We start from the raw sequence: 47,569 nt of genomic DNA, 5'->3' as shown, positions 1-47,569 counted from the left end.
TTCGGCATCATGGCCAGCGTCGGCTCTGCCGCCAGATCGGCCAGCCCGCGCCAGCAGCGCTCCCGGATCGCTATCTGATCCTCCAGCGCCTCTCGCACTTCGGCGAAATTCTTCGCGCCATTACCGATCGCCGCTGTCAGCGGTGAGCACCCATGATTGGGTCGTTTCGTTCCTCAGCCGATGCCCACCCTATGTCGAGCCTGCGAGGCGCTATTAGGCAGAACAAGGCGTAATGCTGTTCCCAATGATAAGCGATTTTCAATGCTCAGCTTGGCCCCCCTCCGCCTGGAAAGGCTGCACACGACTTTCAGCCCGAGGCTCTCCGACTGTTCGAGGTTGAAGCTGCCAATAAATCTCGGTCGGTAAATGCTGTAATCAGATTGTGAATGAACGGCAGGTTTCCGGGAGCGGCTTGTGCCGCCTGGATGGCGATTTATGGGTCATTTCGGCATGCCGGAAAGGCCGCTGGCCTGTCGCAGGCTGTTACCATCAAGACGGTATCCGTCGAGAAACACCGTTTCGACATGGCGCAGGCGGGTGAGGTCCTTCGATACGTCACCGCCGACCAGGATGATGTCCGCCGTCTTGCCGACGGCGATCGATCCGGTGCGATCGGCCATGCCCGTCATGCGCGCCGGCACGATCGTCGCGGTTTGCAGCGCTGCCGCATTGCTTAACCCTGCCTGTTGATACAGCTCCAACTCGCGTACCAATTCGAGGCCGTAGCCATCGGTGCCGGCGACGATCGGTACGCCAGCCTTGTGCAATCGCCCGACCAGCCCGACCATCTTGGCGAAGCTCTTGCGGAAATCGTTTCGCGTCAGGCCATCGAACAACGGATAGCCGCTGATCTTCCAGCCGCGCACGACGGCGGGCGGCGCGACCTCGGCGAACGGCGCATATTCAGGCGAGAGCGCGCTGCCGTCCGACGTCATCAGCGGCTCCCAAACAGTCAGCGTTGGATCGATGATCGTCTTGCGCTCGGCAAGTTCAGCATAGAATGCCTTCATCGCCGGTGAATCGAGATCGACGTCCTTGCCGTATTTGGCCGGGCCTTCCAGCCGCGCCGCGGTGTTCGCCTTGTCGACCACGGCCTGCGGCATCGCCTGCATCATGATGAAGTTGATGTGCGTGACTTCGTCATAGCCGGCGCGCACCGCGTCGAGCGGACGCATGCCTGCGGGAACATGGCCGTTCACATGCAGTCCCAATCTGTGCGCTTCCGCGGCGCCGGGCGCGATCCAGGCCGGGGTCATCGACGTGTAGAATTTGACCCCCCACAGGCCGGCGGCCTTGATCTTGTCGACCGCGGCGATCGTTTCCGCTGCCGACGATACGGTCAGCGCGCCCTGCGCGGCGAGCGGGTCCTTGCGATCGATGACAACCGAAACCTTGCCATCTGGGGCGAGGAGGTCGCCGGCGGCGCGGCGCTTGAGGATGCTCAACGCGTCCTCGATTTCCGATCCCGGGCTGCGATAATTGGTCATGCCGGTGGCGAGATTCTGCAGCAGCGACCAATCGTCGCCGACATGCTGGTGCGCGTCCCACAGCCCAGGCGACAGCGTCTTGCCGCGGCCGTCGAGCACCGTCGCCCCCGTCGGCGCCGTGATCGAGCCCCCCGCGCCGACCGCGGCAACCTTGCCGTCGGCGATCAGCACCGCCCGGTCCGGCACATAGGTGCCGGCGATCGAATCGAACATCAGCACGTGATCGATCAAGGTCGGCGTACGGTTTGCCGGTGTCAGGAATTGATTTGCGATATCGCGCACCATCGCGGCGGTCGCCTTGTCCTGCACGTCCTTCAGGATCGGGCCGGCCTTCTCATAGCCCTCGGGGAGCAGCGACATGCCGCCGGCATTGCCGAAATAGCGGTTCTGCTCGTCGAGCCAGACGGGGGAGGGGGCGAACCCGTAGCCGCGAATGAAGGCGAGCCTGACCGTCTTCGGCCCCGCTGGACCGTCGATCTTGTGCGTCGCGCCGATCGTCAGCGTGGCATGGCCGGTCGGCAGCAGATCGACGCCCTTGTCGCCCGCGGCGACCAACGCCTCGATGTCATGCTCGCTCGCCAGCCACGGACCGCCATAGGTGTTGTAGCGCCGGCCGGTGAACGGCGCATTCCCGGAATCGACCGACGTTTTCCAGCGCGCGACGCCGCCGGGATCGACGGTGAAGCTCTCGGTCGCGTCGCCGCTATCGGTATAGCCGCGGATCGAGATCGCGATCGGCCGCTTGTCCGGCCCGAGCGTCATGGTCTCGTCGGTCTCGGTGATCCAGCCGCGCAGCGACATCGTCATGCGATAGGCGATCTGCCCGTCGGGCAAGGTCCATGACCAGATGTCGCCATGCTTCCCGGCGATCGAGCTGATCGTATAATGCCGCGCCCCCGCCGGGGCCGTCAGCAACTGCTCCTTCGTTGCCTGGGTCGGCGCGGGTGCAGCCGGCTGAAGCGGCGCGTGCGGTGCTGCGATCGCCGAAGGCGCCGCCGCGACCAGCAGCGATGCCAATAGTATCTTACGCATCGGTCGATCCCCCAATCTGTAGCGTCAGACTGGCAAGCCGACACCGGTTGCGCAAGGCCTGCTTGCTGGTGAGGCAAAGGCCACTTGGCAGCGGCGAGGGGGCAGGCACAACGCATCATGCTTTCCATCCTTCTCGCGCTCGCCGTCCAAGCGGCAGTACCCGCTCCGACCCCGCTCGCCGCATCGGTACCACAACCCGCCGCGGCACGGCGCTGGCCGACCAAGGAGGCCGACTTTCGCATCCGCGACTTCCGCTTCGCGTCGGGCGAGACGCTGGCGGACCTGCGCATCCATTATACGACGCTGGGCACACCGCACCGCAATGCACGCGGCGAGATCGACAATGCGGTGATGGTGCTTCACGGCACCGGCGGCACCGGCAAGCATTTCCTGGTGCCGCAATTCGCCAACGAACTTTACGGCCCGGGCCAGCCGCTCGACATCAGCCGCTACTGGATCATCCTGCCCGACGGGATCGGCCACGGCCAATCTTCCAAGCCGTCCGACGGGCTACGCATGAAATTTCCACGCTACGATTATGCCGACATGGTCGAGGCGCAATACCGCCTGCTGTACGACGGGCTGGGCATCCGCCGCATGCGGCTGATCATGGGCACGTCGATGGGGTGCATGCACGGCCTGCTATGGGGTGAAACCTATCCCGATTTCGCGCGCGCCCTGATGCCGATGGCATGCGAGCCGGTGCCGATCGCCGGACTGAACCGAATGTGGCGGCAATTGCTGATCGACGGGATCAAGGCCGATCCGGTCTGGGCGCGCGGCAATTACACAGCGCAGCCGATGCAAGGGCTGCGTACGGCGCAGACGGCCTTGTCATCGCGGGTGCGGCGCCGCTCAATCTGCAGGCGCTGTACCCGACGCGGGAGGGCGCCGCCGCGTTCGCACAAGATCGCGTCGCCAAGGCCTTGCCGCTGCTCGATGCCAACGATCTGATCTACCAGGTCGATGCGTCGCGCAGCTATGATCCGTCCGCGAAGCTCGCCGCGATCACCGCACCGCTCGTGTGGATCAATTCGGCCGACGATCGGCGGCGAACCAGCCACGAAATGACAATGCTGCGTAGAACAGGGCGACGTCCACGAACCCAGCCTCGCGCATGACGTCTTCTTCCGCTGCTGGAGCGATCAGCGGCAGGCGTTCAGTCATCATTTTTCCGGTGGCCCGAGCCTTTGCCGGGTCGGACGCAGCACGGTCGCCGAATGCGGCGGAGCGCGCCATCCAGCGTTCGGGATCGTCGCTGGGCGGCGCGTGATGGGCCACCACGATCCGCCCGCCCGGTTGCAGGCGACGCCGGATCTCCCGCAACGTCTGCAGCCGTTCGTCCCGGTCAAGAAAATGAAGCACCAGCAGGCATGTCGCGCCGTCGAAGCGCTCAGGCGGCGACTGATCGACCGTGCCCGCAACGAGCGTGACCCGATCGGCGAACGGCAAGGCGGCTTGCCGCGCAAGATCCAGCATGGCGGGCGAGGGATCGACACCGGTAAAGCACCAGTTCGGCTGTGCGTTTGCCATGGCGGCGAGCTCCAGCCCCGCCCCCCGCGCCGACCACCAGGATCCGGGCATCCCCCGGCGCCTGCTCGGCAAGCAGCAATGTTGCCATACGGTGGAGATCGGCCATCCCAGGGACCTTGCGACGCGTCTCCGCTGCGTAGGATGCGACGGCGACCGGGTCCGCAAATGGCGAGGATGTGCGTTGCGTCATGCCCACCGTTCCTCGATCAGGCAGCCAGTGGCTCGAACACCAGCGACTGGTGGAGCGAGACACCTGCAGTCACGCCATCGGCAGCCGCCCAACTAGCGTTATGCGGCGCCCGCGCAGCATCGCCGGCCGCATATACACCAGGGACAGTGGTCAGCTTCGCCGCATCGGTACGGATCACCGGGCCGAACGGGCCGTCGTCCAGGGCGCAGCCGAGCTGCTCGGCAATCGAACTGTTGAGCCGAGAGCGTGGCGCGAGATAAAGTGCCTCGATCCGGGCCTCGCGACCATCCGCGAGCAGCAGCGACGACAGCGCCGTACCGTTGCCGCGCAGCGCCACGATCGGCGCCGGTTCGATGGCGACGCCGCGACGCGCCAGCTTCGCCTGCATCTCGGCATCCGGCATGTCACCGCCGCTCAGATACAAGGTGGTCGGGCCCCAATCGGCAATGAGCAGCGCCTGATGCGCCGACATCGGCATCGTCTGCAGAACGCCCAGACGCTGACCGCCATATTCGAAGCCATGGCAATACGGGCAGTGCAGCACGCTCTTGCCCCAGCGCTCGGCCAGCCCGGGCACTTCCGGCAGCACGTCGGAGATGCCGAAGGCCAATACCAGCTTGGCCGCGGTCAACGTCTCGCCGCTAGCCAGCGATACCGCGAAGCCGCCGGTGATGGGCGATGCGCCAGTCGCTGCGCCTTCCACGGTGCGGACGGTCGGATACAGTTCGAGCTGCGCCCGCGCGCCCGCGATCATGCTGAGCGGCTCGTTGCCGTCCTGTCCAAAGAAGCCGTGCGAGGCGTCGGCGAAGCGGTTGCGCGGGGCGCCAGCGTCCACAACGCAAACCGAGCGGCGCGCGCGGGCGATGTGCATGGCGGCGGACAGGCCGGCAAAGCTACCTCCGATGACGAGGGCATCATGCTGCATGAACAGTCTCCAGATCGATCGATTTGCCGCTCGCGATGATGCGCGCGTGGAAGTCGGCGCTCAGCCCGGCGAGCGTCACGCTGCCGAAGCGCTCGAGCAGCAGCGCCTCTGCATCGGCATAAGCGCCATTCAGCGCGGCGTTGACGGCCTGCTCGACCAGGCAGCCGGGGGCATCCGTGCGGTTGCCCATCGCGAACAGCGCCGGGCTGCCGAGCGCGGCGTAGACGTCGCGCAGCGTGATCGCGGCAAGGTCACGCGCGATCGTCCAACCGCCGCCATGCCCCTTTTCCGAGCGCACGAAGCCGGCATCGCGCAGGCCGGCCATGATCCGGCGGATCACCACCGGATTGCTCTGCATCGCTCTGGCCATCGCTTCCGATGTGACCGGGCTTTGCGTCTCGGCCATGTGGAGCAGGACGTGCAGCACGCCCGATAATCTGCTGTCGCGCTTCATGTAACTTCATATGTTGCGAGGGTGGCGCAGTGTCAAGCCCGTCGCGACATTATGTCGCGGGAGAGGCAGCATTGCCGTTCAGCACGGCTATGCCGACAGCGCGATAAAGCCGGCCGCCGCCGAGATCGAAAAGGGCTTCCGCGCAGCACCGACGCAAGCACCCCCCGACCAGCGCTAGGGGCACCCCCGTGAAGGGATCGCAGCATCGCGAAGATTTCCGAGTGCGCCGAACAGCAACAGCATGATCAGCGCGAAACAGGCCGGGACGACCGAGGCCGGCCGGTTGCGGGCGGAGTCGGGGTTTTCGAACTGACGCCATAGTCCAGCCGGAGGCGGGCAGGGAGCTGGACCTGGCTGGCGATCACCGCCTGCGCCTCGGCGACGACACTCGAGACGTCGCGCCCGCGGACATTGGCCTTGACGACCACGCGGCGCTTGCCGTTCTCGCGAATGATCTGCGCCGGGCAACCCACCCGAAGCCGGTCGGTCGTCAAATCCGCGCTCTAACCTAGCCTTGAGAAACCGAGCTCCAGTCCAATCCGAACCGGGCGAGGTATTTCTTGAGCCGGTCGGCGTCATTGGCGGTGCTACGCCGCGCTCGTGAGACAGAAAATAGCGAGCGGCCGGCTTCGGAAAGCGAGCGACTGTTGCGGCAGATGCGGATCGTCTCGGCCAGCTGGACGCGGTCGAACGGGTCGATCTCGGCGAGCGCGGCGTCATCCAGGAGTTCGGCCAACACCCCTGCGCCATCGTCCGTCTGCGCCGACCACAGCCGCTGCAGCCGCACAATCTCGGCATTGACGCAGTCCATGTCGATGCGCCCCTTTGGCGAGAGCGTCGCCATGCGCGTCACGCTGGCGGCCAAGTCGCGGAAGTTGCCGGGCCAGCGTGCATCGGGCGCCGTCGCGAACGCCAGATAGCGTTGGCGCGCCTCCTTGTTGAAGCTGGCGCGGTCGCCTTCGCGCTCGGCGAAGCGGTCAAGTTCGTACTCGAGATTGGGCTCGATATCCTCGCGCCGATCGGCGAGGCCGGGGAGCGTGAAGGTCCACAGGTTGAGCCGCGCATAGAGATCGTCGCGAAATGCGCCGGCTGCGACGGCTTCCCCCAGGTCGCGGTTGGTGCCGGCGATCAGCTGGAACTCGGACGCCGCTTCCTTGTCTGAGCCCACCGGCAAGAAGCGCTTGTCCTCTATTGCGCGGAGAATCATCGCTTGTTCGTCCAAGCCCAGTTCGCCGATCTCATCGAGGAACAGCATACCCTTGTCGGCGGCACGCAGCAGCCCCGGGCGATCCGCGACGGCACCCGTGAAGGCGCCCTTGCGGTGGCCGAACAGCGCGGACATCGCGCCGTCGCCTTTCAGCGTTGCGCAGTTCACCTCGACGAACGGCCCGGCGACTTGATGCTTCGATTTCTTGAGCTCGTAAATGCGGCGCGCCAGCAGGCTCTTGCCCGCACCCGTCGGCCCCATCAGTAGGATCGGGGCCTTGGATCGCAGCGCCACGCGCTCGATTTCGTCGATCATGCGGTTGAAGGCGGCATTGCGCGTATCGATGCCGGATTTGAGGAAGGACGCGCTTTCCGCACTCGCGACGGCAAACCGCGTTGCGATACTGTCGTAGCGTGAGAGGTCGAGGTCGATCGTGTTCCAGGTGCCTGCCGGGTTGATCGATCCGCGCTCCGGCTGCGTCTGCAACAGCCTCCCTGGTAAATAGCGCGCCTCGGTCAGCAGGAAGAGGCAGATCTGCGCGACGTGCGTCCCGGTGGTAATGTGGACGAGATAATCCTCGACCTCGGGATCGAATGGCTCGGCGCGGGCGAAGTCGAGCAGCTTGCCGTACACTTCCTCGAAATCCCACGGGTCCGTGAAGTCGAGCAAGCGCAGTTCGACCGTTGTCTCGGGCGAGACCGAGGCGATGTCTTCGGCGACATAGGCGGCAAGGCGACTGTGTGGGCTGCCGTGGATCAGGAGAAAGCGATCGACGCGCAGATCCTCGTGCATCGTTACGCCGACGCTTGGCCGCCACTTGTTCCAGCGCGACGGACCGAACTTGGCAGCGTCGAGCGTCGATCCCAAGAATCCAATGACGGTGCGTGGCTTCATCCTTATCCCATAAGATAAAATGCTATCGCGATCGATACAAATATTTGCGGTTTGTGAGGGGCACTTATTTCACAGTTCCGCCCATCCCGATAATATCATACGTAAAATCAGTATCTTAATGTTTTGTCGGGCGACGCAAAGAGCGACTGGCACGCCTCCTGCTGAGTGTCATGCATCGAGTGAGGCGATATTTCGGCCTTCTCGGTAGCGGACCGGACACGGGGCGGCTGGAATGCGCCAGCCGCCCCCGAACGGCAGAATTCGAGGAGTTGGACAATGGCCAACAAGGGACTTTTCGCCTCGGCAGTCGCCAGGCTGATGCAGCCACGGCCTGATGCCGTGAACCGTGAGGGCGCACCGGCCTATGCCTATGGCCCCGAGGCGAAGCTGGCGCAGCTTGCTGCCACGGGAACGCTGGCGGATACTTTCTATGGCGCTGCCGAGATGCAGCTTGCCGATGTGCTGGAGGCAGCCAAGGCAGTCGATCCGTATTTCGTGGCGCAAGCTGCGATCTACGCTCGCAAGTCAGGCGCGATGAAGGACATGCCGGCGGTGCTGGCGGCGTACCTCACGGTCGCCGATCCCGATCTGGCGGTGCCGGTCTTCGGGCGCGTGATCGACAACGGGCGGATGCTGCGGAACTTCGTGGCAATCATGCGGTCGGGGCAGGCCGGGCGGACGTCGCTCGGCACGCGGCCGAAGCGGTTGGTTCAGCGCTGGCTGGAGCAGGCGTCGATGGCGGAGCTGATGGCGGCGGCGACGGGCAAGGATCCGAGCCTCGCCGACATCGTCCGGATGGTTCACCCCAAGCCGGCCGATGCCACGCGCAAGGCCTTCTATGGCTGGTTGATCGGACGTCCTTATGACGTCGCCGCTCTGCCCGCCGAGATCGCCGCGTTCGAGGCCTGGAAGGCGGATGCTTCCCTGCCGCTGCCGCCGGTGCCGTTCGAATGGCTCACCGCGTTTCCGCTGACTGCGGAAAATTGGGCCGAGCTGGCGACGCGAATCGGGTGGCAGGCGCTGCGGATGAACCTCAACACGCTGGCGCGTAACGGGGCGTTCGGCGTTGTGGGGGTCACCGAAGCGGTTGCGGCTCGGCTCGCCGACCCTGCGGCGCTCGCGAAGGTCGGGCCGATGCCCTATCAGTTGATGGTGGCATTGGGTCAGGTCGGCGAGGGCGTGCCGCTCAAGGTCCAGGCGGCGCTCGAGGACGCGCTCGAGCAATCGCTCGCAGCGGTGCCGCTGGTGCTTGGCCGCGTGGTGGTCTGCCCCGACGTGTCGGGATCGATGAAGTCGCCGGCGACGGGCTACCGCAAGGGGGCTTCGTCCACGGTACGCTGCATCGATGTCGCGGCGCTGGTCACAGCGGCAATGCTGCGGACCAATCGTGATGCGCGCGTGATGCCGTTCGAGCAGTCGGTCGTGAAGCTTAAGCTCGATGCCAAGGCCCGCGTCGCCGTGAATGCGGCGAAGCTGGCGGCGGTCGGCGGGGGCGGGACAAATGTCTCGGCACCGCTGGCGATGCTGAACGCGGAACGGGCTAGTGTCGATCTGGTGGTGATCGTCTCCGACAATGAGTCGTGGGTCGATGACACTCGGCACGGGTCGACGGCAACGATGGCGGAGTGGGACAAGCTGAAGCGCCGGAATCCGGACGCCAGGCTCGTCTGCGTCGACATCCAGCCATACGGGACGACGCAGGCACAGAGCCGGGCGGACATCCTGAACGTCGGGGGCTTCTCCGACGCCGTGTTCGACACGATTGCGCGCTTCGCCGCTGGCGAAACGCGCGACTGGGTCGAAATCATCAAGCAGACGGAGGTATGAACTAAGGGTCGTGGCGAATGCAGGTGGGACTACACCTCCACAGACAGGTCCGACGAGTAAAGCGCCTCAGCGCCGGCAACGGACTGAGGAGATGCGGGTTCGAATCCCGCCGCTGGAACGTAGCTTAAGGACCGCCGTCTCACCGTTCCTCGTCGCCACGGCCCAACGAATATCATGGCGAATGCCGGGAAGGACTACACTACGAATGCGGGGGTCGCGGGTCCAAATCCCGCCTGCTCGAAAGAGTGGTAGCTCAGTCTGGATAGAGCACCGGTCCTTTAGGGGACGGTCTTTCCCAACTCTCGTCGCCGTGGACGAGATCAACATGGCGAATGCCTGACGGACTACATGCCTGTCACGCTCCAGATGCGGGTTCGAATCCCGCCGCGCCTTTGGGTGCGTAGCTCAACGGTAGAGCAGGAACGTCCGTCAAACACCTGGTCGCCATGACCGAACAATGCTGGCGAATGCCGGCGGGACTACATCGGTAAAGGCCGAAAGGCCGAGCGGTTCGAATCCGCCCCGGAGCAATCTGGGATGTCCCGCTTTACCTCGTCGCCAGCACCGAACCGAAAACGTCGGCGAATGCCGGCGGGACTACAGGTCAGAGCGCCTGCCGCAAGGCAGGAGGTCGGCGGTCCAACTCCGCCTCCAGGTGACTGGATAGCTCAGGGAAATGTCTCGCCAACCCTCGTCGCCGACACCATGATTATGATGAGGAGGTCGCGATGACCGAAGCACTGTATGATTACCAGCACGTCGAAGGCGGCGTGCCGATCAAGATGTGGACGCGGGGCGTACCGGTCGAAGACGGTGCGCGGGCGCAGCTTGCCCGCGCGGCGCAGATGCCGTTCGTGTTCAAGCATGTCGCGGTGATGCCCGACGTCCATATCGGCATCGGCGCGACCGTTGGCTCGGTGATTCCGACCAAGGGGGCGATCATCCCGGCGGCGGTCGGCGTCGACATCGGCTGCGGCATGATGGCGGCGCGGACCTCGCTGGTGGCAAGCGATCTGCCGGACAATCTGGAAGCGATCCGCTCCGCGATCGAACGCGCCGTGCCGCATGGCCGCGACGTGAAGCAGGGCAAGCGCGATCCCGGTTCGTGGGGTGACCCGCAGCCGGCGATCGTCGACGCCTGGGCGACGCTTGCGGAGCGTTTCGGGCGGATCGTCGCGAAATATCCGAAGCTCGCCAAGACCAACAACCTCGTGCACCTCGGGACGCTCGGCACCGGCAACCACTTTATCGAGCTGTGCCTCGATACGGAGCAGCGGGTGTGGATCATGCTGCACTCGGGCAGCCGCGGCGTGGGCAATGCGATCGGCACGTTCTTCATCGAACTGGCCAAGCAGGACATGCGCAAATGGTTCATCAACCTGCCCGACGAGGATCTCGCCTACTTCCCGGAAGGGACTGACCATTTCGACGATTATGTCGAGGCGGTCGGCTGGGCGCAGGACTTTGCGGCACTCAACCGGCGCACGATGATGACCAATGTCATCCGCGCGCTTCGGGGTCAGATCGCCAAGCCGTTCGACGCGGAGATGGAGGCGGTCAACTGCCACCATAACTACGTCCAGCGCGAGAACCACTTCGGCCAGAACGTGCTCGTCACCCGCAAGGGCGCGGTGCGCGCCGCAAAGGGCGTGATGGGGATCATCCCGGGTTCGATGGGCGCCAAGTCGTTCATCGTGCGTGGGCTGGGCAACCCGGAATCGTTCGACAGTTGCTCGCACGGTGCCGGTCGCGTGATGAGCCGGACGGCGGCCAAGAAGCTGGTGACGCTCGATGAGCACATCGCCGACACGGCGGGCGTCGTCTGCCGCAAGGACGAGGGCGTGATCGACGAGACGCCCAAGGCCTACAAGCCGATCGAAGCCGTGATGGCCGCGCAGGCGGACCTGGTCGAGATCGTCCACACCCTGAAGCAGGTGGTGTGCGTCAAGGGCTAGCCCTTGACGTGCACCGCCACCGGGAGGCCGTGATGGCCGAAGATGTCAGTGCATGGCGACAATCAGGCGCGATCTACATCTGGCGATATGCTGTACCGAAGCGCAATCGTAAAGGTTGGCATTTCTCTGCTGACCCGACTGGCTGCGCCTCGGTTGTCGATTTGATCGAGCGGATGACGGCTGCAGACGTCGCTTGCCACCGGACGCTTTCGCTTGCGCGCGTGTCAGCAGATATTTGGGGCGTGCCAAACTTTGGGCCGCCGAAGGCGGATCGGTTCGAGAAGTTGCGGATCAATTATCTTCCTGCGGCCAGCGATCTGACTCTGCTCGAAAATGAGGGCAGGCTAGATCTGACAATGGGCATGGAACTGTCGAATAGCCTGAAGGGCGCGTTTGTGGATGTTGGTATCGGGGACGGAGATTTCGGCATCGGTACGTCCGACAAGAAAAATGCCGAGACGTGGAGTTTCTGGTGGATGCCGCGCATCAATTGTCATGACGGGAAACGACTGTGATCATCATCGACGGATCGGAAGGCGAAGGCGGGGGGCAGATCGTGCGCAACGCGTGCGCGCTGTCGCTCGTCACCGGGCAGCCGTTCCGCATCACCAATGTCCGCGGGAAGCGCTCCAAGCCTGGCTTGATGCGTCAGCACGTCACCGCGATCGAGGCGGCGCTTGCCGTCGGCGGGGTGCATGCCGAAGGTGTTTCGGTAGGATCGTCGGAGATTGCCTTCACGCCCGGCCGAGTCACGCCGGGCGAGTATCGGTTCGCGGTCGGCACCGCTGGTAGCACCAGCCTGGTCTTCCAGACCCTGCTGATGCCGCTGCTGCTTGCCGACGCTCCTTCGCGGCTGGTGCTGGAGGGTGGTACGCACAACATGCTCGCACCGCCGTTCGATTTCATGGCGCGGGTGTTCGTGCCCGTCGTGCGGCGCATGGGCGGGCAGGTCGAGATGCGGTTGACGCGGCACGGCTTCTACCCGCGCGGCGGCGGCCGGATCGAGGTGGACATCGCACCCGGCAAGCTCGCGCCCATCGATTGCCTTGATCGCGGGGCGTTGCAGTCGGTCTCGGCGACCGCGATGTTCGCCGCGCTCGCGTTCGACATTGCCGAGCGTGAGATCAAGACCGCGCGGAGGCTTCTGCCGGACTGGCCAGAAGACGCCTTCGCCGTGCGGGAGCTTCCTGCCGAGCAAGGCCCCGGCAACGCGCTGCTGCTGGAGGCGGCGTTCGAACATGGCGCCGAGATCGTCACCGGTTTCGGCAAGCTCGGCGTATCAGCGGAATCGCTTGCGAAGACCGCCGCGCAACGCATGGCGGGTTTCCTCGCCACCGATGCGTTCGCGGGGCCGTATCTGGCAGACCAGCTGTTGATGCCGTTCGCGCTTGCAGGCGGTGGCAGCTTCACCACGGTCAAGTTCAGTCAGCACAGCCTGACGGCGGCGAATATTATCGAGCGCTTCACGGGGCGCCGCACTACCTTCGCGGTACGGGAAGGGGAGTCCAACCTCGTCACGATACGATAGTTGTCGCGGCGGCGCTTTTGCGGTAACGGCGTCGCCGCGGACACTTTCACGTGTTTGCATCGGAGATATGCATTGCTGGCCATTACAACCATTCGGGGCGTCGCGCCCGCCGGTTTTCAGCCCTTCTCGTAAGCGTCCCACGACGCTGCGGCCGGGCGGGATCACCCGCGGCCGCGTTTCGAAACATCTGAAATTCGAAAGAGCCTGACAGGCGCGCTTTGTCGCGTCCGGTCGAGGCCGGTGGGACATCATGGACGAACATCATATCGTCCGGAGCATCTTGCTCCGGATCGGTCGCGGCATGCCCGCAACCACATCGATCGCCAAGGCGGTCACCGAATGGGCGCAGCCGCACGCTGACTGGCTCCTCGCAGGCGAAAATCCGGAGGGCGAGCTTGGCTGGGACGCGTTGCTCAAAGGCATTGCGTGCGCCGAGGCTGGAGAAAAAACGCCGCCACAGGCGCTACGCCTCGCGGTCGAACTCGCGCGCCGACTTGGGCTCGGGGCGGTCGATAGCGCACTGCTCGAACTGATGGTCGCTTGCGACCGGTTCCAGCGCGTATCGTCGCTGGCCGAGATCGCGGCGCGGCACGGGCGCGACTTGCCAACCCTGCTCGGGATACTGGCGGGGGCGGACCCGCAGGACGCCGAGCGCGCGGTGCGGCAAAGCCCGGTGCTGCGCCTGGGCTTGGTCGGCTTCGTCTCCGATTGGCAGGGCGTGGTCGAGATCGACATCCGCTGGCCGCTCGAGCGCTTGCTCGACCGCGCGCCTGCATCGGGTGCCGAGATGATCGACGTGCTGGTTGGCGCGCGCCAGACGGCAACGCTGACGCTCGATGACTTTGTCCACGTTGCCGATGCCGCCTTCCTCGTGCGCCTCCTGCGCGGCGCCGTGAGCGAACGCGCGGCCGGCATCAACATCCTCATTCACGGACCGCCCGGCACCGGAAAGACCGAACTCGCCCGGACGCTGGCGGCGGCGGCGGGCGTCGAGATGCGCAGTGTCGCCGAGGCCGACGAGGACGATAACGAGCCCACGCGCCGGGAACGGGTCGGTGCGCTGCGGCTTGCGCAACGCTTGCTCGGCCCGCGCGGCGATGCGGCGCTGCTGTTCGACGAGATGGAAGATCTGATCGGTGACAGCCAGCGTTCCGACGGCGACTGGTTCTCGCGGCGCGAAGGCAGCAAGGTGTTCGTCAACCGGATGCTGGAAACCAATGCCGTGCCGGTGATCTGGACGACCAATGCGATCGGCAATATCGACGATGCGATCCTGCGGCGGATGAGCTTTGTGCTGAAGCTCGGCGCGCCGCCGCGGCGGACGGCGTTGCGGATGCTGGACCGGATCGCGCGCGACGAGGGCGTGCAGCCCGGTGATGGATTCGTTGGCCTGATCGACCGCGCCCCGGAAACCGCATCCGTTTTGCGCGTGGCGGCGCGTGCGGCGCGGCTGGCCGACGACGGGGACGGCGGCGTCCGCGCAGCGACGGCGCTTGTCCGGGCGTTGCGCGGTGCCGAGTTGCCGCTTGACAGCCCCGGCGCGCTCGATCTCGAACTGTTCGAAACCGATCGCCCGCTCGCACCGCTGTTCGCCGCGATGCGCGATAGCGAAACGCCTGACGTGTCGCTGTTGCTCACTGGTCCGCCGGGGACGGGCAAAACCGCGCTCGCGCATCACCTGGCCCGCGCGCTAGATCGGCCCTTGATCGTGAAGCGTGCTTCCGATCTGCTGTCCAAATGGGTCGGCGAGACCGAAGCACAGATTGCCGAAGCGTTCGCCGAAGCGCGACGGCAGGAGGGCGTGCTGCTGTTCGACGAAGCGGATTCGTTGCTGTTTGACAGGACGCGGGCGCATAATAGCTGGGAGGTCGGGCAGGTGAACGAGTTGCTCACCTGGCTGGACCGGCATCCACTGCCGGTGGTCGCGGCAACCAATCATCCGGACTCGCTCGATCCGGCGACGCTGCGGCGTTTTGTTTTCAAGCTGGATTTACGGCCGCTGGGACGGGAGCGGGCGGCGCGTGCCTTCGTTCGCTTCTTCCACTGCACCGCGCCGAAGAGTTTGGCAGAGGTGACCAACCTGACCCCGGGCGATTTTGCCGTGGTTGCACGTCAGCTTCGCCATGCCCCGGCGCTTGATACGTACGACATTGTCGATCGGCTTCGGTACGAAAGCTTGGTGAAACCAGAACGATCTGGACGGGTCGGTTTTGATCTGGGTGGCAGTTCTCGGTGATAGCGCTCGTTGCGACACTATGACTGCGCTGACGCGGTCGCCGCCGAAGATCTGCCAAGCCGCAAGCGGCCCAGGACCTGTCGTTCCGCGGTGCCGGTCTGGCGGACGTCGGCTCCTCGCGAGGTATGCCCTTCGAATTGTCGCGGGGACGGCAGAAAAGTCCCCGATTCACGTCGTCCCCAAGGCTAATATCCGCGTATGGAGCAGGGCAGACTGCCACATGAACAGATGACTATTTTGGGAAGCGCTGAGATGATCGCGAATGTCAAAAATTGGGTCGTGACTGCCGCGGCAGGCAACGACCAGCTCAAGACATTCAGCGTCGTTGATGTGAGCGTCGGCTTTTAATGAAACTCGTCATTCGGGGCGCGCAAGCCGGCTGATTGGCTTGCGCCCATTTCGCGATGTTCATGTCTATAACGACGCATTCTAAAATCTGCCGCTGCTCCATTTCGCTGCGAAGGGCGCGACTCAGCTTACAGTTCCTAGACCACTTATATGATCCAGGAAGATGCGAACCCGTTCCGGCAATGTTTCCGATCGCCCAACATAAACGGCGTGGAAGGCCTCCGTCGCCGGCAGAAATACGCCGGGCAACAGCTCTATCAGTCGACCTTCGGCGAGGTCTGTGCGGATCGTGAAGCCTGCAAGCCGCGCAGGGGCCACGCCTGCGAGCGCGAGTCGTCGGATATCGGGCAAGCAGCGCCTAAACGGTCTTTCGTTCATGTGGGCGAGCCGGGTGCCGAGCGACCGTTGAATGTTGAAAGCGGTGATTACGCTTTCGCGTTAGCGATCGCGGTAAGTTGGCGTTCGTTCAGCGGGTAAATACGAGGGCTGCACGGCCCGTCTGGATGGAATCCGGACTGACTGCATTCTTGTACATCAATGACTTACCCGGACGTTCGTTTTGGTACTGGTCCGTCCGTTAAACCTTTAAACCCATGCCGCTGAATCCTTGGTCCGGGGGTTCCCGAAGGCACCCTACCTCTCGGTGGCGTACATCGTTCGATCAACAGCAGAACACTGTTGCGTTCGACAACCCCGCCGATTATCTCATAGCAATCGATTGCAAACAAGCTTGCCGCGATAGGCGGAGGCAGAGAGGATGATGGATGCGCGCCGCGCCTGAAACGCTGTCACGATACTCTGCCCAACCAGGCATGATTTCGATGCTCTCCAGCCTCTACTTCATCAGTTGAACACAGGAAGACAGCCATGAAATTTCAACTCTATACGGCGCTTGCCGTCGTATTGTGCGGGCCGGCTACTGCTTCCATGGCGCAAGGCGCACCAATGGCTGGTGCGCTAAAGGTCGGCGCCGCCAAAGTGGATGTGACGCCGGCCGGCGCGGATATGCCCAAGAACATGCTTGGCGTACTTGATCCGATCAATGTACGCGCCATCGTCTTGGATGACGGAAAGACGCGCGCGGCGATGGTCACCGTGGATGCCGGTGCGGTCGGGACGGACACCTGGCAGCGGGTGAGCGCGCGCGCTGCGCGCGAGCTGCGCATTCCCGCGACGCAATTCCTGCTGACCGCGACGCACACGCACAGCGCGCCGTGGCTGCGCGGCGATGCATATGAAGGCAAGATCTTCGAAGCGGTGCGCAAGGCGGCGGCCGCGATGAGGCCGGCGCGGATGGCGTACGGCACCGGCGTTTCGTACATCAACGTGAACCGCAACATCATCGATCCGCAGACGCATCGCTGGTGGGAAGGCCCGAATTACGATGGCCCGTCCGACAAGACGGTGGCGGTTGTGCGGTTCGAAACGCCGGCCGGCGCGCCGATCGCGATCTATTACAATTACGGCGTGCATGCCGTGCTGACCGGAAATCTGGATATGATCAGCGCCGATCTGCCCGGGGCGGCATCGAACTATATCGAGGACTCGCTCGGGGGGGATGCGGTGGCGGTCTATTCGAATGGCGCGGCGGGCGATCAGAACCCGATCTTCTTCCAGCAGACCTATGATCTGCGCGCGATCCGCATCGCCGATTACGCCAAGCGTGGCGAGGATATCAGCAACGCGATGCCGCCGGGCGGGACGGGAATGGATCGCAACAATCCGCGCGTCGCCACGCTGATGAAGCAGCAGAAACAGATGGCGCTGTCGATGGGGCAGATGCTGGGCGAAGAAGTGCTGCACGTCGCGCGCGCCAGCCTTGAACGGCCGGTGACCGAGGCGCGGATCGCGGGCGCGCAGAAGACGGTGACCTGCCCGGGGCGGAAACGGCTCGATCAGGGCCGCGCGGGCTATGCCGGCACGTATCAGGATGCCGATCCGATCGACCTGCGGCTGAGCCTGCTCAAGATCGGCGATACGGTGATCGGCGGCGTGAACGGCGAGGTGTTCACCACGATCGCGCAACGCTTCAAGCGGGAATCGCCGTTCAAGCACACGATGATGACCACGCTGACCAACGGCATGGCGGGATCGGGTTATATCCCCAACGATGCGGCGTTCGCGTACAATACGTTCGAAGTGGTGTCGTCGAAGCTGAAGCCTGGTTGCGCGGAGACAGCGATCGTCGATGGGTTGCTGGATCTGATCGACACGGTCGACGCCAAGTAAGGCCTGCGGTTGACGTCGCCACCACGGGGTGGCGACGGGAAATGCTGCTCGTCATGCGCTGAACCTCAGCGGCCGGCCGCGTTCAGTGCCGCCTGGGCCAGGGCGATCGCCCCCAGCGGTCCCGCTTCGGTGCCCAATCCGGCCAATTGGAGGATCTGTTCGGCGCTGCCGGTATAAAGGAATGGCAGATAGGTGCCGAGCCGATCGACCACCATCTCGCGCACCCATGGCAGCAGGAACGGGCGCGAGAGGATTACGCTGCCGCCAAAGAGGATGCGCTGTGCCGCGGTGGTGAGCAGGATTGTGCCGCACAATTCGGCGATGTCCGCCGCGACGTGCCGCCATACGGGATGCGTATCGGCTGCGTAGGCGGGATCCATACCAAACCGGTCGCGAAGCGCCGAGCCGCAGACCAGCCCTTCGATGCAATCGCCATGGAACGAGCAACTGCCGGAAAACGTGTCGCCGATCGTGCGCCGCAGCCGAAGATGCCCGATTTCGGGATGCATCGCGCCGTGCACCGCGCGGCCATTGATCAGCACGCCGCCGCCCAGCCCCGTGCCGATAGTGACATAGCACAGGCTGGTGCATTGCCCGCCCGCGCCCCAATGATATTCGGCCAGCGCGGCGCCGTTCACATCGGTATCGATCCGCCACGGACAGGCCAGCCCATCGGTCAGCGTGGCTGCGACTGTCGCACCGGTCCAGCCGGGCTTTGGCGTGGCCAGGATGTGACCGAAATCAGGATGTGCGGGATCGAGCTGGATCGGCCCGAACGAGGCGATGCCGAGCGCGGCGAACGGCGCCTCGGCAAGCCAGCGATCAAGTTGCGCGCGCAACGCCGGCAGCGTCTGGCCCGGCGCAACGGTGGGGATGACGCGGCGATCGATAATCCGGTTGCCCTCAGCGATCACCGCGATCGCCTTGGTGCCGCCCAGTTCAATCCCGGCGAAACGCGTCGTCGCGTTCACGCCAGCCCCGTCAGCCCGGCGCTGTCGCCGTCCAGCCGCAACCGCAGCATTGGTGCGAAGGTTGCGCCGAAACGCTTGGCATCGGCATCCTTGCCATCGCTGCCCCAGGCATCGATGAAGCTCGTCACCTGCAGATCGGGCAGGACGAGCCAGCTATACGCCTGTTTCGGGGCTTCGGACGGATTGGCGAACACCAGCCCGGTGCCGTTGAGCGGGCGCCAGCCGTCGCTCAGCCGCTCGGAGACCATGCCGTACAGACCGGTGGGGCCGACCGGGCCAACGGGATCGAACACATGCGTCTGGGTGGACCAGAACAGGTAATATAACCCGTCGTGCAAGATGACATGGGGCCGCTCCAGCTCGTTGTTCAGCGTATCGGCGCTGATCAGCGGGGGCTGGATCTGCCAATGCTCCAGCGCATCGTCACGCGCGATTGCGCTGCCCACGGCACCGTTGAAGGCCGATGACGAGCCGGCCAGGGAAGCGGCGAAGAAGATATGGTGGCTGCCGTCCATGGGGTCGCGAAAATAGGCCGGATCGCGGTAGGCCTTGATCGTGCCGACCGCGCCGGTACCGGCATCGCTGGCCATGTAGTGCGCCGGATCGCGCGCGATGATCTCCTGCAGCGCGCGCCAGTCGATCAGGCGATATCCCTGATCGGTGTAGGCGAGCGTGGCCTCGGCGCGGAACAGCCGCTGTTCGAATGTCGGTGTGGCTTCGCCGCGTCGCCCGGTGGCGGTGAAGAACAGGATCAGCGATGTGCGATCCGGTGCGAGCAATGCCGAGCCGGACCATTCGCGACTGCCCGGCGAAAATCCGTCGGCAAGCGCCGGGCCGAGATGTTTCCATCCACCCGCGTCGCGCGACAGCAAATGGATCCGCGCATGGCCGTGGCGCGCCTCGGGGTCGGGGAATTGCGGCGCGCCCAGCGCCATCCACAATGTCACGTCACCGTCGAGCACCGCGGGCGTCCCGTCGGCATTCTGGATCGGCCAGGCATCCCAAATATCAAGATCTGCCGTGACGGGGACGACATGTTCGGCACCGATCAACGGGGCGGCGTCGTGGCGAATGTCACCGATCGCGCGGACTTGCTCGGTCGTCCAGCGGCCAGGGGCGGATATGCCGGGAACGGGGGAAGCCGACGATCGGGTCAACGTGCGGTCCATCCCGATGTGTTGGAACTGCTGCGCGCGATCATCGACGCGACGGCGGCGACCTGCTGCCAATTGCGGCCTGCGCCAATATGCCGGACCAATGCCATCCCTCCATTCATCTTATAGTCGCTTCTCTATCGAGAAGCGATCGCATTCACAATCGATTGCACGTGCTTCGCTGGATTTCAACGTGATTACGGCAGCAGCAACCGATCTTCGCTAAAGGATCCGCAATCGATTGTGGATAAGGCTCGGATTCGTATGGCGCAACGGATCTTATCGTGGCAACCGTGTCGCCAGCAGAGCGTGGTGATCGCGCCGGGAGAGGTGAGCATGAAATCGGATCTCGAACGTCTGGGCGTGCCGATCGGGCGGCGATCGTTTCTCACCGCCGCGGCCGGCCTGGCGAGCCTTGGCGTGGTGACGCAGGCGCAGGCGCAGCAATTCCCCAAATTGCCGCCGATGCCCAAATCCTGGATCGATGCCGAGCAGATTTCCTTGTGGCCCGATGGTCCGCCGACCAATGGCTTTGCGGCCAAACCGCTGCCGCCGGGCTGGCCCGACATCATGGTGCGCAACATCGAGCGCCCGGTGCTGCGCGTGTTCCGACCGGCGACGTCTAACGGCCGCGCGCTGCTGGTCATGCCGGGCGGCGCCTATACGTTCGTATCGATCCTTAACGAAGGCGTTGATGTGGCGCGCACGATGACCGCGCGGGGCTATACCGTGTTCGTGCTGACCTATCGTTTGCCCGACGAGGGCTGGAAGGGGCGCGAAGATGTGCCGCTGCAGGACGCGCAGCGGGCGATCCGCATGATCCGTGCGCAGGCCGGGCGGTACGGCTACGGCGCCGACATGGTCGCGGCGGTCGGCTTTTCGGCGGGCGGCCATCTGGGTGCCACGCTCGCAACCGACTTTGCCCAGCCGGTGTATAGACCGCGCGATGCGACCGATGCGCTGGATGCACGGCCGACGGCAATGGGGCTGATCTATCCCGTGATCAGCGTCACCGCACCGATAACGCACACCGAATCGGCGATGCGATTGCTGGGCAATGCACCAACCGCCGATCTGGTCGCGCGGCGGTCCCCGGCGTCGCATGTCGGCGCGGACACGCCGCCGGTCTTTTTGGTCCATGCGCTAGATGACTCGGCGGTGCCGGCCGAGAACAGCCTGATCATGATGCGCGCTATGCAAGCCGCCAAACGGCCGGTTGAAGTGCATCTGTTCGAAGAAGGCGGTCACGGCTTCGGGCTTGGTCCGGCCGACAAGCCCTGTGGGCGATGGTCGACGCTGTTTGCCGCCTGGCTCGATCGGCACTTCGCGGCCAAAGGCTGAGTCCAGCGAGCGCGGTAAAAGCGTATCTTCACCACGGGGCGGCTGAGCGCCGCATAACAGCGGGTGCGTTGCAGCCTTGGCAATATCCGGGCGGATGTGCAGCGACCGTACGCGCCGACAAGGGCCGTCTTTCAAGCCGTCATCGGCAACGCAGGCATCGAGCACAGCCGTTGCGCACCCCCACGAGACCCTTGTCGCTGAACGACGCGGCCAACGCAACGCGGGGCAGGGCGAAGCCCGGTGCGTCCGCATCGCGTTGCGCGGTTGACCTTGTTGGCGCACATCGACCTCACAAGACAGGCGAGATCTAGCGTTCCGCAGGCGCCGTCAGTTCGGCACCGCCCTGTGCCCCGTAATCGTCGACGTCGCGCGCGGCGAGCGTTGCCGCAAACGGCGCACGGGCGACGTTCCAACCGCACAGCGCGGCAAGCAAGCTGGCGAAGACCGCGCCGAGCACCAGGCTGTACGCGCTGTCGCCGAGCCAGTCGCCGAGCGCGCCCATCGCCATCGGCGCGAACACGGCGCTGAGGCAGGTGAAGAACAGCAGCAGCCCGGCAATCGATCCGTGGCGGCCCTTGTCGTAACAACTGATCCCGGTGGAATTGATCGTCGGGTACAGCACAGACATGAACAGCCCGGTGGCGGGCAGCGCGAAGATCGCCACTTCACGCCCGCCGAGCACCGCGACCCACAGCAGCAGCGCCATCGCCGCGCTGCACGCCAGCAGCACGGTGGCCCAGTCGAGCCGCGCCAACAGCCATACGCCCAGGAACCGGCCGACCGCGCGAAGGACGAAGAAGATCGAGACCACATACGCAGCGAGCCAGGTCCACGACCCCGAATAATCGGCTAGATAGGTCGGCGCCCAGACATAGATCGCCGCCTCCGCGCCGACATACAGCATCAGCGCGCCGCCGAAGAACCGTGCCGCGGGATCGCCCGCCATGCGGATCGCTTCGCTGGCCTGAGCCGGTTCGGCGCGTGTCACGATCGGGCGGGGAAAGCGCGCAAAGGCCGATCCGAGGACGAGCAGCCCGCACAGCATCGCGGCGATCAGATAGACCCATTTCCAGCTCGCGCCGGTGTGCAGCATGTACGCCACGATCGCCGGGCCGGCGATCGCGCCGATGCCGAAAAAACCCTCGATCAGGTTCATCGTGCGCGCATGTTCGCGGGTGGAGCGGGAGAGATCGCCGATCAGCGCGAGCGCGCCGGCCTTGAAGATGCCGATGCCGAGCCCGGAAATGAACAGCAGGACGACGAAGAACAGGAAATTGTGCCCCGCGGCGAACAAGGCGGAACTGGCGCCGAACAGGCACAGGCCGATCAGGATCGTCGCCTTGCGCCCAATGCGATCGGCCAGGAAGCCAAGCGCGATCGCGGAAATGCCGATCCCCGACATGGTGGCATATTGGAACGATCCGCCTGCGGTCAGGCCAAGCCGGAATTCGCGGATCACCTCCGGAATGACCGTGCCGACCGAGTCCGTGGTCATCGCGAACATTGCGAACATGAGAAACACTAGTGCCTTGAGCAGCGTTGTGCCGCCTTCTGCGGTGGCTTGGCTGTCCGTCACGCTTTCCGCTCCTTGATGGCCATCCGGCATACCCTGATTGTCGCGCGGCGGCGCGCGCTCGTTGTTCCCGCATGGCGTTTCGTGGCGACGGTGGGCGATATCGTGCCCACCGTCGCGCCGCTTTAGCGCGGGTTCAGGCGGAAGCGCAGCCCGATGGTGCGCGGCGTGGGGCCGGAGCCGGATAGCGGTCCAGTCGTGCCGATGAACGTCGGCCCACGCTCGTCGGCGAGGTTGTTGCCGACCAAAGCAAGTTCCCAGTCGTCATGACGGACGCCCATCGTCAGGCCGACCAGATTATAGGGGCGCGCCGTATTGCCGTTGGTTTGGATACGGTCCCCGCTATGGCTGAACGACAGGTTGCCGAAACCCTCGAAGTCGGGGGCGATATCGCGACTGTAATTGACGTCGATGCGATAATTGTTGTCGAGCGTGTTGAGCAAGCGCGCGCCTGGGCGCAGCAAGGGTTGTGCCGCCGCGACCGTCGCGTTGACCGTATCATATTTGCTGTCGTTGATGTTGCCGACGAAGCCGAGGTTGAGCCCCTCGAGCGGCGTGCGCCAATGCACTTCCAGATCGATCCCCTTGGTGGTCGCGTCACCGAAATTGGCATAGCCGTTGACGTTGTCGATACCGCCGGTGACCGAGGTCTGGAGATCGGTATATTCGAGCTGGTAGAGATTGAGGCCGACGGTCAAGGCGCGGCTCGGACTGCGCCATTTCAGGCCGAATTCGTAATTCTTCGTCGATTCGGGGTCGAGCGCCACGCCGACCGGGACGCCGGCCAGCGCGAGCGATTCGACCTGCACGCGCGACTGCACGATGCCGGGGCGGAATCCGGTCGAAGCAGACACGAACATCGTCAGGTCGTCGCTTGGGAGGTAGGAGAGATTGAGGCGCCACGTGCGCACGCTCTCGGTGGTCGGTACCGTGGCCGTTGCGTCGACGAAAGCGCGATCGTCGTGATAGGTGCGCAAGCCAACTAGCGGTACAAGCTTGCCGTCGAACAGATCGTAGCTGAGCTCGCCGAACGCTGCGTAATTTTTGGTGGTTGTATTGTTGTCGGCATTGATCACCACGGCAGGGAGCGTGAGCGTATTGACCTGCGGGCCGCTGCCATTCTGATACGAGCCACCGATCACCCAGTGGAAGGGCCCGGCGCCGTTGGAGTTGACGCGCAGCTCTTGCGCAAACATTTTGGGCAGAAACTGGCTGGAGAACGATCCTGCGGGCGACAGCGGAATGTTGATTCCGAATTCGCCTTTCAAATAGCTGGTCGCACTGGTGACGCTGAATGCCTTGAAGTCGACGGTACCCGTCAGGCTCAACAGTGTGAAATCACCGTTGGAAAAGCCATCCTGCCCTGCGGTATTTTCGAAATAGGGCGGCTTGACCGACGCCGTAAAGCCGGTGAAGTTTTGCCGCGGCCGGAAATTCCAGTATTGCGCGCGAATAGTAACGTTATCCGCCGGCCGGGCCAGCACGACGACGCGCAGATCGTCGTTCTTCGCGGAGTTTACGTCCTTCTGGTCAGGCGTTCCGTCAAAGGCACCGAAATAGGCATCAGCCCAACCGGACTCGCGCGAAAAACCGCCGCTGACGCGGACCGCCAACACGTCCTTGATGATCGGCACGGAAATCGCGCCGGCAAGACCGTAATTCAGTCCGCCGGCCCCGACCGTTTTCGATGATTCCGCCTCGAACGCGTAATCGATCCTTTTGAGGTTCGGATCGCGCGTGTGAAAGATGAACACGCCGCCCGACGAGCCCTGCCCGTAAAGCGTGCCCTGTGGCCCACGCAGGACTTCGACGCGCTGGATGTCGATGAAGCGTACCGGCGGCGCAATGCCGAAATTAGTGACAATGAACGGCGCGTCATCGAGATAATAGCCGATCGGTGAATCGCCATTCTGGGTAACGGCGCCACGCAGATTGTAAAAGCGCGAGCCGTTCGACTGCCGGAAGCCCTCCGATGCGCCCGGCACGCTGGAGACCAGATCACCGACCGTGGTGATGTTACGTTCCTTCAGCTCTTCGCCGCTGAACGCCTGGATCGCGAGTGGTACACTCTGCAATGTCTGCGCGCCGGATTTGGAGGCTGTCACGACGATGTCCTGCCCTTCGTCGGGTCGAGCGTCCGCTTGGTCGGTGGGCTCAGGTGTCTCAGTGGTCGCGGTCTGTGCCGATGCCGCCGACGCCAGCAGGCTGCCGGCAAGTGCGATCATCGCAACGGTGCTGCGAAGCTTTATCATCATCCCTCTCCCTGTCTTTTTTATAATTTCAATCGATTGCATAAACGCGACTAGCTTGATCGTCAAGCAAACCGGGAGCTCAATATGCCAACGGTCTTCTATGGGGGGCGAGATCAATGCAATCGTTTGCTGCCACGCATCGGGCGTGCCGGGAATTCTAGCCAAGTGGCCGGCTTGCCGGGGGGCGATCCCGGCAAATCCCGCCTGTTCGCTATTTGGCTGTGCGGGCGAACGCGCGGCGCAGCGCTTCTATCTTGGCGCCGGTGAACTGCTTGGCTTGCGGGCTGTCGGGTGCCAACTGATCGAAGCCGTGGAAGGCGCCCGGGACGACCAGCAGCTCGACCGGCACGCCGGCATCGTTCAGCCGATGCGCATAGTCGATATCCTCGCCGGCGAACAAATCCACCCCGCCGACTTCGATGAACGCGGGCGGCAATCCGGCCAGGCTCTCGGTGCGTGCGGGGACGGCGCGGGCAGGGACCGACGCGGTGCCGGGCTGTTGCCCGAGAAAGGCGCGCCAGCCATATTGGTTTTCCGACGCGCTCCAGCCGACCGTGGCGATATGCGCGGGTGCCTTCACTACGCCGCCGGTGCGATCGTCGAGCATCGGATAGACCAATGCCTGGAACAGGATCGGGAATTCGCCGCGGTCGCGCGCGGTGATGGCGAGCAAGGCGGCATGGCCGCCGCCGGCGCTTTCGCCGGTCAGTGCGATGCGGCTGCGATCGAGCCCGAGCGCCGCGGCATTGCCGTTCATCCAGCGCAGCCCGGCATAGTTATCCTCGATCGATCCGGTGAAATCGGTTTCGGGCGCGAGGCGGTATTCGACCGTGACGATCACGCAATCGAGTTCGCGTGCGATGTCCTGCAAGCGGCGGATGTCGGTCGCGGCGGTGCCGAGGATGAAGCCGCCGCCATGCGTGTGCAGGATTCCGGGACGGCTGGTGCCGGCTTTCGCGTTGATCACGAACACTTTCACCTGCGGTGCGCCCTTGGGCCCCGGAATCATCTGTTCGCTGACGGGCACATCGGCCTGCCGCTCGGCCGGCGGCGGGCCGGCGGGCCGATTGCGCGATGCGAGCACCATCTTTTCATCGATGTTGCCCATCATCTTGGAGAATCCCATCGCCTTGCGCGCGGCTTCCTGCAACTCGGGCGCTATCGGCCGCAACTTGGCAGCGTCGTCCGATGACGGTGCGGCGGTGGTGGTGGGCTCGGGCGCGGCTATTTGGGCTTGAGCGCCGGTAGCGACCAACGACAGCGCCAGCGCAGCGAGGCCGCTATACCCGTTAATTTTTCTCGTCATCATCGCTCTCCCGGGTCTTCGTTGCCTCATCCCCGTCCTTTATCGGCGCGTGGCATGGCTTTCACTGTACGGGGGGCATCGTATTAGCAATCGATTGCAAGTCAATCCACGTTCAGGTGCTTCCCCGCACGATCAGTTCGGGATTGAGGATCGTGGATCCAGTGGTCTCGCCCGCGATACGCTTCATCAGGCTGCCGACCAGATGCGCGGCGCCCGCCGCGATATTCTGCCGTACGGTAGAGAGCGGCGGCGCGCTGGTGCGGGCGATGTACAGATCGTCATAGCCCACGACCTTGACGTCGCCGGGCACGGAGATACCGCGCGTCGCCAGCACCTGGATTGCGGTGAGCGCAATCAGATCGGAGGCGGCGAAGATGCCGTCGGGACGCACATCCGTCTGGCTCAGGAAATCATCGATATCCGAACCGCTGACTTCGGAGGCGAAGTGGGTCGGCGTATCTACCAGCACGATATCGTCGCGCGCGCGGATGGCGGCCTTGGCACCTTCCAGTCGCAGCGACGGCTCGATCGCCTGCGTGTTGCCTAAAAACACGATCCTCCGGCAGCCGCGCTCGATCAGATGCTGCGTGGCGATCCGGCCGCCGAGGTAATTGTCGGTGCCTACCGAACAATGGATCTGGCCCTGGACGAAGCCGCCCCATGCCACCAACGGCAGGTAATCGCCCGCGATGCGATCCAGCACCTCCGATTGATCGGACTGGCCGATGACGATGAAGCCATCGACGCGATCCGCATCGATCAGCTTGGATAGCCAATTGTCCTGATTGGGGATGACGCGTGACAGCACGAGATCGAAGCCGCGTTCCGAAAGCTCGTCGGCGAGATAGCCGATCAGCGTCATGAAGAACGGATCGGACAGATGCTGACCGCGATCATGGCCGAGCGGCACGACGACGCCGATCGCCCCGCGCTGCTTGGTGCGCAAGTTGCGCGCCAATGCGCTGGGACGGAAGTCATGCTTTTCGGCGAGCTTGCGGATCCGCTCCGACGTCTTGGAGTTGACCATGTTCTTGCCGGCCAGCGCGCGTGAAACGGTCGCCGCAGATACGCCAGCCAATTCGGCCAGATCATAGATAGTGCGGATTTTGCCGGCCAAACCCCATCTCCCAATAGCACGTCCGAGCGACAGGCTTGCTGCAACCGCTTTGCAACAAACCTCGATCGGTTGCAATATGGAGCGACCGCGTGGCCTTACTGCGTGAAGATGGCGAGGTCGATCGCCGCCGCCATCGCCGCATTGCCAGCATCGTTGGGATGGACGTGATCGCCCGGGTCGAATGCGGGGTTGAGGCGGGTGGCTCGCGCCGGATCGCGCACCGCAGCGTCGAAATCGATCACGGCGTCGAACTTGCCACTGTCACGGATCCAGCCGTTCAGTGTCTGGCGCAATGCCTCCGTCTTTGCGCTGTATAGCCAAAGGCCTTCGGTCGGTGTGATGGTGGCGCCAGCGACCTTGATGCCGTGGCCATGCGCCTGATCGATGAACTGCGTATAGGCGGCGATCAGTTGCTCGGCCGTGACTGCCTCGCTGGCGGGGATGCCGGGAATTGCCGCGAAATTGATGTCGTTGATCCCCTCGAGCAACACTGCCCAACGCACGCCGGGTCGCGCCAGTACGTCGCGGTCGAAGCGGGCGAGCGCGGAGAGACCGGCGCCATCACGACGCACCCGGTTGCCCGAGATCCCCATATTGATGACTGATAACCCGCGTGTGCGCGGATCGTGTTGCAAGCGATCGGCGAGAAGATCGGGCCAGGCGCGCGCGGTATTCGGCGTAGTGCCATACCCATCGGTAATGGAATCGCCGAACGTGACGATCGCGCCGGATGTCTCAGGCGCTTGCATCTCGAGACCGGTCAGCCAGAAGTAGGACCGGTTGGTTTCCGCGCCAGGCAGGCTGGCATCGCTGGTGCGGTCGCCCTTCGCCACATAGGTCGTGCGCAACCCCAGCGGATGCAGCGTGTTGACCGCCGTCTCACCTGCCAGGTGGATCGAGACCGCAAGCAGATCGAGCGCTGCGACATCAAGCCGCACGGGGTCGCTAATCGCCATCGTGCCCGGCTGGATAACCACCGACGGCTGCCCGGCAAAGTTGATGGCGCGATCGGTGGTCGTGGTAATGGCACCTCCAGCGGCACTCTTTGCCAGGCGCGCCTGCGCGATCGTAACGGGCTCGCCGCCCGATGCATTGGAGAATTGCACGCGCAACAGGCTACCGCCGATTGTCGGACGGACGACCATCCGGATCGTCTGATCGGCGAGCTTTTCAGGCGTGGGCACAATCGGGGAGGGGGCGGCCGGCGGGGGCGGTGCGGGCCTGGTGCCGCCCGCCGGGGGCGGCGGGATCCGCGGGGGCGGCATCGGTGCGAGCTGCTGCGCCGTGCCCCATGCGCTTACCCAGCGATCGCGTGCGATCGCCGTCGTTGCACTAGCCAAGCAAATCGTGGCGAGTAGCAATGCTGTGCCCCGGCCGATCGCCGGGTAATTGAGCCCCCCGGACATGGATCTCTGGTCCCCCCGCAGGAGGGGGGGAGCAAGCCGGCGCGCGACTACGTCGGCAGCCCCAGCGGGCTGCGTTCGCAGGATAATAAGCGAAGAGTCGCTTAGATCTCGCTTGTTCGGGAGAACGTCACCGCATTTGTCAGTCACATGCCGGCGGCCGATCGCCGTGGTGGCCGTCATTCCCCGTTCCTCATCAGTTGACGCGAGGGCGGAGGCCCGTCGTCCGCGGCCATGGTCAAACGGGCAGCGTTGGCCAAGTGACAGAATCTAGTGACCCCCGCCCGGGAGGCCGGAGCAGCTGCGAGCCGGACTAGTCGGAACGCTGTCATGCTTTCCTCCCTAAAATAGCTGTCGCTTGTTGCGCAATCGATTGCGATTGGGGTATCATTGGTTCGTGTGGAGGGCAAGCAATGGTTGCCCGGGCCGGCCAGCTCCACTGTGCGTCGGTAGTAGTCGCATCGGAAATACCCGCGACGAACTCAATACTCGTCCGAAGGTGAACGGATGTCCGTTTTCGGAGAGCGGCGAAACGCTCCTGAGTGTCGTCTTATGAGACAATCCAATCGACGCTCGGGTGAAATTTCGCAGCCTGTTCATTAAACGCTCACGCTCGCGATAGTGAATTGACAGCTGATGTCCTGCGGGGCATTCAGCCGGTGTAGCGGCCGGCATTAACGATCGGCGCTCGTGGGAGAGAGACGCATGAAATCGATTTTCCTTGCTACGGCGGGCTTAGCCGCGCTGGTCGCTACCACCGCGCATGCCCAGACCGCTGCGAACGCCCCCGACGCGCAAGAAAACGGCCAGGCCACCGGCCCGCTCGATCCCAGCGTATCCGACCAGAACGACAGCGACCGGCATGACGATATCGTGGTAACGGCAACCCGCCGCCCGGAACGGCTGCGCGACATCCCGCTCAGCGTCACCGCTTTTTCGCAGAAGGAGCTGACCGCCAAGGGAATTGTCGGCTATGAGGGGCTGGCGCGCGAGACGCCGGGCATCGTGCTCAACAAGCCGAGCGCGAATTTCAACAATTTCACCGCGCGCGGCATCGCCACCAACGGTTATGGCGCGGGGCTGCAGAGCACCGTCGCGGTGTATATCGACGAACTGCCGATTTCGACGATCGGCAACACGACGGTACTCGATACCAACCTGTACGATGTCGAGCGCGTCGAATTCCTGCGTGGGCCACAGGGCACGTTGTTCGGCTCGGGCTCGCTGTCCGGCGCGCTGCGCATCCTGACCAAGGCGCCCGACCTGACCAAATTCGGCGCCTCCGGGCTGGTCGATCTCGGGCTCACCGGCAGCGATTCGTTCCGCCAGCGTTATAACGGCATGATCAACGTGCCGATCATCGACGACAAGGTCGGGCTGCGCGTCGTCGGCTTCTACCGCGACGAGGAGGGCTATCTCGATAACGTCGGCACTGGCGTGCACAATTCCAACACGCTGATCGATTGGGGCGGCCGGGCGACCCTGCTGATCAAGCCGACCGAGCGGCTGTCGATCAAGTTCCTCGGGTCCTATGAGGATAGCAATCCCAAGGATTCGTCGCTGACCAGCCCATCGCTGGGCCGCGAGAAGCGCATCTCCGACCAGCCGGATTTGTACACCGGCAAGCTCGCCACCGGCAACATGACGCTCGATTACCAGTTCGACGGCGCACACCTGACCAGTTCGACGACCTATTCGAGCTTCGACCAGAAATTCTACGTCGATCTCGCCAATACCTTCGGCGGCGCGTTGCCGTTCGGGCTCGACGCCGATGGCGCGATGAAGACGTTCGTCGAGGAAGCACGGCTCAGCTCCGATCCCGGCGGCAAGATCGATTGGGTCGTCGGCGGCTTCTATCTCGGCCGCCGGCTCGACGTCGATTTCAACTATCGCACCTCGCCCGCGCTGCTGAGCGCCATTTACGGCGCCAATGCCGGGCTGGGCCAATATTACCAGCGGCTCAACAGCCATACGATCTCGCACGAACTGGCCGGTTTCGGCGAGCTGACTTATCGGTTCGACGAGAAATTCTGGGTTACCGGCGGATTGCGCTACGGCCGCGTGGATTCGCAGGCATTCACCGAAGCTGGGGGCTATCTCGCCAATTTCTTCGCCGTCGCGTTCCAGAATCCGGCCGCTCCGGTCGCGCCGCGCGTCGATCCCTATCCGTATTCCGCCGGGCTCAAGGTCAGCGCGTCGCGCGCGACCTACAAGATCAGCGCGTCGTTCAAGCCGTCCGCGTCGCTCACCACCTATGCCACGTTGTCGACCGGCTTCCGCACCCCGGTGGTCAACGCGCTGGCCGGGCGGGCGAGCGTGATCAATGCCGCCGACATCATCATTCCGGATGGTGCCTCGTCGGACAATCTCAAAAATTACGAGATCGGCATGAAGGGCCGCTTTCTCGACGGCAAGCTGACCGCCAACCTCGCCGTCTATCTGATCGACTGGAAGAACATCCAAGTCCAGGCCAACCGCACCTCGGATGCGGTGCAGTTCGCGACCAATATCGGCGGCGCGCGCAGCAAGGGGATCGAGCTCGAACTGCTCGCCTATCCCGTCTCCGGGCTGACGATCGGCGTCAACGGCTCGCTGAACGACGCCAAGGTGACCAAGCTGTCGGCGAGCGAAGCGGCGATCTCCGGCGCAACGCTCGGCGCGCGGCTGTCGGCACCGCATTTCCAGGGCTCGACCTATATCAATTACGCCTTCGCGGTATCGCCGAGCGCGCTGGCCAATATCGCGCTCAGCGCGCAGCATGTCGGCTCGTTCCCGAGCGAATTTCCGCGTGTGCCGGGCAATCCCGCCGCCACCAAGCCGACGTTCGGCTATACCGATAGCTATGAGAACGTGAACGCCACGGTCGGCGTGCAGCTCGATCGCCTGTCGCTGGCCGCCTATGTCGAAAATATCTTCGACGATCATTCGGTCACCTATCGCCATCCGGAAGCGTTCCTGGCCAGCCGCGTTGGCACGCTTCGGCCGCGCACGATCGGCCTGCGCGTCGGCTACGATTTCTAAGTGATGCCGCTTGCCCATCCGCCGCATCCGGTCGCGCCGCCTGCGCGGCCGGGGACGCGGGCCTGGGTCGCGCTGGCGATCCTGTGCTTCGTCTATGTCCTCAACTTCCTCGATCGGCAGCTGCTCTCGATCCTGGCCAAGCCGATCCAGGACGATCTCGGCGTAACCGATGGCCAGCTCGGCCTGATCGGGGGGCTGTATTTTGCGCTCTTCTATTGCGTCTTGTCGATCCCGGTCGGCTGGCTCGCCGATCGCACCAACCGCGTTCGCGTGCTCGCCTTTGCCTGCGCCTTGTGGAGCGCGGCGACGATCGCCTGCGGCTTCTCGACCAATTATCCGCAACTGGTGCTGGCGCGGATGTCGGTCGGCGTCGGCGAGGCGGGCGGGGTGCCGCCCTCCTATGCGATCATCTCCGATCTGTTCCCGCCGCACCAGCGCGGCACGGCGCTGGGGTTGTACAATCTCGGGCCGCCGATCGGACAGGCGATGGGTGTCGCATTCGGCGCGTCGATCGCCGCCGCCTATAGCTGGCGCGACGCCTTCCTGGCGCTCGGCGCGGTCGGCATCGTTACCGCGGTGATCGTTTTCGTGTTCGTGCGCGAACCCAAGCGCGGTGGGCTTGATGTGCTGCCAGGCGCGACTGCGCCCCAATCCAAGCCCGCGCCCGCGCCGTTCTGGCCGACGCTCCGCATGTTCTTCGCGCGCCCGGTATTGCTGCTGGTGTCTTTGGCGTGCGGCGCGACGCAGTTCATCACCTATGCCCTGCTCAATTTCGCCACTCTGTTTCTGATGCGCGAGAAGGGCATGACCCTCAGCGAGGTCGCGATCTATTACGCCTTACTCGTGGGGCTGGGCATCGGCGGCGGGATCTATTTCTCGGGCCGGCTGGTCGATCGGCTCGTGCCGCGCTCCAAGCTCGCTTATGCCTATATCCCCGCGATCGGGCTGGCGCTGGCAGTGCCGTTCTTCATTGGCTTCATCTGGGCACCAAGCTGGCAACTGGCCTTGCTGTTCCTGATCGTACCGATGGCACTCAATTATTTCTATCTCTCGCCGGCGGTGACGCTGGTGCAGCAGGAAGTGCAGCCCAACCAGCGCGTCTTGTCCGGCGCCCTGCTGCTGCTGGTGATGAACCTGATCGGGCTGGGGCTGGGGCCGACGTTCCTCGGCGCAGTCAGCGACATGTTCAAAGCGAACCACCCCGGCAATTCGCTGCAACTGGCCTTCTACACACTTGTCCCGTTCTACCTCGTCGCGATCGCCTTGTTCCTGGCGCTGGCGCGGGGGCTGAGGCGGGAAGATGACATCGGGGTTTCCGTATGAAGAATCTGTCGAAGGGGTTTGCCGCGGCGGCGGCGTTGCTGATGGCTGTGCCGACGGCGGCACAGGCCGGCCCCGTGGTGGACACACCCGCCGGCCGCGTGCGCGGCGTCGAGCAAGCCGGGCTGCGCATTTTCAAGGGCCTGCCCTATGCCGCCGCGCCGATCGGCTGGCGGCGCTGGAAACCGCCGGTCGCGCTGAAGCCGTGGCAGGGCGTACGCGATGCCGCCGCCTTCGGCCCGGTCTGCGTCCAGCCCAAATCGCGTCCCGGCAGCATCTATGCCGAGACCTATCCGGCGATGAGCGAGGACTGCCTGTCGCTCAATATCTGGGCGCCCGCCAAGGCGGCCAAGGCGCCGGTGATGGTGTGGATCCATGGCGGATCGCTTACCGGGGGGGCGAGCAGCGAGACGATGTATGACGGCGCTGCGCTCGCCCGGCAGGGCGTGATTTTGGTGTCGATCAACTATCGGCTCGGCGTGCTCGGCTATCTCGCGCATCCCGAGCTCAGCCGCGAAGGTCAAGGCGTGTCGGGCAATTACGGCTTGCTCGATCAGGTCGCTGCCCTGCACTGGGTGAAGGCCAATATCGCAGCCTTTGGTGGCGATCCCGCCAACGTGACGATCGCTGGTGAATCCGCCGGGGCGCTCAGCGTGATGTACCTGATGGCCGCCCCCCAGGCGCGCGGCCTGTTCGCCAAGGCGATCGCGCAAAGCGCCTATATGATCTCTACGCCCGAACTGCGCAGCTCGTCGTTCGGCGACATTCCAGCCGAGCTTATCGGCACCTATCTGACCGGCAAGCTCGGCGCGACCGACCTGCGCGGGCTGCGGGCGATGGACGCGGGCGCGATCACGGACGCGGCCGCTAATGCCGGCTATGTCCCGTTCGGCACGGTCGACGGCAAGGTGCTGCCCCAGCAACTCGCGGTGACGTTCGATCTCGGGCAGCAGGCGCCGGTGCCGATCCTGGCGGGTTTCAACAGCGGCGAGATCCGCTCGCTGCGCTTCCTCGCGCCGCCGGTGCCGGCCGATGTGGCGCACTACAGCGCGGAAATCCGCGCGCGCTATGGCGACCTGGCGGACGCCTATCTCAAGCAATATCCGGCCAACAACGTGGCGGAGAGCGTGCTGACCGGGCTGCGCGACGCATTGTACGGCTGGACCGCCGAGCGGCTGGTGACCAAGCAGGCAGCGGTGGGGGCGCCGTCCTTCCTCTATTATTTCGATCACGGCTATCCGGCCGCGAACGCGGCGGACCTGTACGGCTTTCACGCCAGCGAAATTCCCTATGTGTTCGGCAATGCGGACAAGACACCAGAATTCTGGCCGAAAATCCCCACGACGCCGACGGAACAGGCGCTGTCGGATGCGATGCTCGGCTATTGGGCGTCATTCGCGCGGGAGGGCGTGCCGAGCGCTGCGGGGCAGCCGCGCTGGCCGCGTTACGCCGCGAATCGCGGTTACATGACATTCGACGGCATGCCGCGAGCCGGCACGCACCTGTTGCCCGGCATGTACGAACTCAACGAAGCGGTCGTCTGCCGCCGCCGCGCCAAAGGCGGGGTGCCGTGGAACTGGAATGTCGGCGTGATCGCGCCGCCGCTGCCCCCCAAGGATGCTAGATGCACATGATTGACGGCGGCATGCAGCCGTTCGCCCTGACGCTCGATAAGTTTCTCACCCACGCCGCCAAATGGCACCCGGATACCGAAGTGGTCACCGCCCGCGAGGATGGTGGCACGGATCGGATCGGCTACGCCGCGCTGATGGCGCGCAGCCTGCGCATCTCCGCGCTGCTCACCGGGCTCGGCGCCGGGACCGGCGATCGCGTGGCGACCCTGGCGTGGAACAGCCAGGCGCATGTCGAGACCTGGTATGCCGTGATGGGCATGGGCGCGGTGTGCCACACGCTCAATCCGCGGCTGACCGCGGTGCAATTGGCGGCGATGGCGACCCAATCCGACGTGCGTCTTATGGTTGTCAGCGCAGACCTGCTGCCGCTCGCGCGCCAGATCGCCGAGCGCGTGCCGGCGATCGAACGCCTGCTGGTGATCGACGGATCGGTCGCGACCGATGCGGAGGCGCCGCGCCGCCCGATCGTCGCCGCGCTCGACCCGCTGATGGCGCAAGCCGAGGGTGACGTACCCTGGGGCAAGTTCGACGAAACCGCGCCGTGCGGCCTGTGCTTCACCTCCGGCACGACCGGCGCGCCAAAGGGCGTCACCTACACGCACCGATCGAGCTTCCTGCACACGCTGCGGCTGCTGCAGACCGACGTGATGGCGATTTCCGGGCGCGACAGCGTGCTTACCGTGGTGCCGATGTTTCATGCCAATGCCTGGGGCCTGCCCTTCGCGCTCCCCGCGGTCGGCGGCAAGCTCGTGCTGCCCGGCCGGCATACCGATGGCGCTAGCCTGGCGCGGCTGATCGCCTCGGAACGCGTGACGATCGCCGTCGGCGTGCCGACCGTCTGGCTCGCCTTGGTCGAGCATGTCGAAACGAGCGGTGTGGCATTGCCATCGCTTGAACGCATCATCATGGGCGGGGCGCCGCTCGCGCCGGCGCTGATGGAGCGGATCGAGCGCTGCCTGAGCGTCGTCGTGCAGACCAGCTGGGGGATGACCGAGCTGTCGCCGTCGGGGACTGTCTCTCCGGCGAGCGACCCGGCCCGGTCCGCCGCAGTGGCGGGACGGCCTGCAGTAGGCGTCGATCTGTTGCTTACCGATGCCGCAGGGGTGCCGTTGCTCGAGCAACGCGATGTGGAGGGCCATTTGCGCGTGCGCGGCGCGGCGGTGGTCGAGCGCTATTTCGGCCAGGAGGAAAACGCGACCGACGCCACTGGCTGGTTTGCGACCGGCGATCTTGCGCGGATCGACGGGCATGGCAATCTGATGATCACTGGCCGCGCCAAGGACCTGATCAAATCGGGCGGCGAATGGATCAACCCGGCCGAGATCGAGGCGATCGTCGGCGCGTTGCCGCAGGTGTCGCTGGCGGCGGTGATCGGGCGCGCGGATGAGAAATGGGGCGAGCGGCCGATCCTTTTGGTCGAGGTCCGCGACGGCCAGCCGATCAGCGACGCGGACCTGCTCGCGCCGCTGAAAGGGCAGGTGGCGAGTTGGTGGGTGCCGGATGCGGTCGTGCGCTTGGATAATATGCCTCTGGCATCGACCGGCAAGATCGACAAGATACGGCTGCGAACTGAATATGGTGGCGCATGACCGCGCCAAAGCAGGAAAGCCAGCGCGTGCCCAAAGCGACGAAACCGTCCCGACCTTCGACCAAGGCGGAACAACGCGCCGAGAAGACCGAGCAGATCCTCGACGCAGCGGAATATCTGTTTTCGAAGCACGGGCTGTACGGCGTGGCGCTGTCCGACGTGGCAAAGCGGGTCGGCGTGCATCACACGCTGCTCAATTATTATTTTTCGGACAAGAAGAACCTGTTCGATGCGGTGTTCGCGCGCCGTGCCGCGGTGACCAGCGAGCGCCGGATGAAGGCGCTCGACGATTATGCCGCAGCGAGCGGCGACCGGCCGACGGTCGAAGGCGCGCTGCACGCCTTCCTCGATACCGATCTCGATCTGTATATCGAGGGCGGCGAGAGCTGGAAGAATTATGGCGCGCTCGGCGCGCAGGTCGCCAACACGCCGGAATGGGGCGCGGAACTGATGGACGAGCATTTCGATCCGGTCGTGCTGCGGCTGCTCGACCTGCTCAAGCGCGCACTGCCCGATTGCTCCGAAGACCGGATTTTCTGGGGCTATCAGTTCGTCACCGGCGCGTTGATGCTAACGCTGGCGCGAACGGGGCGGATCGACAAGCTCTCGGGTGGCCTGTGCCGCTCGGAGGATTTCCTTGCCGCCAAGGAGCACATGGCGCTGTTCATGGCCGGCGGGTTCCGCGCCATCTGTCACGGTAGCGCCGCCCCGGGCTGATCGTCCGACACAGCAATAGCGCGTCGGCAAATCAGATACTCACTATGTAGATAGTGAGATAATTTCGATAAGGAGAAGAATGATGTTGCTCAAAGGTCGCGTTGCCATCGTCACGGGCGCCGGTGGGGGATTGGGCCGGGCGCACGCGCTGTACCTTGCAAGCCAGGGTGCACGCGTCGTCGTCAACGATCTCGGGAAGGAAGCGGCCGAGCGCGTCGCCGCCGAGATCGTCGCCGGCGGGTTCGAAGCGCTGCCGATCGCGGCGTCGGTCAGCGACGAAGCGGGCGTGGCGGCGATGGTCGCGACGGTGTTGGAGCGCTGGGGGCGGATCGATATCCTGATCAACAATGCCGGCATCCTGCGCGACAAGAGCTTTGCCAAGATGAGCATGGACGATTTTCGCATTGTCGTTGACGTCCACCTGATGGGCGCGGCGGTGTGCAGCAAGGCGGTGTGGGATGTCATGCGTGCGCAACGTTATGGCCGCATCGTGATGACGACGTCCTCGTCCGGCCTGTACGGCAATTTCGGCCAGGCGAACTATGGCGCAGCCAAGATGGCGCTGGTCGGTCTGATGCAGACGCTGGCGATCGAAGGCGAGAAATACGACATCCGCGTCAACGCACTGGCACCGACGGCGGCAACCCAGATGACTCAGGGCGTGCTGTCCGACGACAGCCTAACCTTGCTTGACCCGGCGTTCGTGAGCCCCGGCCTGCTGGCACTCGTGCATGACGACGCCCCGTCTCGCGCCATTCTGTGTGCCGGTGCGGGGCACTTCGCAACGGCGAGCGTGACCCTCTCTCAAGGGCGCTATATCGGAGGCGGCGTCGATGCCGGGGGCCAGGTGATTCAGCATTGGAGCGTCATCTCGCAACGCGACGGTGACATCGTACCTTCTTACGGTTTCGCGCAAGCGGAACGCGAGCTTGGCGGCGCCGGCTTAACTGCGCCAGTAGTGGCTCATCACAGCTAGTGCACAGTCAACGGCTTCAACAGCGGGCAAGCGCCCTCGCGCATTCCAAGCCGTTGAGCCGGGCGTGGTCCCAGACTGCGGTTGAACGTGCCACCGTCGGGTGCGGTCCACGCGCCGGGAACCAGGGGGCTGCGGAGATTCGATTTCTCAATTCGATAGGAACCGATTCCGAGTATCTTCCCAGCAGAACCTGTGGCCTTCCGCTGGGGCTTTCGTCGCGGGCGGCTAGGCGAAGGCGGGCTCAATCGCAGCGCGGCGCGCGGCGCTTAAAGCGGTCGCGCAAACGGTTGGGGGGTAGCAATGCCGCTATCGCTGGCCGCCATCTCAGCGTACCCCGGGCGTGCGCTTTCGGCGTCGCCAGGCGCGCGAAAGACGGGGCGCGTTGGATGGAAGGAACACGGCCTGCCTGCCTCGAGACGCATCGCGACGCAGCAGTCGTCGCTCGCCTTCCTTAGGATCGATGTTCCCGACCTGCTGCCCCATGCCGCCGAACCTCAGACAGCCTGGCGTTCTTTTCCCGTCGGGGCTGCGCGTCGGTCTTGCCGCCATATGCGGCGGCGCAGCCAATGTTCGAAATCGTCGACATAGGTGAAGATCACCGGCACGACGAGCAGGCTCAGCACGGTGGAGGTCACCAGCCCGCCGATCACCACGACGGCCATCGGCTGGCGGAAGCTGGGATCGGCCCCGAAGCCGAGCGCGGTCGGCAGCATGCCGGCGGCCATCGCGATCGTCGTCATGATGATCGGCCGCACGCGCTTGTGGCAGGCGTCGATCAGGGCGTCGTAGCGCGACATGCCCTGTTCGCGCCGCGCCATGATGGCATATTCGACAAGGAGGATCGAATTCTTGGTCACCACGCCCATCAGCATCAGCAACCCGATCACCGACGGCATCGAAAAGCTCATGTTGCAGATCAGCAAGGCGAACAGCGCCCCGCCCAGCGACAGGGGCAGCGCCGAGAGGATCGTCGCCGGCTGGAGGAAATCGTGGAACAACAGCACCAGCACCGCCCAGATGCAGAAAATCCCGATCCCCATCGCCAGCCCGAAACTGCCGAGCAATTCGGAGGTGCGCTGCAGCTCGCCCTGCTCGACCAGGCTCACCCCCGCCGGCAGGTTCTTCACCGACGGCAGGAGTTTGGCCTCCGCCATCACGTCGCTCAAGGGGCGGCCGTTGAGCTCGATCGAAAGCGTCACGTTGCGCCGCCGGTCGAGCCGGTCGATCTGAGCGGGGCTGCTGCCATAACCTATTTCGGCGATCGAGCCCAACGCCACCTGGCCGTTGGTCCCGTTGACGCGCAGCAGCCCGAAGGCTTGCGGATCCGTGCGCATTGCCGGATTCATGCGGACCAGGATATCCACCTGCCGGTCCGACAGGTTCAGCTTGGGCAGCGAGGCGGCATAATCGCCGGACGTGGCGATGCGGACGGTGTCGCCAATGTCCTGGCTGGTCACGCCGAGCACGGCGGAGCGGGCATAATCCGGCCGGAACTGGATCTCCGGGCGCTGCTGCGCGGCGCTGGAGGTTACGTTGCCGATACCGGAAATCCCGCTGCGCACCGCTGCTTCCACGGTGCTGGCGGTGCGTTCGAGCAAATCGCCGTCGTCGCCGGCAAGCACGAGCTGCAGCACTTCGCCATTGCCCGATCCGCCCACACTGACGCGTATGCCCGGCAGTGCGCGCAGCGCATTGCGCATTTTCGCTTCCACGCCCGCTTGTTTGTCATCGCGGTCGCCGCGCGCGGCGAGGTCGACGGTCAGGGTCGCGCTGCCCACGGCGGCGGTCGAGGAAGAATCCAGGCCCCCGCCGCTGGTGGCGGTGCCGACTGAGGCAAAGACGTGCGTCACCTCGGGGATGTTCCGCAGGATTGCCGTCGCCTGTCGCGCGATCGCCGCCGTTTCGTCGAGCGTGCTGCCGGGGGGCAGCTCCAGCGAGACGCTGGATTGCGAATTGTCCTGGGCGGGGATGAAGCCCGAGGGCAGCAGCGGGATCATCGAGCAGGAGACGAGCAGGAACACACCGGCCGGGATGACCGTGATGCGCCGTCGCTTCAGCGAACTCTGGATCGCGCGCAGATAGCGCGTCATCAGCTTGCCGTCCTTGTCCTCATGGGTGGTGGGGCGCAGGAAATAGGCCGCCATCATCGGCGTCAGCAGGCGCGCCACGAGCAGGGAAAACAACACGGCGACCGAGGCAGTCACCCCGAATTCGCGAAATAGCTTGCCGGGAATGCCGCTCATGAAGGCGGTCGGCAGGAACACCGCGACCAGCGTGAAGGTGGTGGCGACCACCGCCAGGCCGATCTCGTCGGCCGCCTCGGTCGCCGCTTCCACCGGCCCCTTGCCCATGCGCATGTGCCGCTCGATATTCTCCACCTCGACGATCGCATCATCGACCAGGATGCCGATCACCAGCGCGATCGATAGCAAAGAGATCATGTTGAGCGTGAAGCCGCACAGATACATCACGCCGAAGGTTGGGATGATCGACAGCGGCAGCGCGGTCGCCGAAATCAGCGTCGCGCGCCAGTCGCGCAGGAACAGCCACACCACCAGCACGGCAAGCAGGGCGCCCTCGAGCAGCAGATCCATCGAGCCTTCGTAATTGTCGACGATCGGCGTGACCGTGTTGCTGGCCTCGACGATCCGTACCTCGGGATGCTGCGCCGAAAAACTCGCCACCGCGGCGCGCGCCTTTTCCGCGACCGCGGCGTCGCCGAAGCCGAGCGAGCGCGTCACGGTGAAGCCGATCACCGGCTTGCCGTCGCGATAGGCCAGCGTGCTGCGCTCGGCATGGCCGTCTTCGATCTTGGCGATTTGGCCAAGCGTGATCATCTGCCCGGTGCTCGCGGGGATGCTGATCGCCGCCAGGTCCGCCGGATCGTGCACCGCCGCCAGCGTCCGCAGCGACTGGCGCTGCGTGCCGATGTCGCCGCGCCCGCCAGACTGATCGGTCTGCATCGCCTTGAGCTTCGCGCTGACGTCTGCCGCGGCGACACCGAGCCCCGCCATCGCCGCCGGATCCAGATCGACATTTACCGCTCGGGAGATACCGCCGACGCGCGCCACGCTGGCGACGCCCTGCACCGATTGCAGCGCCTTGGTGACGTCACTATCCACGAACCAGGAAAGCGCCTGTTCGTCCATGTCCTTGGCCTGGATGATATAGGTCAGCATCGACGAGCCATTGGCGGTCTGCTTCGATACGGTCGGTGTCTGCAGCGCGGACGGCAGGTCTTGCCGCGCGCCGTCGACGGCGTTGCGCACCTCCTGCACCGCCTCATTGCCATCCTTGTCGATCGTGAAGGAGACGGCGATGCTCACCGTACCTTCGGTGATCGTGGTGGTGACGTGGTCCAGCAGGCGCAGCGAGGTCAGCCGGTCCTCGATCTTGCGCGCCACCTCGGTCTCGAGCTGCTCAGGTGCCGCGCCTTCCAGCGAGGCGGTAACGGTGACCGTCGGCAGGTCCATGTCGGGGAAATTCTGGACCTGCAAACGGCTGAAACCGATGATCCCGAAGATCGTCAGCATGATGAACAACAGCACGGCCGGCACGGGATGCCGGATCGACAGCGCGGAAATATTCACTTCGCGGCACTCCGCGTCACGCGCACCGTGACACCGTCGCTGAGGAAGGCGCTGCCGGCCGCAACGACCTGCGCGTCGGCGGCAATGCCGCTCACCGCGACGCGGCCATCGCGGCGCTGGCCCGCGGTCACCACCGTCTCCTTGACGCGATTGTCCTTGCCGAGAAGATAGGCATAGGATTTGCCGTCGCGCAGCACGATCGCGCTATCGGGCACGGTCAGCACCGGCCCGGCGCCGACCTCGATCACGCCGCTGCCATACATGCCCGATCGCGCGGGCGAGTTTGCCGGCAGGCGCACATAGACGATGCCGCGGCTCGTGGTGCTGGTCAGCGTGGGCGAGACGAGCCGCACGGTGCCGCTGACGCTCTGCCCGCCGGGCAGGGTCACGCGCGCCACCTGGCCGGCGCGGACCGCGGCGATCTGGCGCGAATCGAGCTCGGCCTGCCATTCGATGATGCCCTGCCGCACCAGGCGGAACATCTCGTCCCCGGCGTTGACCACCTTGCCGAGCAGCGCCGTGCGCGACGAGACCACGCCGTCGTCCGCCGCCCGCACGTTGGCCTGGCCCAATTGTACGTCTGCCCCGCGGACCTGCGCGCGCGCCGCCGCAAGCGTTGCCTGCGACGTCTGCTGCGTGACGCGATAGCTTTGGATCTGCTGCGCGGAGAGCGCGCCGCTGTCGCCGATCTGCCGCGCACGCTCGACATCGCTATTGGCCTTGACGAGATTGGCCTGCGCTTCGGCCACCGCCGCCTGCAACCGGGCCCGCTCGGCGAGCAGCGCCTCGCGCGCCAGAGTCGCCAGCACCTGCCCCTGACGTACCCGGCTGCCGACATCCGCGTTCAGCGATGCGATCCGATAGGGACCCGTCTCGGCGCTGATCACCACCTCCTGCCAAGGTTGCAGAGTGCCGTTGGCGCTGAGCTGCTGGGGCCAGGAAAGCTGCTGCGGGCGCGTCACCGTGACGGTCAGGCTGGCGGGCACGTCCTTGGCGGCCTCCGCGTCCGTGCCGCTGCATCCGGTCAGCGCCAGAGCGCAGGCGATGAGCGCGCCATGCAGCAGCATGGAGAGGGGGGGATAACGCATCATGTATTTGCTCCGGTGGATGCCGTGGTCGCGTCCCAACCGCCGCCCAATGCCTTGTACAGCGCGATCAGCTCGCGCACCTGCGTCAGGCGAAGGTCGACCAGTTTCCGCTGCGCGTCGAGCGCGTTGCGCCGCGCGCTTTCGCGCTCGATCATGCTGACCGAGCCGACCTCGCGCTGCCGGTCAATGGCCGCGAAACTGGCGGCATAGCCTTGCGCCGAACGCGCCAGATCGGCGTCGCGCCCGCGCGCCGATTGCAGCCGCACCAGCGCCTGCTCGACCTCCACGATGCCGGCACGGACGCTCTCGCGATAGGTCGCGAACTGCAGATCATAACCCGCGCGGGCACTGCGCACCCCGGCGCGTGCCTTGCCACCGTCCAGGATGGGCAAGCTGAGTGAAGGGCCGAACGACCATTGAGTCAGGCCCCCGCCCGCGGAGATCGATCCGGAGAGCGACAAGCTGGGATAGAGATCCGCCGTCGCGGCGCCGATTTCCGCGTTGGACGCGGCCAGTTCGCGCTCGGCGGAGGCAATGTCGGGCCGCTGCCGCACCAGATCGGCCGGCAGGGTCGTCACGTCCAATGTCGCTGGCATGGGCAGCTTCGCCTTGCCGGGCGCCAGCATTGCGCGCAGCGCCGCCTCGTCCGAACCGGTTAGCGAGGTCAGGCTCTTCACCAGCAGATCGCATTGTGCGACCTGATCGGTGTAACTGGCGCGCACGCTTGCAGCGCTGGCATCGGTGAGTTCGGCATCCGCAGGTGCGGTAAAGCCAGCCCGCTGGCTGATCCGGGTCAGGCGGGCCGTCTGCGCCTGTGATTTGGCCTGCTGATCATAGAGATCGGCAAGCTGCTCGCAGCCGCGATATTGGACATAATCGTCTGCCACCTCGGCGGCCAGCGCGATCCGGGCGTCGGCCAGATCATTGCCCCGCGCTTCGATACGTGCACGCGCGGCTTCGTTGTTGCGGCGGATCTTGCCGAACAGATCGAGCGTCCAGCTGGCGTCGGCGCTTGGCTGGAAGCCGCCCGACGTTACCTGAAAGCTCTGTCCGCTGCCGGACGATCTTTGCCCGCTCTCGGTGTAGGACGCGCCGGCGTTGAGCGTCGGCGCGCCCTGCGCGCGATTGGTATCCAGCGTGGCGCGCGCCTGCAGGATGCGTGCGACCGCCTGATCGAGCGTCGGGCTGAACGCCTCGGCCTGCTGCTGCAGCCGCAGCAACGTAGGATCGTCGAAGCGCTGCCACCAACCGGATAGTGCACTCGACCGCGCGTCTTTCGTAACGGGGGCGATCCAGGCTGGGGGCGTGGCGATCTGGGGGCGTTGATAGTTCGGGCCGACCGTACAGCCGGCGAGCAGCGCGGTCGCGAGCAGCGCCGAACGAAGCGGCGCGCGGCGCACGTGAGACAGGGGGCGTCGATTGATCATGATCCGCTGCCGTTAGACCAGCCGCATGTCTGGTTGTTCGCGGCGCGTGTAAAGTTAGGCAAAAGGTGCGTTCAGTTATGTAAAGGTGCGCGCGCGATCCGTTCGACCAGGGGCATGACGATGGACATCTACAAGCGCCGACCGGAGAAGATGCCCCGAATCCTGCTCATCGACGACGATCGCGACCTGACCGCGATGCTGGCCGAATATCTCGCCGGCGAGGGGTTGGGCGCGTTTGCCGTACATGACGGGCAGAGCGGAGAGGCCGAGGCACTGTCCGGCCGATACGATCTCGTTGTGCTCGACGTGATGCTGCCGCGCCTGTCCGGCATCGAGGTGCTGCGGCGTATCCGGCGATCGAGCGACGTACCGATCTTGCTGCTGACCGCGCGGGGCGACGACGTGGATCGCATTTCCGGCCTGGACCTGGGCGCCGACGATTATGTTCCGAAGCCGTGCTCGGCCGGCGAGTTGGTGGCACGCATGCGCGCGATCCTGCGCCGTGTCTCGACCAGCGGCGATGCCGGGCCTGGCGGGCCGATCGTCGCCGGCCCGCTGACGCTGTTGCCGGGCAAACGCCGCGCCGAATGGCACGGCGCGGCGCTCGATCTCACCGGCACCGAATTCAGCCTGCTCGAAGAACTGGCGCGTCATGCCGGGCATATCGTCAGCAAGGAGCAATTGTCGCTCGAGGCTCTCGGTCGCGCGCTCACCGCCTATGATCGTCGCATCGACGTCCATATCAGCAGCATCCGCCAGAAGCTCGGGCCGCGCGCCGATGGCCAGCCGTGGATCCTGGGGATCCGCGGCCAGGGCTATCAGCTGGCGTGCGAATGATGCCCCCCTTCGCTACCTTGCGCCCCGGCCGGCTGTTCTGGAAGCTGTTCATCGCTTTCCTGCTGGCCAGCGGCACCTCGTTCCTGATCGGGGCGGGGCTGTTCGCCTTCGTCCGACCGGTCTCTGCCGAGCGGGTGGTGTTCGATGCGCTGCCGTTCAACCGCTCCATGCCGCTGCTGATCGGCACGGTCGTCAGCCTGGTGTTCAGCGCCGCGGTCGCGTGGTATCTGGCGCGCCCGATCACGCATCTCAGCCGCGGGTTTAGCGCGATCGCGGCGGGGGAGCTCGCCACGCGCGTGAATCCGCTGGTCGGTACGCGGCGCGACGAGATCGCCGATCTGACGCGCGACTTCGATGGCATGGCGGCGCAGCTCCAGCAGTTGCTGGCGACGCAGGAGCGGTTGTTCCACGACGTCTCGCACGAGCTGCGCTCGCCGCTGACGCGGCTGCAACTGGCGATCGGTCTGCTTCGCCAGTCACCCGACAAGCTGCCGGACATGGTGCTGCGCATCGAGCGTGAAGCGGAACGGCTCAATCTGCTGATCGAAGAAGTGCTGACGCTGGCGCGCCTGAAGTCCGGCACGGCCGAGTTCGAGGTTGGCCCGGTCGACCTGATCGATCTGCTGACCGCGATCGTTGACGACGCCAGGTTCGAGGGCCGGGCCAGGCAGTGCGAGATCCATTACCTGCCATCCGCCGCGTTCGTGACGATCGGCAATGGCGATCTGCTGTACCGCGCGTTCGAGAATATCATTCGGAACGCGGTGAAATTTTCGCCGATGCGGGGGCGCGTCACCGTCACAGCGGAGGCAGATGCCGAGCGCGCGGTGGTGCGCATCAGCGATCAGGGTCGCGGCGTGCCGGCGGCAATGCTCGCCGACATTTTCGAGCCGTTCAAACGCGTAGATCCCGATGGCGTGGAGATGACCGGATTCGGTTTGGGATTGGCGATCGCCAAACATGCCGTCGAACGGCATGGCGGATCGATCCGAGCAGTATCCGCGGATGGGCGCGGGCTCGTGATGGAGGTCATGGTGCCGCGCCGGGGCCCGTCCTCCTGAACGAGACTTGTTGGTACCGGCCGGCGCGAGCGCCGCCGGCGCGCAAACCGATCAGAATTGTCCGCCGATATTGAAGGTGATGAGCTTGTCGTCGTCGCCCGGGGCCTTGAGCAGCGCCTTGGCGATATCGATCCGCAACGGGCCGAAGGGGGAATTCCAGTTCACGCCGACGCCGACCGCGACACGCGGGCTGGCGGTGTTGCTCGAATAGGTCTCGCGGTACGTGCCGAGGGAATAGCTGTAGGCGGTGCCCGTATTGGTCGTCGTGCTGTTGCCGTCGGCATCGAGATACAGCAATTCGCCGGCGCTATTGGTATATTGGCGGGTTCCGGCGACGCAGGTGGTCGAGGTGGAGATCGAGGCGGCGCAGGTATCGGTGAGCGTCGGCTTCTTGCCGCCGAACACTGCGCCGACGTCGAGATAGACCGAGGGGCGCAGCCCCAGTTCGCGTGCGCCCGCGCCCAGCGGCAGTTCGACTTCGAGCCGCGCTTGGTAATATGCGGTGCCGCCGAGGGCGGTTTGCGAATTCGAGCTGCTGTCGGTGGAAAGCGTCGCCGGGATGGTCGAGGTGTCATAATAGGTCCGGGTCACGCGCGGGCCGACGCCACGGATATCGAAGCCGCGCATGTTTGGGCTGCCGAGATAGAAGCGGTCGGTTAGCCGGACATCCTGGCCCAGCCCCTTGATATAGCCACCCTCGGCATGCGCGAGCAGGATGAAGTTGGAGCCGAGATTTAGATATTTCGAGGCGTTGACGGTGGCGCGCAGGTAGCGTGTATCGCCCCCCAGTCCGGCGAAATCCTGGCTGAAAATGAATTTGCTGCCGGCGGTGGGGCGCGACCGGCTGTTGAGACTGTCATAGAGCAGCGAATAGCCAACGGACGAGGTCCAGCGGTTGCCGACCGCTTCGCACAGATATTGGCCGGCGAGCGCGGCGTCGCATACGCCGTTGGTATAATAACTATCGGCATCGAGCGTGACCTGGTCATAGGTCAGGCCGTAGCGCGTCGTCGCGGACCAATATTCGGTCATCGGCACGGCGGCGCGTAGCTGGAAACCGGTCGAGACCTGCTCGTAAGAGGTGCTGTCGTCACTGCTCGAGCCGTACGGGCTGTAATCGCGGCGGAAGATGTCGCCGCCCAGGGCGATGTTCTTGTCGAACAGATAGGGCTCGGTGAAACCCAGCTCGACCGACTTCGAATAGCTCGAATAATTGAAGCTGGTGCGCAATTCCTGGCCTTTGCCGCGGAAGTTGCCCTGCTTAATGCTGGCAGAAAGGACCATATTCTCGGTGCTGGAATAGCCCGCCGACAGCTGCAGCTCGCCGGTCGACTTCTCCTCGACGTCC

The 47,569-nt window shown here is 64.9% G+C and carries 33 protein-coding genes and 1 pseudogene; 17 read left to right on the top strand and 17 right to left on the bottom strand.

Going from position 1 to position 47,569, the window contains the following annotated elements; all coding sequences use genetic code 11:
• Positions 1–440 precede the first annotated feature (440 nt).
• Positions 441–2,519, bottom strand: a complete 2,079-nt coding sequence (locus NV401_RS18105; RefSeq protein ID WP_261295859.1) for an amidohydrolase family protein — start codon at positions 2,517–2,519, stop codon at positions 441–443.
• Positions 2,520–2,636: 117 nt separating this feature from the next.
• Between NV401_RS18105 and NV401_RS18100 the strand changes: the two genes are divergently transcribed.
• Positions 2,637–3,473: an alpha/beta fold hydrolase gene (locus NV401_RS18100; RefSeq protein WP_380817420.1), complete on the top strand. Its 837-nt coding sequence runs from the start codon at positions 2,637–2,639 to the stop codon at positions 3,471–3,473.
• A gap of 75 nt (positions 3,474–3,548) precedes the next feature.
• Here the strand turns inward: NV401_RS18100 and NV401_RS18095 are convergent, their stop codons facing one another.
• The 5 genes and pseudogenes from NV401_RS18095 to rtcR form a co-directional block, all read right to left on the bottom strand.
• The gene (locus NV401_RS18095) at positions 3,549–4,052 is read right to left on the bottom strand and encodes a class I SAM-dependent methyltransferase (RefSeq protein WP_261295858.1); all 504 of its coding nucleotides are present in this window, start codon (positions 4,050–4,052) and stop codon (positions 3,549–3,551) included.
• A gap of 206 nt (positions 4,053–4,258) precedes the next feature.
• Positions 4,259–5,167 (bottom strand): NAD(P)/FAD-dependent oxidoreductase, encoded by a 909-nt coding sequence (locus NV401_RS18090; protein WP_261295857.1) that lies wholly within the window; start codon positions 5,165–5,167, stop codon positions 4,259–4,261.
• Entirely contained in the window at positions 5,157–5,621 is a 465-nt protein-coding gene (locus NV401_RS18085; RefSeq protein WP_261295856.1) for an Rrf2 family transcriptional regulator, read from the bottom strand. Before NV401_RS18085 ends, NV401_RS18090 begins: the two co-directional genes overlap by 11 nt.
• 73 nt (positions 5,622–5,694) lie before the next feature.
• Positions 5,695–6,085 (bottom strand): annotated as a pseudogene (locus tag NV401_RS18080) (efflux RND transporter permease subunit); the annotation flags it as partial.
• Positions 6,086–6,129: 44 nt separating this feature from the next.
• Positions 6,130–7,722: an RNA repair transcriptional activator RtcR gene (gene rtcR, locus NV401_RS18075; RefSeq protein WP_261295855.1), complete on the bottom strand. Its 1,593-nt coding sequence runs from the start codon at positions 7,720–7,722 to the stop codon at positions 6,130–6,132.
• A gap of 276 nt (positions 7,723–7,998) precedes the next feature.
• On the opposite strand from rtcR, the gene NV401_RS18070 reads away from it, so the two are divergent.
• The 7 genes from NV401_RS18070 to NV401_RS18040 all read left to right on the top strand — a co-directional run bounded on the left by NV401_RS18070 (position 7,999) and on the right by NV401_RS18040 (position 17,845).
• Positions 7,999–9,549, top strand: a complete 1,551-nt coding sequence (locus NV401_RS18070; protein WP_261295854.1) for a vWA domain-containing protein — start codon at positions 7,999–8,001, stop codon at positions 9,547–9,549.
• Positions 9,550–10,277: 728 nt separating this feature from the next.
• Complete coding sequence (locus tag NV401_RS18065) at positions 10,278–11,504, top strand: RtcB family protein (RefSeq protein WP_261295853.1); 1,227 nt, start codon at positions 10,278–10,280, stop codon at positions 11,502–11,504.
• A 32-nt stretch (positions 11,505–11,536) separates the two neighbouring features.
• A complete protein-coding gene (locus NV401_RS18060; protein WP_261295852.1) occupies positions 11,537–12,019 on the top strand; it encodes a hypothetical protein in 483 nt (160 codons plus the stop codon).
• Positions 12,016–13,032: an RNA 3'-terminal phosphate cyclase gene (gene rtcA / locus NV401_RS18055; protein WP_261295851.1), complete on the top strand. Its 1,017-nt coding sequence runs from the start codon at positions 12,016–12,018 to the stop codon at positions 13,030–13,032. Before NV401_RS18060 ends, rtcA begins: the two co-directional genes overlap by 4 nt.
• Positions 13,033–13,750: 718 nt before the next feature.
• Complete coding sequence (locus NV401_RS18050) at positions 13,751–15,268, top strand: ATP-binding protein (RefSeq protein WP_261295850.1); 1,518 nt, start codon at positions 13,751–13,753, stop codon at positions 15,266–15,268.
• A 498-nt stretch (positions 15,269–15,766) separates the two neighbouring features.
• Positions 15,767–16,093 carry a hypothetical protein gene (locus tag NV401_RS18045; RefSeq protein ID WP_261295849.1) on the top strand — a complete coding sequence of 109 codons (327 nt, stop codon included), beginning with the start codon at positions 15,767–15,769 and terminating at the stop codon, positions 16,091–16,093.
• A 390-nt stretch (positions 16,094–16,483) separates the two neighbouring features.
• Positions 16,484–17,845, top strand: a complete 1,362-nt coding sequence (locus tag NV401_RS18040; RefSeq protein ID WP_261295848.1) for a hypothetical protein — start codon at positions 16,484–16,486, stop codon at positions 17,843–17,845.
• A 65-nt stretch (positions 17,846–17,910) separates the two neighbouring features.
• On the opposite strand, the gene NV401_RS18035 is transcribed toward NV401_RS18040, so the two are convergent.
• Together NV401_RS18035 and NV401_RS18030 are read right to left on the bottom strand one after the other, a co-directional pair.
• The gene (locus NV401_RS18035) at positions 17,911–18,816 is read right to left on the bottom strand and encodes an ROK family protein (RefSeq protein ID WP_261295847.1); all 906 of its coding nucleotides are present in this window, start codon (positions 18,814–18,816) and stop codon (positions 17,911–17,913) included.
• Positions 18,813–19,985 (bottom strand): glycoside hydrolase family 68 protein, encoded by a 1,173-nt coding sequence (locus NV401_RS18030; RefSeq protein WP_261295846.1) that lies wholly within the window; start codon positions 19,983–19,985, stop codon positions 18,813–18,815. Before NV401_RS18030 ends, NV401_RS18035 begins: the two co-directional genes overlap by 4 nt.
• Before the next feature lie 321 nt (positions 19,986–20,306).
• On the opposite strand from NV401_RS18030, the gene NV401_RS18025 reads away from it, so the two are divergent.
• Positions 20,307–21,311 (top strand): alpha/beta hydrolase, encoded by a 1,005-nt coding sequence (locus NV401_RS18025; RefSeq protein WP_261295845.1) that lies wholly within the window; start codon positions 20,307–20,309, stop codon positions 21,309–21,311.
• Between the two features lie 307 nt (positions 21,312–21,618).
• Here NV401_RS18025 and NV401_RS18020 read toward each other — a convergent pair whose 3' ends face one another.
• The 5 genes from NV401_RS18020 to NV401_RS18000 form a co-directional block, all read right to left on the bottom strand.
• Positions 21,619–22,887, bottom strand: coding sequence for an MFS transporter (locus NV401_RS18020; protein WP_261295844.1), 1,269 nt, complete (start codon positions 22,885–22,887; stop codon positions 21,619–21,621).
• Between the two features lie 122 nt (positions 22,888–23,009).
• Entirely contained in the window at positions 23,010–25,301 is a 2,292-nt protein-coding gene (locus NV401_RS18015; protein ID WP_261295843.1) for a TonB-dependent receptor, read from the bottom strand.
• 46 nt (positions 25,302–25,347) lie between these two features.
• A complete protein-coding gene (locus NV401_RS18010) occupies positions 25,348–26,442 on the bottom strand; it encodes an alpha/beta hydrolase (RefSeq protein WP_261295842.1) in 1,095 nt (364 codons plus the stop codon).
• Positions 26,443–26,554: 112 nt separating this feature from the next.
• Positions 26,555–27,559: a LacI family DNA-binding transcriptional regulator gene (locus NV401_RS18005; RefSeq protein WP_315369933.1), complete on the bottom strand. Its 1,005-nt coding sequence runs from the start codon at positions 27,557–27,559 to the stop codon at positions 26,555–26,557.
• Between the two features lie 95 nt (positions 27,560–27,654).
• Positions 27,655–29,145 carry an SGNH/GDSL hydrolase family protein gene (locus tag NV401_RS18000; RefSeq protein ID WP_261295841.1) on the bottom strand — a complete coding sequence of 497 codons (1,491 nt, stop codon included), beginning with the start codon at positions 29,143–29,145 and terminating at the stop codon, positions 27,655–27,657.
• A 522-nt stretch (positions 29,146–29,667) separates the two neighbouring features.
• Between NV401_RS18000 and NV401_RS17995 the strand changes: the two genes are divergently transcribed.
• The 6 genes from NV401_RS17995 (at position 29,668) to NV401_RS17970 (ending at position 38,218) form a co-directional block, all read left to right on the top strand.
• A complete protein-coding gene (locus NV401_RS17995; protein WP_261295840.1) occupies positions 29,668–31,983 on the top strand; it encodes a TonB-dependent receptor in 2,316 nt (771 codons plus the stop codon).
• 3 nt (positions 31,984–31,986) lie between these two features.
• Positions 31,987–33,306 carry a spinster family MFS transporter gene (locus NV401_RS17990; protein ID WP_261295839.1) on the top strand — a complete coding sequence of 440 codons (1,320 nt, stop codon included), beginning with the start codon at positions 31,987–31,989 and terminating at the stop codon, positions 33,304–33,306.
• On the top strand, positions 33,303–34,937 hold the full coding sequence (locus tag NV401_RS17985) for a carboxylesterase/lipase family protein (protein WP_261295838.1): 1,635 nt from the start codon (positions 33,303–33,305) through the stop codon (positions 34,935–34,937). Before NV401_RS17990 ends, NV401_RS17985 begins: the two co-directional genes overlap by 4 nt.
• The gene (locus NV401_RS17980; protein WP_261295861.1) at positions 34,934–36,526 is read left to right on the top strand and encodes an AMP-binding protein; all 1,593 of its coding nucleotides are present in this window, start codon (positions 34,934–34,936) and stop codon (positions 36,524–36,526) included. The genes NV401_RS17985 and NV401_RS17980 overlap by 4 nt, the downstream gene beginning before the upstream one ends.
• Positions 36,523–37,242 carry a TetR/AcrR family transcriptional regulator gene (locus NV401_RS17975; protein WP_261295837.1) on the top strand — a complete coding sequence of 240 codons (720 nt, stop codon included), beginning with the start codon at positions 36,523–36,525 and terminating at the stop codon, positions 37,240–37,242. Before NV401_RS17980 ends, NV401_RS17975 begins: the two co-directional genes overlap by 4 nt.
• A gap of 82 nt (positions 37,243–37,324) precedes the next feature.
• Positions 37,325–38,218: an SDR family NAD(P)-dependent oxidoreductase gene (locus tag NV401_RS17970; protein ID WP_261295860.1), complete on the top strand. Its 894-nt coding sequence runs from the start codon at positions 37,325–37,327 to the stop codon at positions 38,216–38,218.
• 494 nt (positions 38,219–38,712) lie between these two features.
• Here the strand turns inward: NV401_RS17970 and NV401_RS17965 are convergent, their stop codons facing one another.
• Genes NV401_RS17965 through NV401_RS17955 form a run of 3 tightly spaced genes read right to left on the bottom strand, consistent with a single transcriptional unit; the run spans position 38,713 to position 44,323 of the window.
• A complete protein-coding gene (locus tag NV401_RS17965) occupies positions 38,713–41,808 on the bottom strand; it encodes an efflux RND transporter permease subunit (protein WP_261295836.1) in 3,096 nt (1,031 codons plus the stop codon).
• The gene (locus NV401_RS17960; protein ID WP_261295835.1) at positions 41,805–42,899 is read right to left on the bottom strand and encodes an efflux RND transporter periplasmic adaptor subunit; all 1,095 of its coding nucleotides are present in this window, start codon (positions 42,897–42,899) and stop codon (positions 41,805–41,807) included. The genes NV401_RS17965 and NV401_RS17960 overlap by 4 nt, the downstream gene beginning before the upstream one ends.
• Entirely contained in the window at positions 42,896–44,323 is a 1,428-nt protein-coding gene (locus NV401_RS17955) for an efflux transporter outer membrane subunit (protein WP_261295834.1), read from the bottom strand. Before NV401_RS17955 ends, NV401_RS17960 begins: the two co-directional genes overlap by 4 nt.
• Before the next feature lie 114 nt (positions 44,324–44,437).
• On the opposite strand from NV401_RS17955, the gene NV401_RS17950 reads away from it, so the two are divergent.
• Complete coding sequence (locus tag NV401_RS17950) at positions 44,438–45,160, top strand: response regulator transcription factor (protein ID WP_261295833.1); 723 nt, start codon at positions 44,438–44,440, stop codon at positions 45,158–45,160.
• On the top strand, positions 45,157–46,221 hold the full coding sequence (locus tag NV401_RS17945; protein ID WP_261295832.1) for a HAMP domain-containing sensor histidine kinase: 1,065 nt from the start codon (positions 45,157–45,159) through the stop codon (positions 46,219–46,221). Before NV401_RS17950 ends, NV401_RS17945 begins: the two co-directional genes overlap by 4 nt.
• Positions 46,222–46,272: 51 nt before the next feature.
• Here the strand turns inward: NV401_RS17945 and NV401_RS17940 are convergent.
• Positions 46,273–47,569: BamA/OMP85 family outer membrane protein (locus NV401_RS17940; RefSeq protein ID WP_261295831.1), on the bottom strand; the 1,297-nt coding region annotated here is incomplete at its 5' end.

Source organism: Sphingomonas hylomeconis, from assembly GCF_025370105.1.
Lineage (GTDB): Bacteria > Pseudomonadota > Alphaproteobacteria > Sphingomonadales > Sphingomonadaceae > Sphingomonas > Sphingomonas hylomeconis.
The sequence above is the reverse complement of the archived record's forward strand: the minus strand, read 5'-3'. Positions and strand labels throughout refer to the sequence as shown.

Bases quoted from the DNA above. Each gene is read 5' to 3' on its own strand.
- NV401_RS18105 (WP_261295859.1), bottom strand. From the start codon at position 2,519: ATGCGTAAGATACTATTGGCATCGCTGCTGGTCGCGGCGGCGCCTTCG.
- NV401_RS18100 (WP_380817420.1), top strand. From the start codon at position 2,637: ATGCTTTCCATCCTTCTCGCGCTCGCCGTCCAAGCGGCAGTACCCGCT.
- NV401_RS18095 (WP_261295858.1), bottom strand. From the start codon at position 4,052: ATGGCAAACGCACAGCCGAACTGGTGCTTTACCGGTGTCGATCCCTCG.
- NV401_RS18090 (WP_261295857.1), bottom strand. From the start codon at position 5,167: ATGCAGCATGATGCCCTCGTCATCGGAGGTAGCTTTGCCGGCCTGTCC.
- NV401_RS18085 (WP_261295856.1), bottom strand. From the start codon at position 5,621: ATGAAGCGCGACAGCAGATTATCGGGCGTGCTGCACGTCCTGCTCCAC.
- rtcR (WP_261295855.1), bottom strand. From the start codon at position 7,722: ATGAAGCCACGCACCGTCATTGGATTCTTGGGATCGACGCTCGACGCT.
- NV401_RS18070 (WP_261295854.1), top strand. From the start codon at position 7,999: ATGGCCAACAAGGGACTTTTCGCCTCGGCAGTCGCCAGGCTGATGCAG.
- NV401_RS18065 (WP_261295853.1), top strand. From the start codon at position 10,278: ATGACCGAAGCACTGTATGATTACCAGCACGTCGAAGGCGGCGTGCCG.
- NV401_RS18060 (WP_261295852.1), top strand. From the start codon at position 11,537: ATGGCCGAAGATGTCAGTGCATGGCGACAATCAGGCGCGATCTACATC.
- NV401_RS18045 (WP_261295849.1), top strand. From the start codon at position 15,767: ATGATCCAGGAAGATGCGAACCCGTTCCGGCAATGTTTCCGATCGCCC.
- NV401_RS18040 (WP_261295848.1), top strand. From the start codon at position 16,484: ATGAAATTTCAACTCTATACGGCGCTTGCCGTCGTATTGTGCGGGCCG.
- NV401_RS18030 (WP_261295846.1), bottom strand. From the start codon at position 19,985: ATGGACCGCACGTTGACCCGATCGTCGGCTTCCCCCGTTCCCGGCATA.
- NV401_RS18025 (WP_261295845.1), top strand. From the start codon at position 20,307: ATGAAATCGGATCTCGAACGTCTGGGCGTGCCGATCGGGCGGCGATCG.
- NV401_RS18010 (WP_261295842.1), bottom strand. From the start codon at position 26,442: ATGACGAGAAAAATTAACGGGTATAGCGGCCTCGCTGCGCTGGCGCTG.
- NV401_RS18000 (WP_261295841.1), bottom strand. From the start codon at position 29,145: ATGACGGCCACCACGGCGATCGGCCGCCGGCATGTGACTGACAAATGC.
- NV401_RS17995 (WP_261295840.1), top strand. From the start codon at position 29,668: ATGAAATCGATTTTCCTTGCTACGGCGGGCTTAGCCGCGCTGGTCGCT.
- NV401_RS17990 (WP_261295839.1), top strand. From the start codon at position 31,987: ATGCCGCTTGCCCATCCGCCGCATCCGGTCGCGCCGCCTGCGCGGCCG.
- NV401_RS17985 (WP_261295838.1), top strand. From the start codon at position 33,303: ATGAAGAATCTGTCGAAGGGGTTTGCCGCGGCGGCGGCGTTGCTGATG.
- NV401_RS17980 (WP_261295861.1), top strand. From the start codon at position 34,934: ATGATTGACGGCGGCATGCAGCCGTTCGCCCTGACGCTCGATAAGTTT.
- NV401_RS17975 (WP_261295837.1), top strand. From the start codon at position 36,523: ATGACCGCGCCAAAGCAGGAAAGCCAGCGCGTGCCCAAAGCGACGAAA.
- NV401_RS17970 (WP_261295860.1), top strand. From the start codon at position 37,325: ATGTTGCTCAAAGGTCGCGTTGCCATCGTCACGGGCGCCGGTGGGGGA.
- NV401_RS17960 (WP_261295835.1), bottom strand. From the start codon at position 42,899: ATGATGCGTTATCCCCCCCTCTCCATGCTGCTGCATGGCGCGCTCATC.
- NV401_RS17955 (WP_261295834.1), bottom strand. From the start codon at position 44,323: ATGATCAATCGACGCCCCCTGTCTCACGTGCGCCGCGCGCCGCTTCGT.
- NV401_RS17950 (WP_261295833.1), top strand. From the start codon at position 44,438: ATGACGATGGACATCTACAAGCGCCGACCGGAGAAGATGCCCCGAATC.
- NV401_RS17945 (WP_261295832.1), top strand. From the start codon at position 45,157: ATGATGCCCCCCTTCGCTACCTTGCGCCCCGGCCGGCTGTTCTGGAAG.